The organism is Cryobacterium sp. TMT2-18-2, from assembly GCF_004402245.1.
GTDB classification, from domain to species: domain Bacteria; phylum Actinomycetota; class Actinomycetes; order Actinomycetales; family Microbacteriaceae; genus Cryobacterium; species Cryobacterium sandaracinum.
Genome location: NZ_SOFU01000042.1, coordinates 57,672 through 107,019 on the forward strand (window position 1 = coordinate 57,672; position 49,348 = coordinate 107,019).

Here is a 49,348-nt window from a genome sequence, read left to right on the forward strand (position 1 = left end):
ACCAGCTTGGGGGCCCGCGCCCCGGGGATCAGGACCGATCCGATCACCAGGTCGGACAACACCAACGCCCGGTCGATCTCGTAGCTGTTCGAGGCGATGGTCTGCACCCGCCCGTAGTACAGCGCGTCGATTTCGCGCATGCGGAACAGGTTGGTGTCGAGTACGGTCACCTGGGCGCCGAGCCCGAGGGCGACCTGCATGGCTGCCGTGCCGGCCACGCCGCCGCCGAGCACGGTGACCCGAGCCGGATGCGTTCCGGGCACTCCGGGCACGAGCAGGCCCGGTCCGCCGTTGGGCTTGAGCATCGCGTTGGCGCCGACGATGGGCGCCAGGCGGCCCGCGACCTCGCTCATCGGCGCGAGCAGCGGCAGCGCCCGCGTCGGCAGCTGCACCGTCTCGTAGGCGATCGAGGTAACACCGCCCTCCAGCAGCGCACGGGTCAGGGCGGGTTCCGCGGCCAGGTGCAGGTAGGTGAACAGCAGCAGATCGGGACGAAAATAACCGTACTCGCTCGCCACGGGCTCCTTCACCTTGAGCAGCAGGTCTGCGGCTGCCCAGGTTGACGCGGCATCCGGCATGATCGTCGCGCCCGCCGCCGCATAGCTCTCGTCGCTGAGCCCGGAGCCGAGCCCGGCCCCCGTTTCGATCAACACGTCGTGCCCGTGCGCCACGAGGTCGTGTACGCCGGCCGGGGTGATCGCAACCCGGAACTCGTTGTTCTTGATTTCTGCCGGAACTGCGACCTTCATGGCGCTCCCTTGTCTAACGAATTCGACGGAGATGTTGATGCACAGCCCGTTTTAGGGGCCAAAAACGGCCCTTATGGTGAAAATCTCCGTCGAAGTGGTTCAAACCCACAGCGGTGGACCTCCGTGCGGTGGACCACTCTGTCCTGAGCGAAATCCTACCGCCGCCGAACAGCTCATTTCGAATGAGAGTGTCGCCATAGAGTGCTGATTTCGTGCGTGATCGCACTAAAAATTAACGATTTGGTCACTCTTGGGTGCGCTGGGGGCGCTCCTGTGCAAGTATCTAGCAACTCGCAATGAAAGCTGTGAGAGCTCATCCGCTGAGAAGTGCAAGGAGACCCGACCATGAAGCCCAGGCCGTTGCCCGCAGATCCCATGATCGCTCAGCTGGTCCGTCAGGCCCGGGCGACCACGATGGGGCGCCGCGCTCTGCTCGCCGGAGCCGGTGGCGGGGCCGCAGCCCTGGCGCTCGCCGCATGCTCGACCGGAGGGGCCACGAAGCCCACCGCCGCCCCCGACGAGTCCGACAGCAGCAAGCTCGTGCGCTGGGACAACTGGGCGCTCTACATCGACGTCGATGACGCCGGCGATTACCCCACACTGGATGCGTTCACGGCCGAAACCGGCATCAAGGTCGAGTACACCGAGGCCGTCGACGACAACAACACGTACTACGGCAAGGTCAAGGACCAGCTCGCCCTCGGCCAGGACATCGGCGCCGACACCGTCTGCCTGACCGACTGGATGGTCGGCCGTTGGATCCGGTTCGGCTACACCCAGGAACTCGACCAGGCCAACATCCCCAACCTGAAAAACCTGCTCCCGTCCCTGAAAGACGTCGGCTTCGACCCCGGCCGCAAAATGAGCGTGCCGTGGCAGGGCGGGTTCGCCGGCATCTGCTGGAACAAGGAGAAACTTCCGAACGGCATCGCGTCGGTCGAGGACCTGTGGAGCTCCGACCTCAAGGGCCGGGTCGGCGTCCTGTCCGAGATGCGCGACACCATGGGACTGATCATGCTCGACATGGGTGTCGACATCGCGGGCGACTGGGGCGACGACGAGTTCTTCGCCGCGATCGACGTGCTGGAGAAACAGGTCGGCGACGGCCAGGTTCGCAACATCAAGGGCAATGCGTACAAGGAAGACCTCATCAACGAGGACACCCTCGCCGCCATCGTCTGGTCCGGCGACATCGTGCAGCTCAACGCCGAGAACGGGGACAAGTGGGAGTTTGTGGTCCCCGACAAGGGCGGCACCCTCTGGAACGACAACTTCCTGGTGCCGATCGGCTCCACGCACAAGAAGAATGTCGAGAAACTCATCGACTACTACTACGACCCGGCCGTTGCCGCCGAGGTCGCCGCCTACGTGAACTACATCACCCCCGTTGCCGGCGCCAAGGAAGCCGCGATGGCGATCGACCCCGAGCTCGCGAACAACCAGCTGATCTTCCCGGACGACACGACCCTGGCCAAGGCTCGCGTCTTCCGCACCCTGACCGGCGCGGAGGAGCAAAAGTACGACGCCGCCTTCCAGGGCATCCTGCTGGGCTCGTAGGGATGGCCAACGGAGAATTCGCCAGCGCCGGGGCCGACCTGGAGCTGGTGGGCATCCAGAAGAGGTTCCCGGGCTTCACCGCCATCGAGCACCTCGACCTCAAGATCCCTGCGGGGTCGTTCTTCGCGCTGCTCGGCCCGTCCGGCTGCGGCAAGACCACGACCCTGCGCTTGGTGGCCGGCCTCGAGGAACCGACGGCCGGGCGCATCCTGATCGGGGGCACGGATGTGACGAACCAGAAATCCTTCCAGCGTCCGGTCAACACGGTGTTCCAGAGTTATGCCCTCTTCCCGCACATGACGGTGCTGGAGAACGTCGCCTTCGGGCTGCGTCGCCGGCGGATCGACGACCCGGTCGCCAAGGCCCACGAGGCGCTCCGCCTGGTGGAACTGGACCACCTCGCCGCCCGCCGCCCGCAACAGCTCTCCGGCGGACAGCAGCAGCGCGTGGCCCTCGCCCGCGCGATCGTCAACCGGCCGGCCCTGCTGTTGCTCGACGAGCCCCTCGGCGCGCTCGACCTGAAGCTGCGGCGCCAGATGCAGCTCGAGCTGAAGACCATCCAGGAGGAAGTCGGCCTCACGTTTCTGCACGTCACCCACGACCAGGAGGAGGCCATGACCATGGCCGATACCGTCGCGGTCATGAACAAGGGCCGGATCGAACAGATGGGCGCCCCCGAGGAACTCTACGAGCTGCCGCGCACGGCGTTCGTCGCCAACTTCCTCGGCCAGTCGAACCTGTTCACCGGCCCCGTGGTCGGTAGCACGAGCGAGGCCATCTCCGTGGCCGTGGCCGGCCAGAAAGTCGTGGTTCCGGCGGCGCGCGCGCACCGGCACACCGGCGAGGTCACCATCGGCGTCCGCCCGGAGAAGCTGACCCTGCACGTGACCGAACCCGTCGCCGACGTCGCTCGTAACCTGATGGGTCCCGGCCGGGTGATCGACGTCTCGTTCAGCGGGGTCAGCACCCAGTACCTGGTCGAGGTCGCCGGAGTCGGCACCCTCATCGTCTTCGCGCAGAACATGGCATTCGGCCCCGTCGCCCATGAGGGGTCCGAGGTCTGGCTGGACTGGAACATCGAACACGGCTTCGGGCTTGAAGACGACGCCTCGGCGGAACCCCGTTTCGAGGCGGACGACACCACCCGGAGCATCGCGACCCAGAAACGCTCCTCCCTGCTCACGGAGCTTGAGGGAGCCTAGGGTGGCGTTCGCGGCATTCTCCACCAGCACCACCGCGCCCGAACCGGCGCCGCGCCGGAAGAGCCCGGTCGCGCTGCTCCTGCTGTTGCCGGGCATCCTCTACCTGGTGCTGTTCTTTCTGGCCCCCCTCGTCTCGCTGCTGCTGACGTCGTTCCAGGCCCCCTCGGAATTCGGCGACGTCGGCCAGTACTCCTACGCCTTCCGCTGGGAGAACTACGTCGACGTGATCACGGCCTACTGGCCGCACATCATGCGCTCCTTCGGCTACGCGCTGATCGCCACGCTGCTCGCCCTGGTGTTCAGCTACCCGCTGGCGTACTTCATCGGCGTGAAGGCGCGGCCCTGGCCGTTGCTGCAGAGCCTCATGCTGGTGCTGGTGATCGCCCCGTTCTTCATCAGCTTCCTGCTGCGCACCCTGGCCTGGAAGCAGCTCCTGTCCGACGAGTCGTTCGTGATCACCTCACTCAAGGCTCTGTCGTTGCTGGCACCGGATGCCCATTTCACGGGCACTGCTTTCGCCGTCATCTTCGGGCTCACCTACAACTTCATCCCGTTCATGACCCTGCCGCTCTACACGACGCTCGAACGGCTCGACCTGCGCTACCTCGAGGCCGGCAGCGACCTCTACGCGCATCCGTTCGACGTGTTCCGCAAGATCACGATCCCGTTGTCGATGCCCGGCATCGTGGCCGGAACCCTGCTGACCTTCATCCCGGCGGCCGGCGACTACATCAACGCGAGCCGGGACTTCCTCGGCGGGCCGGACACCCAGATGATCGGTAACGTGATCGAGGCCAACTTCCTGGTGCTGCAGAATTATCCGGCGGCGGCCGCGCTGTCGATCATCCTGATGTCGGTGATCCTGGTGATCGTGAGCGTCTACGTCAAACGGTCGGGCACGGAGGAGCTGCTGTGAAAATCTCCCTGGGCAAGTGGTTGCTGCCGCTCTACACGGTGTTGGCGCTGATCTTCCTGATGGTGCCGATCGTCTACACGTTCGTGTTCTCGTTCAACGACTCGCTCAAGTCCAACATCACCTGGCGCGGGTTCACCTTCGACAAGTGGCTCAACGTGTGCCAAGTGCAGAACGGCGCCGTCTGCGAGGCGTTCGGCAACAGCATCCTGATCGGCGTGGTGGCCACGGTGGCCGCGACCACGCTCGGCACCATGATCGCGATCGCCCTCGTGCGGTACCGGTTCCGGTACCGGTCGCAGACGAGCCTGCTCCTGTTCCTGCCGATGGCCACGCCGGAAGTCGTGCTCGGCGCCGGCCTGGCCGCGCAGTTCCTGTCGCTCGGCGTGCCGAAGGACATGTCCACGATCATCCTGGCGCACACCATGTTCTGCATCAGCTTCGTGGTGGTGACGGTCAAGGCGCGAGTCGCGAGCCTCGACCCCGCGCTCGAGGAGGCCGGCCGGGACCTCTACGGCTCGGCAACCCAGGTGTTCGCGCGGATCACCTTCCCGCTCCTGCTGCCCGGCATCCTGGCGGCCGCGCTGCTCTCCTTCGCGCTGAGCTTCGACGACTTCATCATCACCAACTTCAACTCCGGCGCCGTCACCACGTTCCCCAAGTACATCTACGTGTCCGCCGCCCGGGGAATCCCGGCCGAGGCGAACGTGATCGCGTCGGCGGTGTTCATCTTCGCCCTGGTGATCGTGGTCACCGCGCAGGTATCCCGGGCGGCCAAGGAGAAACGGCTGGCGAAGCAGGGCTGATTCCCGGCCCGCGCCCTACACGTAGCTGGCGCGGATCTCCCCGACCGGGAGCCCGCCGCCCAGCACCGCCAGGTTCAGCTCGGGCAGCAAGGCCTCGACGTCGCTGTGTGCGATGGCACCGGAATCCGCGAGAAGACGCAAAGCCACGATGGCGGTTGCCCGCAGGCTGCCGTCGAGAATCTTGAGGGCGACCGTCGTGCCGTTGGCGGCGGAGGCGACGCAGATGCCCTCCGCGCCGGTCTTCACGAACAGTCCGAGGCGGTCGATCACGACCGTGTCGGGCATGCCGGGTCCGGCGATGACCCAGCCGTTCTGCCGTACTGCCTCGCCCAGGAAGCCGGCCTCGCGGTAGATCGCGAAGGGCGAATTTGACTTGGATGTGGCGATGCGGGCGATGCCGCGTGCCAGAGCGGTGAGAGACAGCGCGTGAACCGGCGCGCCGCATCCGTCGATGCCCGACGCCGACGGCCGCTCGCCGGTGAAGCGCTCCACCACGTCGAGAATGCGCTTTTGCAACGGATGCGCCGGCTCCAAGTATCCAGAAAGCGCCCAGCCGTTCTGCTGGCAGGCCACGAGCATCGCGGCGTGCTTGCCCGAGCAGTTCATGTAGATCGGGGCCTTGGCGGCACCCAGTCGCACCAGGGCGTCGCGGGTGGGGGAGTCGTCCGGCCAGGCCGCCGGGCAGGCGAGCGCCGTCTCGGAGATGCCGGCGCGGGCGAGGAGCCCGCGCACGAGGTCGGCGTGGCGCTGCGTTCCGGTGTGGCTGGCGGTCGCGATGGCGGCGTCCTCCCCGCGCAGGGTGACCCCGCTGGCCATTACGGCGATGGCCTGGAAGGGCTTCATCGACGACCGCGGGAAGATCGGGGTGGTCACATCGCCGAGGGCGCGCAGGACCGCGCCCTCGCTGGTGAGCACGACCGCGCTACCGGCGTGCCTCGATTCGATGAAGCCGCTGCGCTCGACCACGGCCAGTTCGACCGCATCGGGGACGAAGAACGTCTGCCCGGCGTGGATTGGCACCTCGAATGTCGTTGTCACGGTGTGTGTCTCGCGCCTAAAGCGCGGCGATGGCGTCGTCGATGACCGAGAGGGCATCGTTCAGGAGGGCATCACTCACGGCCAGGCTCGGGAGGAAGCGCAGCACATTGCCGAAGGTTCCGGCGGTGAGCAGCAACACGCCGTGCTGGGCGGCGTAGGCGGCGATGGAGGACACGGCGGCGGCGTTCGGCGCCTTCTCCGTGTCACCGGTGCCCGGCTGCACGAGTTCGATGGCGATCATGGCGCCGCGACCGCGGATCTCGCCGATGATGTCGTACTTCTCCTTGAGAGAACCGAGGCCGGCGCGCAGGGTGTTCTCGATACGCACACCCTCGGCGAGCAGGTCGCCCCGCTCAATCGACTCGAAGACCGCGATGGCCGCGGCGCAGGAGACCGGGTTACCGCCGAAGGTTCCGCCGAGGCCGCCGGGCTGCGAGGAATCCATGATCTCGGCGCGGCCGGTGACGGCGGCCAGCGGCATGCCGCCGGCGATGCCCTTGGCGGTGAGCACGAGGTCGGGGGTCCAGCCGAAGTGCTCGCTGGCGTAGTACTTGCCGGTGCGGGCCATGCCGCTCTGGATCTCGTCGGCGATCATGACGACGCCGTTCGCGGTGCACCAGGTCTGCAGGGCGTTGAAGTAGCCCTCGGCCGGAACCATGAAGCCACCCTCACCCTGGATGGGCTCGACGACCAGGCAAGCCAGGTCGGTGGGTCCGACGACCTTCTCGAGGTACGCGATCGTGCGCGCCGCGGCATCCGCGCCGCTCAGACCGTCGTGATACGGGTAGGAGCTGGGGGCGTGGTAGACATCGCTGGCGAGGGGGCCGTAGCCGGTGGCATAGGGCATGGCCTTGTAATTCATGGCCATGGTCAGCACCGTGCGACCGTGGTAGGCGTGGTCGAGCACGGCGACGGCGCGGCGGCCGGTGTGCTTGCGAGCGATCTTGACACCGTTCTCGACGGCCTCGGCGCCCGAGTTGATCAGCACCGACTTCTTCGGCCAGGAGCCGGGGGTGTGCTCGGCGAGAAGCTCGCAGACACGCACATACTCCTCGTAGGGCGTGATGGTGAAGAGGGTGTGGATGAAGTCCTGGGTCTGTTCGACGGCGGCCGCGACCACGCTGGTCTCGGTGTGGCCGATCGTGGTCACGCCGATGCCGGCGCCCAGGTCGATGAACTGGTTGCCGTCGACGTCGACGAGGATGGCGCCGTTCGCCTTGGCGATGTAGACGGGCAAAGCGGATGCGACGCCGCCGGAGACGACGGCGAGCCTGCGCTGCTGGAGTTCCTTCGATCGCGGACCCGGGATCGCGGTTACGATCTTGCGTTCCTGCGGCACGGTGTAAACCGGTGCGGCGGGGGTGGACGGGGAGGTCGAAGGCGTCAGCGTGTCAGTCATAATCTGACCAGTTTACCGATCGATGCGACGCAAGGCGCGGCGAATTGCTGCAACAATCAGTTCCCTGGCCGCGATACGGCCCGTTGTCGGCCGCGAATCGGCCCGCAGAGCCGCGCAAATCGAAGGAGGCGCCGTGATCGGTGCACACCACCACTACGCCGTGAACATCGCCTGGACAGGCAACCGAGGCACCGGAACGAGCGGCTACCGGGACTACGGCCGGGATCACCTGATCACCGCGCCCGGCAAGGAGCCGATCAGCGCATCGGCCGATCCGACCTTCCACGGGGACGCCGACCGTTGGAACCCGGAGGAACTGCTGCTGGCCGCCCTCAGCGAGTGCCACCTGATGAGCTATCTGCACGTCGCCGTGAAGCACGGCGTGCAGGTCGTCGACTACACCGACGACGCGACCGGGTCGATGACTCAAACGACGGATGGTGGCGGCCACTTCACCGAGGTGACCCTGCGACCGCGCGTCACGGTTGCCGACCCCGGCCAGGTCGAACTCGCGCAGTCTCTGCACGCGGAGGCCGCCGGCCTCTGCTTCATCGGCGCATCCGTGAACTTCCCCGTCGTGCACCAGCCGCAGACGGTGGCGCTCGCCGACACTGAGGTGTGACGCCGACCCGGTCACCGCACCGTGCGGTCGATGGCCGTGCTCTCGGCGGCGGCGGCGATCAGACGGCTTCCGCCGCACGCTCGCCGCCACCTACCCGGGGTTCTATCGGTACTACAGGCCGGACAGGGCGGCGAGGGTTTCCTCGATCACGGAGGCGGCATCGTCGATCAGCGCCTCGGAGATGACAACCGACGGCATGATGCGCAGCACCGAGTCCCAGCTGCCGGCATCCAACACGATGACGCCATTGGTGGTCGCGTGCTTGATGATCGCGGTGAGAGCCTCGGGGTACGGAGTGGTCGTGCCCGGGTGAACGAGCTCCACTCCGAACATCGCACCCTTGCCGCGCACGTCGCCCACGACGGAGAACCGCTTCGGCCAGTCGCCGATGCGCGCCCAGAGGGCCTTCTCGACGCGCCGCGCCTCGCCGAGGAGGTCGTCCCGCTCGATCAGGTCGAAGACGGCGAGGGCGGCCGCGGTCGAGACCGGGTTGCCGCCGAAGGTTCCGCCGATGCCGCCGGGCTGTACAGAGTCCATGATGTCGGCGCGACCGGTGACGGCGGCGAGCGGGAATCCGCCGGCGATGCCCTTGGCGGTGGTGACGAGGTCCGGCACCACATTGTGGTGCTCGATGCCGTACCAGGCACCGGTGCGGGCGATGCCGGCCTGGATCTCGTCGGAGACGAAGACGATGCCGTGCTCGGTGCAGAATTCGCTCAGCCGCTTGAAGAATCCGGGGGCGGGGATGACGATGCCGCCGTCGCCCTGGATCGGTTCGATGAAGAATGCCGCGATCTCGGTGGCGCCGATGTGGGTGTTGATGTAGTCGATGGTCTTCTCGGCGGCTTCTTCGCCGGTCAGGCCGTCACGGTAGGGGTAGCTGGTCGGCACGCTGTAGATCTCGCCGGGGAACGGTCCCATTCCGGCGCGCTCTGGCCAGGGGCGGTAGGTCATCGCCATGGTCAGGTTGGTGCGGCCGTGGAACGCGTGGTCGAGCGCGACGATGGCGCGCCGGCCGGTGAACTTGCGGGCGATCTTCACGGCGTTCTCGACGGCTTCCGCGCCGGTGTTCACCAGGATGGAGCGCTTCTCGAAGTCTCCGGGGGTGATCTCGGCGAGCTTCTCCGCGACGGCCACGTAGTTCTCGTACGGGGTGACGGTGAACAGGGTGTGGGTGAGCTTGGCGGCCTGCGCCGCGGCGGCCGCGGCCACCTCGTCGTTCGCGTGACCGATGGTGGTCACGCCGATGCCGCAGCCGAGGTCGATGATCTGGTTGCCGTCGACGTCGACGAGGATCGCTCCCGCTCCGTGATCCATATAGATGTTCGCCAGCGTGCCCGCACCGCGGGAAACCGCGCGCAGGCGGCGTTCCTGCAATTCGACCGACTTGGGGCCGGGAAGGGCGGTGACGAGCTTGCGCTGCTGGGGTACCGAATACGTGTCAGACATGACCCCAGCTTAGGTCGCGCCCGTTTCTGCGGTGTTTCCGGGCGGCGGATGCTCGGCTCGGCCGGCCCGAAAGCGGCTAGACGCGTTCGCGCGGGAAGACCCGGTCGGCGATCTTTTGCAGGGTGCCCGAGGGCGGCGACTCGTTGTACCGGCCGGCCAATTCCTGACGGGACAGGGCGTGGATCGCGGCCATGATCTCGTCGGTCGCGCCGCGCCGTGCCTTGCCGGACTCGGCGGAACCGTGGCGGCGGAGGTCGAGGGGCTCGCCGAAAGCGACCGTGACCTTGCGGATCCGCGGGAATTTTGCTCCTACCGGCTGGATCTCCTGTGTGCCGATCAGCCCGACCGGAACCACGACGGCCCCCGTGGTGAGGGCGAGCCACGCCACGCCCGTGCGGCCCTTGTACAGGCGGCCGTCGAGGGAACGGGTTCCCTCCGGGTAGATAGCGAACGCGCTGTCGGATTCGAGGATGTTGCGGCCCGCGTCGAGTGCGTCCTGGGCGGCCTGCCCCGCGCCGCGTTCGACCCCGACCGCTCCGATCGAGGTGAAGAAGGTGCGCGAGACGAAACCCGTGAACCCGGTGCCGGTGAAGTAGGTGGACTTGGCCAGGAACTGCACGCGCCGAGGAGCGACCAGCGGAATCACGATGCTGTCGATGAACGACAGGTGGTTGCTGGCCAGGATGACACGGCCGCTGCGCGGGATGTTATCCCGGCCGGTGATGGTGGGGCGGAAGACCAGCCGGGCGATCGGCGCCATGATGCCGTAACCGAGGAAGTAGACGAATCCGGGGCGCTTCGTGGGCTCCGATTCCTCCGCCGACAGGTCGACGGGAGTTGCATCCTGGGAATCTGCTTTGGAACCGGTCATCCTTGGACCCTACCGCCACGGCCCGCCCCGGCACGAAAGGCGGCGGCGCCACCTAAAATTGTGGGATGCGCAGACGAGTTGTAATTCTCGGTTCGACCGGCTCGATCGGAACCCAGGCCCTTGATGTGATCAAGGCCAACCCCACCCGGTTCGAGGTGGTCGGGCTCTCCGCCGGCAACAACAGGACGATGCTCGAGGCGCAGGCCGCCGAGTTCGAGGTCGAGCACACGGCGCTCGGCGCGGACGAGGCCGAAGAGCTCGTGCGCGACGTCGAGGCCGACGTGGTGCTCAACGGCATCACGGGCTCGGTGGGCCTCGGGCCGACCCTCGCCGCCTTGCGAGCCGGTCGCACGCTGGCCCTGGCAAACAAGGAATCGCTCATCGTCGGCGGCGACCTGGTGAAGTCGCTGGCGGCGCCGGGGCAGATCGTGCCCGTCGACTCCGAGCACTCCGCCATCGCGCAGGCGCTCCGCTCGGGAACGGCCGGCGAGGTGCGACGCCTGGTGCTGACGGCATCCGGGGGCCCGTTCCGTGGCCGACGACGCGGGCAGCTCGCCGACGTCACGCCGGCCGAGGCGCTCGCGCACCCGACCTGGCAGATGGGGCTCGTCGTCACGACCAACTCCTCCACCCTCGTCAACAAGGGCCTCGAGGTGATCGAAGCGCATCTGCTCTTCGACGTGGACTACGAGCGCATCGATGTGGTCGTGCACCCGCAGTCCGTCGTGCACTCCATGGTGGAATTCATCGACGGATCGACGATCGCCCAGGCGTCCCCGCCGGATATGCGTCTGCCGATCTCGCTCGGGCTGGACTGGCCGAACCGCGTCGCGGCAGTCGGCACGCCGATCGACTGGACCATCCCGCAGAACTGGACCTTCGAGCCCCTCGACACGATTGCCTTCCCGGCCGTCGACCTGGCCAAGCAGGTCGGGCGTGCCGGCGGCACCTACCCCGCGGTGTTCAACGCGGCGAACGAGCAGGCCGTTGCGGCTTTCCACGCCGGCACCATCGGGTTCCTCGACATCGTCGACACCATCCAGCGTGTCGTCGAACGGCACGAGCAGGACGGCCCGCTCACACGCGAGTCGCTCGCCGGCGCCGAGGCGTGGGCGCGCGCCGCGGCGGACAAGCTCCTCGCCCGCTGAGAAAGCCGGCCGTGCGGTTCAGGCCGTGTCGCCTGAGTTGAGGTAACTGTCCGCGGTTGTGGCGAGGGCATCCGGCCACGGGGTCTTGCCGACGCCGAGCTCGCGCTCGGTTTCGGCGGAATCGATGATGTACGGCACCCTGAGCTGATAGCTCGAGGCCCAGATCTCGTGCATCATCGGGTTCAGCGCGCCGAGCGATTTGAGCAGCCACTGCGGGTAGCCCGCCACCGTGCCGTGCGTGCCGTAGCGGCGGTTGAGCTGGGCGGCGATGTCGTCACGGGTGATGGCCGTGCTCGGCACATGCCAGAGCCGGCCCCATTCGCCCCGGTAGTCGGCGGCGGCCACGAGGGTTGTCACGATGTCGGGCAGGAAGCTCCAGCTGTGTACGCGCCCGGGCCGGCCCACGACCCGGGCGGTCTTCGATTCCAGGATGGCTCTGAAGAACCGGTCGTCGAGGTGCGCAGTGCCGACGACGCCCGGCCCGAAATAATCGCTCGCCCGCACCTCGACGGCCCGAATCTCGCCGCGGTCGTGCGCGTCCTTCGCCCGGTGCCAGAGCTCCTTGCGCACGAGCCCCTTCGTCTCGGTGGTCGTTTCCGGCGAATGCTCGGTCATCGGCCCGGTCGGAGACCCGTACGGGTAAAGATTGCCCATCATCACCAGGCGGGCGCCGGTGACGGATGCCGCCGTCAGCGCCGCGTCGATGACCGGCGGCCACTGGGTGGGCCAGTCGGTGTACCGCGGGTTGATGCACAGAAAGATCGTCGACATGCCGGTCGCCGCCCGGGTGAAGGTCTGGGCGTCGCTCGCGTTCAGCACGAGCGATTCTGCCCCGGGTGCCGCCGCGCCGGAGCGGGTTCCGACGGTCACCTGGTCGCCTCGACCCACCAGACGCTCGGCGAGCGGTCGTCCGACCATGCCTGCGCCGACAACCAGCTGCTGGGGCATGAATCCTCCTGAGGTGAGGCCGACGCTAGTCCTCGTCGTCGCAGCCGTCGTCTTTCTTCTTGCATCTACCGTCGTCCTTGTCGTTGCCGTTGTCAACGGACGTCGGGCTCGGGGCTGGAACCGGGGCCACGGTCGGCTCCGGCTCGCTCGCCTCGATCGCAGCGGTCAGGTCCGCGAACACCAGGTTGAGGGCTGACTGGATGTCGGCAGCACGGGCGGCGCTTACCTCGTCCGCCGCGGCCGCGGTGAGCAGGTCGGCCTGAACGGCTTCGAGCGAAACCTGGGCGGCGTCGAAGTCGCCGGCCGCGGCGGCCGCTGTCACGTCCTGCACACCGGCCTGCAACTGGGTGGCGGTGCTCTGCTGCAGGTCGGGAGGCGTGCTCCCGCACCCGGTCAGGGTGGACGCGACGAGCGTGACCGCGGCCAGCGCGAGGGTCAGGCGGTCTCGAGGCATCATGGCGTCACGCTTTCCTGGAGTCGCTTCAGATTGGTGCCGAGGGAACCGTCAACGGCCGGGTAGGTGGCGGCGGGCGTGGCCGGTTCGGCCCCCCGGGGGGTGAAGACCACCACGGCGAGCACGATGAGTGCGGCCAGCACTCCCAGCGCGGCGAGCACTCGGGGACGGCGCCATGCGGGAGCGGTGGTGGTGGCACGGGCGCTGCCCGGTGAGCGGGCCGGAGCGCCGGCCGGCGTCAGAAACTCGGTGGGGGCATCCGCGACGGGTTTCGGGGCGGCGATGACTCTCGTGGCGGCCAGAACCGCAGTCGGATCGAGGGTCGCGGACCTGAGTACCGCGGTGGGCTGGAGGGTTTCGGTGGCGCCCAGGACGGCGGTGGGCTCCAATAGCTCGGTGGCCCCCGGAGCCCCCATTGCCACGGTGACTGCGGTTCCAGCGTCGGTATTTCCCCCGCTGACCAGGCGTCGCAGCTGCACGGCTGCGTCGCCCGCGCTGAGCCGGTCGGCCGGCTCGCGGATGGTCATGCCGCCCAGAACGGTGGCCCAGCTCTGGCCGAGATCGGCCGGAATGTGCGGCTGCCGCTGCAGCCTGGCCATTGCCGATTCGATCGCCGTTCCGGTGAAGGCGCGCTCGCCGGTGAGGCATTCAAGCAACACGAGTCCGAGCGAGTACACGTCGCTGGGCGGGCCGATGGTGCTGCCGAGTGCCTGTTCGGGGCTGAGGTAGCCGGCCGTGCCGAGCAGAGACCCGGTCGCCGTGAGGCGGGTCGCGTCGAAGAGACGGGCAATGCCGAAGTCGGCGAGTTTGGCATGCATGGCACGGCCGGGGAATCCCGACGGTGCGAGCAGCACGTTCGCGGGCTTGATGTCGCGATGGATGATGCCCTGCGCGTGCACGTAGTGCAGCGCCTCCGCGAGGTCGGCGCCCATGGCTGCCACCTCGTCGGGGTGCAGGGGCCCATCGGCGATCTTGCTGCGCAGGTCCGTGCCGTCCACGAGCTCCATCACGATGTAGGTGCGCGAGACGCCGTCGATTACGGCCGTGCCGGCGTCGAACAGGGTGACCAGGGCGAAGTGGTTGAGGCTCGCGAGCACCGTGACCTCGCCGCTCTGGCGCTCGGGCCCGGCGTCGTCGGCCGTGTCGAGACGGAACAGCTTCACGGCGACAGTACGCCCCAGAAAGAGGTCGGTGGCCCGGTAGACGGATGCCATCCCGCCCGTTCCGAGCAGAGCGTCGATACGAAAACGGTCGGCCAGGCTGATGCCGATGGGACCGACGGTGTGTGGCTTGGACAGAGGGGACCTCCTCGTGGATCCGTGAAGTCAAGCAAACCACACCTTGCAGGACGAACGGCCAGCGCCCTCGCAGGGTGGAGTGGGTAATCTACGACTGTGGAAACCGTGCTGCTGTATATTCTGGGCGTTCTGATCGTCGTGGTCGGCCTTGCCCTGTCCATCGGCCTGCACGAGATCGGCCACCTGCTTCCCGCCAAGCTTTTCGGCGTCAAGGTCACCCAGTACATGATCGGTTTCGGCCCCACTTTATGGTCCCGTCGCAAGGGCGAGACCGAGTACGGCGTGAAGGCCATCCCGCTCGGTGGCTACATCGCCATGATCGGCATGTTCCCGCCGGCCCAAAAGGGCGGCCGAGTGCAGGCATCCAGCACTGGCTTCTTCAACCAGCTGGTACAGGAGGGCGAACCGGAAAAGAAGCCCAGCGCCATGGCCACCATGGTCGACGACGCCCGCCAGTCCAGCGCCGACACCGTCGGTGAGGGCGAGGAGCACCGCGCGTTCTACCGCCTGCCCGTCTTCAAGCGTGTCATCATCATGCTCGGCGGGCCCACGATGAATCTCCTCATCGCGGTCGTGCTCTTCGCCGTGCTCCTGATGGGCTTCGGAACGGCCCAGGTCAGCACGACCGTCGGCAGCGTGTCCGAGTGCGTGCTGCCGGCCACGAGCGTCCGGCAGACCTGCGAACCGACCGACGAGAAGGCGCCCGGCGCCGAGGCCGGCCTGCAGCCGGGCGACCGCCTGGTCAGCATGAACGGCACCCCGATCGACAGCTGGGACCAGTCCACCGAGATCATTCGCGAGTCGCCGGGCATCCCGCTTGCCACCGTCGTCGAGCGCAACGGCACCCAGCAGACCCTGACCATCACCCCGAAACTCACCGAACGCTACGTGAGCGATGCCGACGGCGAGATCGAAGAGGATGCCGCCGGCGAGCCGAGGACCCAGGAGATCGGCTTCGTCGGAATCGGCCCGGCTGGCGAGCTCGTGCCGCAGCCGGCGACCGCAGTGCTGCCCGCGGTGGGCGAGAACATCGGCGCGGTCGTGCACATGATCGCGAACCTGCCGCAGCGCATGATCGATATCGCCAACGCGGCCTTCGGACCGGGGGAGCGCGACCCCAACGGCCCGATCAGTGTGGTCGGGGTCGGCCGCGTCGCCGGCGAGATCGCCAGCATCGACGCCATCCCGGTGAACAGCAAAATCGCGAGCATGCTGGGGCTCCTGGCCTCACTCAACGTGGCCCTGTTCGTGTTCAACCTGGTGCCGCTGATGCCGCTCGACGGCGGACACGTCGCCGGCGCGCTCTGGGAAGGGTTGCGGCGTCAGCTCGCCAAGCTGTTCAGACGCCCCGACCCGGGCCCCGTCGACACGGCGAAACTGATGCCGCTCACCTTCGCCGTCGTGGTGGTGCTCGGTGCCATGAGCCTGCTGCTGATCTACGCCGACATCGTCAAACCGATCAACATCTTCGGCTGACCCGCGGCGCGTCCCGGCGCAGCTCTCAGCGGCTCTGCCCGGCGAGATTCACCGAAAATGCCGAGAGTCGCCGTTCCGCCAGGTCAACTGGGCAGAAACGGCGACTCTCGGCGTCTGCGAGCGGCGTCCGGTACGGGCGTTAGCGCGAGAGCAGCAGCGCCTCACCCTGGCCGCCGCCGCCGCAGAGGGCGACGGCGGCCTTGCCGGTGCCCCGCCGGGCCAGCTCGAGCGCCGCATGCAGCGCGAGGCGGCCGCCCGAGGCCCCGATCGGATGCCCGAGGGCGATCGCGCCGCCGTGGATGTTGACCTGCTCGGGGGAGAGGCCGAGCTCCCGGGTCGATTCGAGCGACACCGCGGCGAAGGCCTCGTTGATCTCGACCAGGTCGAGCTCGTCGGCCGCCCAGCCCTGGCGCTCCAACGCGCGGTGGATCGCGTTCGCCGGCTGTGAGTGCAGCGAGTTGTCGGGTCCGGCGACCTGGCCGGAGGACTCCACCACCGCCAGCCAGCTGAGCTCATTGTCGTCGGCGAAGCGGCGGCTGCACAGCACGAGGGCGCTGGCACCGTCGCTCAGCGGCGACGAGTTGCCGGCCGTGACGGTGCCGTCCTCGCTGAAGGCCGGGCGCAGCCGGCCCAGCGTCTGCGTGGTGCTGTCGCCGCGCACACCCTCGTCCGTGGTGACCAGAAGCGGCTCGCCCTTCCGCTGCGGAACGCTGATCGGGGTGATCTCGTCGTCGAAGACGCCGTTCGCGGCGGCGGCGGCGGCGCGCTGGTGCGAGGCGGCCGCGATGGCATCCTGGTCCGCCCGAAGCAGGCCGAGCCGCCCGTTGACATGCTCGGTGGAGAGGCCCATCGAGAGGCCGTCGAAAGCATCCGTCAGCCCGTCGCTGGCGGCGTGGTCAAGCATGGTGACGCTGCCGTAGGCCCAGCCCGTGCGCGAGCCGGGCAGCAGGTGCGGGGCGTTCGACATCGATTCCTGGCCGCCGGCCACGACGACATCCGCTTCACCGAGACGGATGATCCGGGCCGCGTCGATCACGGCGGCCAACCCCGAGAGGCACACCTTGTTCAGAGTCATCGCCGGAACGTTCCACGGGATGCCGGCGCCGATCGCGCTCTGCCGGGCCGGGTTCTGGCCGGAGCCGGCCTGCAGGACCTGGCCCATCAGCACGAACTGCACCTGGTCGGGTGTCACGCCGGCGCGGGCGAGCGCACCAGTGATGGCAGCGGTCCCCAGCTGCACGGCGGTGAGGCCGGCGAGCTGCCCGTTCACCCGCCCCTGCGGTGTGCGCGAGCCCGCGAGGATGACGACGTCGCTGCTGTTCACGGCACTGTGGTTCATAGCGGATCTCCTTCAGAAGACCGATCGGGCCGAGGGCCGATCGGTAAGGTTTGGCAATGCGTTCCGGCGGTGGCCCCGACCGTCGGGAGTCATCCGGCATCCGTTCAGATTTCGCCCGGTCTCGCCGCGTAAGCTGTCGCCGTGGCTGCAATCAACCTGGGAATGCCCAAAGTACCTGAAGTACTCGCTCCGCGTCGCAAGACGCGTCAGATCAAGGTCGGCAAGGTACTCGTCGGCGGTGACGCACGCGTGAGCGTGCAGTCGATGACGACGACGCCGACCACGAACATCAACGCGACCCTGCAGCAGATTGCCGAGCTGACGGCATCCGGCTGCGACATCGTGCGCGTCGCCGTGCCCAGCCGCGACGACGCCGAGGTGCTGCCGATCATCGCGATGAAGAGCCAGATCCCGGTCATCGCCGACATCCACTTCCAGCCGAGCTACGTGTTCGCCGCGATCGACGCCGGCTGTGCCGCCGTGCGCGTCAACCCGGGAAACATTCGCAAGTTCGACGACCAGGTCGGCAAGATCGCCGCCGCGGCCAAAGCAGCCGGCGTCTCCCTCCGCATCGGCGTCAACGCCGGCTCGCTCGAGGCGAGCCTGCTGCAGAAGTACGGCAAGGCCACCCCGGAGGCGCTCGTCGAGAGCGCCGTCTGGGAAGCCAGCCTGTTCGAGGAACACGACTTCCACGACTTCAAGATCTCCGTCAAGCACAACGACCCGGTGATCATGGTCAAGGCCTACCGGCTGCTCGCCGAACGCGGCGACTGGCCCCTGCACCTCGGCGTCACCGAGGCCGGACCGTCGTTCCAGGGCACCATCAAGAGCGCCACGGCGTTTGGTATCCTGCTCGGCGAAGGCATCGGTGACACCATCCGGGTGTCGCTGAGCGCGCCCCCGGCCGAGGAGATCAAGGTGGGTCTGCAGATCCTGCAGTCACTGAACCTGCGCGAGCGCAAGCTGGAGATCGTGTCCTGCCCGAGTTGCGGTCGCGCGCAGGTCGACGTGTACAAGCTCGCCAACGACGTCACCGACGGCCTCGAGGGCATGACCGTGCCGCTCCGGGTTGCCGTGATGGGTTGTGTCGTGAACGGTCCGGGCGAGGCCCGCGACGCCGACCTCGGCGTGGCGTCGGGTAACGGCAAGGGCCAGATCTTCGTGCGCGGCGAGGTCATCAAGACCGTGCCGGAGTCGGAGATCGTCGCGACCCTGATCGAGGAGGCCAACCGGATGGCCGCCGAGATGCCGCCGAGCGAAGACTCCCTCGGCGCTCCCGTCGTGACGGTCGGATCCAACTAGTCGAGATCCACCGAGTTCGGCGAGTCCCCTTCGCCAAGTCGCGTCGCTGGGCCAGCCGCGCATACTCGTCATGGGCATCCGTCGTCACGTCAACGCGGAGATTTTTGGGAAACACCGGTTTTGGCGCCGCATTGTGCGGCGTGTTGCGAAAAAATCTCCGAGGTTAGCGACCGGCCGCAACGAATGCCCGAGGCGGGAGCCTCCGCACGTCGGGTCGCCAGGTCTCGGCGAGCTCGACCACCGCTGGCGGCACCTCGGTCAGACGGTTCGCGGCGCTGGTTGCGTAAGCCGGCGGACCGCGGAACGGGCGCCGCCGTCCACCGGGTGCGCCGCGACGTCTGTCCGCGCGCCGTAAAGTAGGTGAGTGCCTACTCGTATGTCCAACTACTTCCTCCGTACCCTCCGCGAAGACCCCTCGGACGCCGAGGTCACCAGCCACCGCCTGCTGGTGCGCGCCGGCTACATCCGCCGCCAGGCCCCCGGAATCTTTGCGTGGCTGCCGATCGGCCTGCGCGTCAAGGCCAAGATCGAGACGATCGTGCGCGAGGAGATGGCCGCGGCCGGCGCCTTCGAGGTGCACTTCCCGGCCCTGCTGCCGCGGGAACCCTACGAGATCACGGGCCGCTGGGACGAATACGGCGACGGCCTCTTCCGGCTCACGGACCGCAAGGGCAGCGACATGCTCCTCGCCCCCACCCACGAAGAGGTCTTCACACTCCTCGTGAAGGACCTCTACAGTTCCTACAAGGACCTGCCCCTGTCCATCTTCCAGATCCAGGACAAGTACCGCGACGAGGCCCGATCACGCGGCGGACTGCTGCGCGGTCGCGAATTCACGATGAAGGATGCCTACTCCTTCGACTACACGGATGCCGGCCTCGACACGAGCTACCAGGCTCAGCGCGACGCCTACGAGCGCATCTTCACCCGGCTCGGCCTCGAGTACGTCATCGTTCAGGCGGATGCCGGCGCAATGGGCGGCTCCAAGAGCGAAGAGTTCCTGCACCCGACCCCGGTCGGCGAAGACACCTTCGTGCGCTCGGCCGGCGGCTACGCGGCCAACATCGAGGCCTTCCGCACGATCGTCCCGCCATCGATCGACTGGGCTGGCTTCCCCACCGCCGAGGTCTTCGACACCCCGGACACCCCCACCATCCAGACCCTGGTCGACCGGGCCAACAGCGACCATCCGCGTCCCGACGGCCGCGCCTGGACCGCCGCGGACACCCTCAAGAACGTCGTCCTCGCGCTCATCCAACCCGACGGCACCCGTGAACTCCTTGTGATCGGCCTCCCCGGCGACCGCGAGGTGGACCTCAAGCGCGTCGAGGTGGCCGTCACCCCCGCCGAGGTCGAGGCCGCGAACGAAACGGATTTTGCCAAGTTCCCCGGGCTGGTCAAGGGCTACATCGGACCCTGGAGCGCGAACGGAGCGGTGTTCGGTGAGAAGTCGACCACCGGCATCCGCTTTCTGGTTGACCCGCGCGTCGTGGAGGGCACCGAGTGGATCACGGGCGCGAACGAGCCCGGCCGCCACGTCTTCGGTCTCGTCGCCGGCCGGGATTTCGAGCTGGGCGGCACCGTCGAGGCCGCCGAGGTTCGCGTCGGCGACCCCGCGCCCGACGGCTCCGGCCCGGTGGAGCTGGCCCGCGGCATGGAGATCGGCCACGTTTTCCAACTCGGCCGAAAGTACGCTGAGGCGCTCGGGCTCAAGGTTCTCGACGAGAACGGCAAGCTCGTCACGGTCACGATGGGTTCCTACGGCATCGGCGTCACCCGCATCCTCGCCACCATCGCCGAACTCAACAACGACCCGAAGGGCCTGATCTGGCCCGAGACGGTCGCACCGTTCGACGTGCACGTGATCGCCACCGGCCGGGATGATGTCGTCTTCGAGACTGCCGAAACCGTTGTCGCCATGCTGGAAGGAATCCAGCGCGACGTGCTCTACGACGACCGCCGCAAGGTGTCGCCGGGCGTCAAGTTCGGCGACGCGGAACTGATCGGCATCCCCGTCATCGTCATCGTGGGCCGTGGAGCCGCCGACGGCATCGTGGAACTCTGGGACCGTCGCACCGGTGATCGCACCCAGGTGGCCGTTGCCGAGCTGGCCGCCAGCGTCGCCTGAGTGCCCGGCCCGGCTGAAGGTTCAGAGGCGGGCGAGCCGGGCCCGGGCGAAGCAGTACACGCCATAAGCGATCACTCCGGCGCCGACCAGCACCAGGATTGCCACCCCGAACGGCAGCGCCACGAGTGACTTCAGCGCACCGTCCATGCCGGTGGCCTTCTCCGGGTCGAGCGTGAAAGCCGCCACGGTGAAGAGGATGCCCACGGCGGCCAGCGCGATGCCCTCCGCTATGTAGCCCACGGTTCCGAGGATGACGACCACCGTGCCGGCCGGGCCGCCGGGCACCGTAATGCTGTCGGTGAAGCCGTGGCTGGCCCCGCGGTGAACGAAGACGCCGCCGATCGAGACCACGGCCAGGCCGGCGACGAAGAGCAGCACGACGCCCCCGGGAATCGACAGCAGTCTCGCGGTCGAGTCGCTGGCTGTTTCCGACGAGCTTGCCGAGGCTCCGCGGGCGAACGTGAACGCCGTCCCCGCGATGAACAGGAAGACGACACCCTTGCCGATCAGGACGGCGCGGTGGGCCCACTTGCGTTTCGGATCTTGGGCGGGTTCAAGGAACACCTGTACCAGATACCAGAGGCCGAGCGAGGACAGGCCGAGAACCACCGTCCAGAGCACGAACACGCCGCCGGGGGTTTGGGCCAACTGCCCGAGCGCGCCAGACTGGTCTGCCGACTCGCCACCGGCGCCCGTTGCCACGCTGATTGCGATGGCGCCGATCATGACGTGAAGCAGGCCGTTCACCGCATAACCGGCGCGGGCCAGAAGTTGGAAGGTGCGGCTGCCCTCGGCGGTGCGTGCAGCGTGCTGAGCGTTGTCAGATACGGAATCGGCTGCCATCCGCCCAGCGTAGCGCCGCGTGCGGGCCGAGGGGAAGGCGGTTTCGGCGCGGAACGGGCCGGGGACGGGTGACGGGCGTCCGGGGAGTCGGCTAATCTAAGACGAGCCCGTTGCGCAGTTTCGCGGCGGCAAGATCTGAATAGAGGAGGCCGGCCATGGACATCGACCTCAGCGTGTTGCGGCAGTTGGAGCGCGAGAAAGAGATTCCCTTCGAGGAACTCGTGCGGATCATTGAGCAAGCAATTCTGACGGCCTACGTGAAGCACACCCAGCAGGGTGAAGTCTCCACGAAGCAGGCCGTCGAGGAAGAGCCGGAAGCGCGCGTCGTCCTCGACCGCAAGACTGGCCACGTCGACATTTTTGTGCCCGAACACGACGAAGAGGGCAACGTCGTCGGCGAAGCCGTCGACAACCCCACCGACTTCGGTCGCATTGCGGCCTTCGCGGCCAAGCAGGTCATCAACCAGCGCCTGCGCGACCTGGCCGATGACGCTGTGCTCGGCGAATTCAAGGGCCGCGAGGGTGAGATCGTCGCCGGGATCATCCAGCAGGGTCCGAACCCGCGCATGATCCACGTCGACTTGGGCACGATCGAGGCGATCCTGCCGCCCGAGGAGCAGGTGCCGAGCGAGAGCTACGTGCACGGACAGCGCATTCGCGTCTATGTCACTGCCGTCGGCAAGGGCCTCAAAGGCCCGCAGATCACCGTGTCCCGCACGCACCCCTCGCTGGTGCGTCGGCTGTTTGCCCTCGAGGTGCCGGAGATCGCCAGCGGCGTCGTCGAAATCGTCTCGCTTGCCCGTGAGGCCGGTCACCGCACCAAGATGGCCGTTCGCGCCACGGAGCCCGGCGTCAACGCCAAGGGCGCCTGCATCGGCGAACTCGGCCAGCGCGTGCGCGCCGTCACCGTGGAGCTCAACAACGAGAAGATCGACATCGTCGACTACTCGCCAGACCTGGCCACCTTCGTCGCGAGCGCACTGTCGCCGGCCAAGGTCACCAGTTCCTATGTGATCGACGAATCGATCAAGGCCGTCCGAGCCCTCGTTCCCGACTACCAGCTGTCACTGGCGATCGGCAAGGAAGGCCAGAATGCGCGCCTCGCGGCCAAGCTCACGGGTGCGAAAATCGACATTCAGCCGGACAGTATTCTGGAGGACACGGAATAGGGGGTACGATGGATTCCGTTAGAACGTGCATTGGATGCCGTTTGCGCGCTCCGCGATCCTCACTTCTGAGGGTTGTAGCCCGAGAATCGGAACTCGTGGTGGATGAAACCGCCACTCTGCCTGGGCGAGGTGCGTGGTTGCATCCCACTACCGCGTGCTTCCAGGACGCACTGCGGCGACACGCTTTCGGGCGTGCCCTTCGCGTGACCAGTTCAATGGACGCGAATCAACTAGAGAACAGGCTGAACAGGCTTATGGATAACTAATGAGCGGCTCGAAATGAGACCCGTCCGTTACTAACGGTCTGCCCCTTTCCGGGTGCAGACCCGGAACAGGAGAATTGTGGCTGCGAAACCACGCGTACACGAGATCGCTAGCGAGCTCGGCGTCGACAGCAAGGTTGCCCTTGCTAAATTGAAAGAGATGGGCGAGTTCGTCAAGGGCCCGTCCAGTAGCGTCGAACCCCCGGTAGCGCGCCGTCTGCGCGCCGCCCTGGCGGCCGATGGCTCCAGCACCGCGGCTCCCGCCGCCACTGCTACAGCCCCAGCGGGCACCACCCCCGTCGCCGCGACAACCCCCGCGAAGCCGGGCGGCGCACGTCCGTCCCCGGCAAAGTTGGCCGTCAAGCCGGGTGCACGTCCCGTCGTCGAGGTCCCCGCAGCGGCGCCCGCCGCGGACGCCCCGCCGATGCCGACTGCCCCGCTCACCGTCGCCGAGCGTCAGGCTCAGGCTGCTGAGAAGGCGGCCGCCGCCGAGAAGGCTGCGGCCGCCGCGATCGTCACCGAGACCGTGACCGCGACGGATGCCCCGGTCGCCAAGACCGCGGGTGGCGCTTCGGGCGCAGCCAAGCCCGGTGCGTCCGTGCCGAAGCCGCCGACGGCTCGTCCGGGCAACAATCCGTTCGCCAGCAACCAGGGCATGGGCAAGACCCCGAGTCCGCGTCCCGGCAACAACCCGTTTGCGAGCGCGCAGGGCATGGGCCAGCGCCCGCCGTCCACGTCTTCGCCCAGTAACATTCCGCGCCCCGCGGCCCCGCGCCCCGGTGCACCTCGTCCGGGTGGCCCCGGGCAGGCTCCGCGCCCGACCGGTTTCGGTCAGCGTCCGGGTGCGTTCCAGCGTCCCGGTGGCGCTCCGGGTGGTGCCGGCGGCGCACGCCCCGGCTTCCAACGTCCTGGTGGCGCCCCGGCCGGAGCCCCCGGCTTCGGCCCGCCCCGTCCTGCCGGTGGTGGCGGCGCCGGTGGTCGCGGTCGCGGCCCCGGCGGCGGAACCGCTGGTGCGTTCGGTCGCGGTGGCGGCAAGAACAAGGCCCGCAAGTCCAAGCGGACGAAGAGAGCAGAGTTCGAGCTGCGCGAGGCTCCGTCGCTGGGTGGCGTGAGCGTACCCCGCGGCGATGGCGGAACCGTGGTGCGTCTGCGCCGCGGTGCGTCCATCACGGACTTCGCCGACAAGATCGACGCGAGCCCCGGAAACCTGGTCACGGTCCTGTTCCACCTCGGTGAGATGGCCACGGCAACCGAATCGCTCGACGAGGCCACGTTCGACGTGCTCGGCTCCGAGCTCGGTTACAAGATCCAGATGGTCTCTCCCGACGACGAAGACCGCGAGCTGCTGCTCGCCTTCGACATCGACATCGACCAGGAGCTGGAAGACGAGACGGATGACGAGCTTGTCGCCCGTCCCCCCGTCGTCACCGTCATGGGTCACGTCGACCACGGTAAAACCGCGCTCCTGGACGCCATTCGCAATGCGAAGGTGGCCGCGGGCGAAGCCGGCGGAATCACGCAGCACATCGGTGCCTACCAGGTCATCACCGAACACGAGGGCATTGAACGCGCCATCACCTTCATCGACACACCGGGCCATGAGGCGTTCACCGCCATGCGTGCCCGTGGTGCCCAGGTGACGGACATTGCGATCCTCGTGGTCGCGGCGGACGACGGCATCATGCCGCAGACGATTGAGGCGCTCAACCACGCCCAGGCCGCCAACGTGCCGATCGTGGTTGCAGTCAACAAGATCGACAAGCCCGGCGCCAACCCGCAGAAGGTGCGCCAGCAGCTCACGGAGTTCGGTCTCGTCGCCGAAGAATACGGTGGAGACGTCATGTTCGTCGACGTGTCGGCGAAGCAGGGCACCGGCATCCAGGAAGTCCTGAACGCCGTGCTCCTCACCGCTGACGCCGGTCTCGACATGCGGGCCAACCCGGACAAGGACGCTCGCGGCGTGGCCATCGAGGCTCGCCTCGACAAGGGTCGTGGCGCCGTGGCGACCGTGCTCATCCAGTCGGGAACACTGAACGTCGGGGACTCCATCGTGGCGGGCACGGCCTACGGCCGCGTTCGTGCGATGGCAGACGAGAACGGAGTGCCCGTGCTCGCCGCAACCCCGTCCCGTGCCGTCCAGGTTCAGGGCCTCTCCAGCGTTCCGCGTGCCGGCGACACCTTCCTGGTGATCCAGGAAGATCGCACGGCTCGTCAGATCGCCGAGAAGCGCGAAGCCGCCGAGCGCAACGCCCTGCTGGCCAAGGCCCGTAAGCGGATCAGCCTCGAAGACTTCACCCGTGCACTCGAAGAGGGCAAGGTCGAATCACTCAACCTCATCATCAAGGGTGACGTTTCCGGTGCTGTTGAAGCCCTGGAAGAGTCGCTTCTCAAGATCGAGGTCGACGATTCGGTTCAGCTGCGCATCATCCACCGTGGTGTCGGTGCGGTCACGGAAAGCGACGTCAACCTCGCCACCGTCGACAACGCCATCATCATCGGCTTCAACGTGCGCCCCGACACGAAGGCACGCGAACGCGCAGCCCGTGAAGGCGTGGATGTGCGCTTTTACTCGGTCATCTACAACGCACTCGAGGACATCGAGAACTCCCTCAAGGGGATGCTCAAGCCCGAGTTCGAAGAGGTGCAGAGTGGTGTCGCCGAGATCCGCGAGGTATTCAGCTCCTCCAAGTTCGGAAACGTCGCCGGCGTCATCGTACGGTCGGGCGTCATCACGAGGAACGCCAAGGCGCGGGTCATCCGCAACGGTGTCGTCGTGGGAGACAACCTGGGCATCGAGTCGCTGCGCCGGTTCAAGGACGATGTCACCGAGGTCCGCACGGACTTCGAGTGTGGTATCGGCCTGGGCAAGTTCAACGACATCCAGATCGGTGACGAGATCGAGACGATCGAAATGAAGGAAAAGCCGCGGGTCTAACGACCTACGGAAGATGGGTGCGGGTTTCGCCGGGTTCCTGAACAGGGACGAGGCGGGGCCCGCTCCTTCGGTAGTTTTTCGACAATAGGAGTTAGACAATGGCAGATCCGGCACGCGCCAGGAAAATGGCCGACCGCATCAAGGTCATCGTGGCCAAGCGCATCGAACGCGGACTCCGCGATCCGAGGCTCGGTTTTGTGACCATCACCGACGTGAAGGTGACCGGTGACCTGCAGCACGCCTCGGTGTTCTACACGGTCTACGGTTCGGCGGAGGAACGAGCCGACAGTGCGGCAGCGCTCAAGGCGGCCACCGGCATGCTGAGGAGCGAGGTCGGTAAGAACATCACCGCCCGGCTGACGCCGTCGCTCGAATTCATCGCGGACGCCATCCCGGAGAATGCGGCCCTGATCGACGACCTGCTGCGTGAGGCGCGCGAGCGCGACACTCAGGTCGAGGAGCAGGCTCGGACGGCGAAGTATGCCGGCGACGAGGACCCCTACGTCAAGCCGCGCGAATTCGACGAAGACGAAGACGACGACGACGACGAGGACGAAGGTGACGACGACGACGAGGACGACGACGTGGCGCAGCCCGCGGGCGGCCAACATGCCGAAGTTCCCGCCGAAGTTCCCGCCGACGTTCCCGCCGGTTCGGATTCGCAGAAGTAAGGATGCACCACCTGCCGGTCAGTGACCGGCCGGCCGTGCCGGCCCGCACCATCCGTCAGCGGTGTGCGGGCCGGTTCGGCCTTTTTCGCGCCCGAAGGGGCTTATCCCTGCGGCAGGATGTACTCCCCGGGCAAGGTGGCAACGGCGAGGCCGTCGGACAGCAAGCCCGCCAAAGCCCGGTCGCGCTGCGGTGAGTCGGCCCACAGGCCGGTGATCTCGGCATCCGTCACCGGGTGCCGCGTGGCGCGAAGCTGGGCCATGATCAAGCCTCGAACCTTTCGGTCACTGCCCTCGAACTTCTTCTGCACGGCTTTGCGCGGGCCGGAATAGGGCGGGTAGTCCGCCAAGCGCCAGGCGCAGGCGGCGCGGATGGGGCAGTCATCGCACCGGGGGCTCCTGGCGGTGCAGACCACGGCGCCCAGCTCCATCATGCCGGCGTTGAATACGGCGGCGTCGCTCACGGGGAGAGGGAGCAGCGCGCTCATGGCGTCCAGGTCGCGGGTGCGGCTGGGTGGGGCCGGTTCGGCCTGGCCGGCCACGGCGCGCGCGATGACCCGCCGGGTGTTGGTGTCGACGACCGGATGCCGCAGGCCGTAGGCGAACGCGGCGACCGCCCTGGCCGTGTAGTCGCCGATCCCGCTGAGGGCCAGCAAGGCGTCGACGTCGGCGGGGACCACCCCATCGTGCCGCTCGGTGATCTCCACCGCGGCCGCGTGGAGCCACAGAGCCCGGCGAGGGTAACCCAGGTTTGCCCAGGCGCGCACCGCCTCGCCGGGCGGGACCGCCGCGAGGTCACCCGGTGTCGGCCAGCGCTCGAGCCACTCCGCGAGGCGGGGAATCACCCGGTTCACCGGGGTCTGCTGCAGCATGAACTCGCTCACCAGCACACCCCAGGCGCCGAAGCCGTGCCGGCGCCAGGGCAGGTCGCGGGCATTGCCCCGGAACCAGGCGTTGATGGCGAGGCTGAGGGCAGGGGAGCCGGCTGCAGGAGCGAGCGTGAGCGTGGCATTCACCGTTCTAACCTAGGCTCGAAAGATGCAGCTTGCCTCCACTCCCCGGATCGAGTTCCTGCGGGAACTCACGACCGAAATCCTTGGCGTCTACGGGCTCGGTCGCACGGTCGTCGCCATCGACGGCACGGAGGCCGCGGAGCGCGCCGCTTTCGCCGACGACCTGGCCGCCGTGTTCGGTGAGCGGGAGCATCCGGTGTTCTCAGCCTCCCTGCGCGATTTCCGGCGGTCGCGCGCGGAGCAGGAGCGCTTCGGCCCGGAATCTCCCGAGCGGCTGCTGCGCCACCTGTACGATTTCTCGCTGCTGCGGCGCGTGCTGCTCGACCCGTTCCGGCTGGGTGGCAGCACCGGTTTCGTCACGCGGGCGTTCGACGCCGACCGGGATGCCTGGATCCAGCCGACCTGGCTGACCGGGCCGTCCGACGCCACGCTGATTCTCGACGGCGAGTACCTGAATCGCAAGGAGTTGCGCGACCTATGGTCGTATAGCGTTCTGGTGGAGACCGAGGCGGACGCTGTGCGCTTCGGACCAGGCGGTGCCGAGGACGCCGGCACGGTCACCGAACACGAGGTCGCCGACCGGCTGTATCGCGGCGAGGTGCGTCCGCGCGGCCGGGCCACGGCCATCGTCGACGTGAGCAACCCGGCCGACCCGCGCCGTGTGTTCCTCGACAGCTGCTGATCGGGGTCACGGGTCGCGACGGTCAGTGGCGCAGCGCCGCGAACCGCTCGAGCACGTCGTACGGTGCCAGCGGCACCCCGCGTGCCTCGACCTCGTGCACGAGAGTGGTCAGCAGCTCGTTCACGGGCGCCCGCACGCCGGCCAGGGCGGCTTCCCGCACCACAGCGCCGTTGAGAAAGTCGACCTCGGTGAGCTGCCCGCGCTTCAGGCTCTGCTGCGTCGAACCCAGGTTCGGCACGTCGCCCATGCGGGCCTTCAGCCTCAGCGGCAGCACCTGGCCAAGGGCCGGCGGCAGCCGCGAGAAGGCTCTCAACGGCCGGTCGCCGAGCCCCTGCAGGCTGCCGAAACGCACCCCGCGCTTCATCCCCACCCCCACGGTCTCGCGCATGCTCTCGGTCATCACGCGGCGCAGCCCGGCGTGGTCGATGACATTCTGAACGCTCATCCCGGTGATCGCGGGTAGTGCGTTGAGCATGTTGACGACGAGTTTGGTCCACTGGGCGCCGACGAAGTTGTCGAGGGCGACGGTGGGCACGGCGCCGGCGAGCACGTCCCGCCAGGCGAGCGTGGCGGCATCCGCGGCGCCGGTTCCCCGGCCCAGATAGGTGGGCGCGGCGGTTGTGATCGTCACTTGTCCGGGTGCCGCGTAGTTCGCCGCGATGATCGACAGGGCGCCGAAGCAGTCCGAGCGGGGCAGCAGAGAGCCCGCGGTGCGCACCCCGTCGAGGCCGTTCTGCACGACGATCACGGGGGAGCCGTCGAGAACCCGGACGTTCTCGCCGATGGCCGCCGCCGCATCCTGGGCCTTGGTGCAGATGAGCGTCAGCTGAGGAGTTCGGGCCAGACGTTCGAGCGCGAGCGGATGCTGGCGTACGGTTCCGAAGGCCCCGGTCAGGGAAATTCCCTCGGCCCGGATGGCCGTAAGCGCCGGTCCGCGCGCTGTCACGGTGACCGTATGACCGGCCCGGGCGAGCAGGGTCGCGAACGTGCCGCCGAGGGCGCCGGCTCCGATCACCGCAATATCCATCCCCCCAGCCTAGGTCGCGCCCGATGGGTCAGCGCCGGGCCGGGGCCGGATACCATGTCAAGAATGAACGAAGCATCCGGCGGGCCAGCCAGCGAACCGACAGTCGAACGGACGCCCGGGCAGCGGTCGACGAAGGTCGGCGCCACCGTCAGCGGCCTCCTCCTGGTCGACAAGCCCCAGGGCTGGACCAGCCACGACGCCGTCGCCCGCACCCGCCGCCTGGCCGGCACCCGCAAGGTCGGTCATGCCGGCACGCTGGACCCGATGGCCACCGGCCTGCTGGTCCTCGGCATCAACAGTTCCACCCGCCTGCTGACGTACGTCGTCGGCCTCGACAAGGAATACCTGGCGACAATTCGACTGGGTGCGTCGACGACGACCGACGACGCCGAGGGTGAAGAGCTGGCGCGGGCATCCGTCGACGCCGTGGCCGCCGTCACGCCAGAAGCCGTCGCGGCCGGAATCGGCGCCCTCACCGGCGCCATCGCGCAGCAGCCCAGCTCCGTCAGCGCCATCAAGATCGACGGCAAGCGCGCCTACGCCCGGGTGCGCGCCGGCGAAGAAGTGGACCTGCCGGCCCGCCCCGTCACAGTGAGCGCGTTCGCGCTGCTCTCCCTGACCCCGGCCGACGGGTTCCTCGACCTCGAGGTGCGGGTGGAGTGCTCCTCCGGCACGTACATCCGGGCGCTGGCCCGCGACCTCGGCGCCGCCCTTCATGTCGGCGGCCACCTCACCAGCCTGCGCCGAACCCGGATCGGCCCGTTCGGCATCGACATGGCCCAGCCGCTCGCCGAGCTCGACGTCGCCGCCGGACTGATCGGCCCGACGGATGCCGCCACGCGCATCCTGGGACGCCTCGACCTGACAGAGCAGCAGGCCATCGACCTCGGACACGGCAAGCGCATCGCGGTGGACGGTGCAGTCGGCACCGACGCCGAAGCCGGCACCGCGGTGCCGGTCGGCCCGGTGGCCGCGGTCGCGCCGGACGGCCGGTTGGTCGGCCTGGTCGAGTACCGTGGCGACCACGCCAAGTCCCTGCTCAACTTCCCACCCGATCAGGTCGCCGATGCCCCGCAACCCGCGGCAGCCCCGGAGGCCACCGCATGATCGAGTGGTTCATGTGGCTCCAGCTGGCTGTGGCCACCCTCACCGGCCTGCTCTGCATCGCCCTCGGCTTGGCCGGGCGCAAACCCAGCGACCTCACCATGGGTGCCACCGCGCTCGTAGAGCTGCTGCTGATCGTGCAGCTCGTCGTCGCGATCGTCGCCCCGCTCACGGGCAACACCGCGACCGGCAGCCTGCTCGAGTTCTACACCTACCTGATCAGCGCCATTCTCGTGCCCGTGGCCGCCGCAGCCTGGGCGCTGATCGAACGCAGCCGCTGGAGCACGGTCATCCTGGGCGTCGGCGGGCTGGGCGTGGCCGTGATGGTCTACCGGATGTGGCAGATCTGGACCGTCCAGGGCCTGTGAGATCCAGGGTCTGTGAGATTCAGGGCCTGTGAGATGCAGGGCCTGTGAGATGCAGGGCCGAGAAGTCCGGCGCCCGTGAAATCGGATCCACGGATGCTGCGATAATCAGTAAGCCATGACCGCACAGCAGAGCAACGCCGCAGGGACGCCCGCCCAGACCGCTCGGCCGACCCCGGTGACCGGCATCGGACGCGTGCTGATCGCCGTCTACGGCCTCCTCGCGCTCGCCGCCACGGGCCGCTCCTTCGTGCAGATCGCCTCTAAATTTGCCGAGGCACCGTTGTCCTACTCACTGTCCGCTCTGGCCGCGGTCGTCTACATCGTCGCCACGGTGGCCCTGATCAGGAGCGGCGGACGCTGGCGCCGGGTGGCCTGGATCACGATCGGCTTCGAGCTCGCCGGCGTGCTTGTGGTCGGCACCCTCAGCCTCGTCGACCCGGCCCTGTTTCCGCACGACTCGGTCTGGTCGCTGTACGGCCGCGGCTACCTCTTCATCCCGCTCGTGCTGCCGGTCCTGGGCATGTGGTGGCTATCCCGGAGCGGGAAGGTGCGCGAGTGAAGGTGCTGCGCGGCGTAGCCGACATCCCGGCCGACTGGCCGGCCTCCGCGGTCAGCATCGGCAAGTTCGATGGTGTGCACGCGGGGCACCGCGCGGTCATCGCCGAGTTGCAGGCACTCGCCGACAGCGCCGGACTGGCCTCCGTGGTGGTGACCTTCGACCGGCATCCGCTCGCCGTGCTTGCCCCCCAGGAGTGCCCACAGACCCTGATCAGCACCGAACAGAAGCTTGCCCTGCTCGCCGAGACCGGCGTGCGCGCCACCCTCCTGCTCGAGTTCACCGCGGCGTTGGCCGCTCTGTCGCCCGAGGACTTCATTGAGAGCATCCTGGTGCAGGGGCTTCACGCGCGCACCGTTCTGGTCGGCCGCGACTTCCGGTTCGGCGCTCGCGGCGCCGGCGATGTGCACCTACTGCAGGAGCTGGGGGACCGGTTCGGGTTCACCGTGCGCCTGATCGACGACGTGAAACCAGACCGGATGCGCCGGGTCTCGTCGACCTGGATCCGCGAGCTGCTCTCCCGCGGCGAGGTCGGCGCGGCCACCACGCTGCTCGGGCACAACCCGACCGTGCGCGGCGAGGTCGTGCACGGTGCGAAGCGGGGTCGCGAACTCGGCTTTCCCACGGCCAACCTGTCACCGGCGTCCGAGGGGCTCATCCCCGCGGACGGGGTCTACGCGGGCTGGCTGACGGATGCCGGTCTCCGCTACCCGGCGGCCATCTCGGTGGGCAACAACCCCACCTTCGACGGTGTGGCGCAGAAGCAGGTCGAGGCCTTTGTGCTCGACCAGGACATCGACCTGTACGACCATGTGGTGGAGGTGTCCTTCGTCGAACGTATCCGCGGCATGGTCGCGTTCACCGGAATCGAACCGTTGATCGTGCAGATGCACGACGACGTGGACAAGGTCCGCGGCATCCTGGCCTGACCGGGCATCTCGCTGTTGCGAGCCGGCTACTTGGTCAGGCGGCTGCCTTTCGGGCCGTTGCACCAGCTGACCGGCGGCTGGACCTGGCCGCTCGCCTTCCTGATCGGCACCGCCCTGGCCGCTGCCCTCGCCGACGCCGTGCAGCGGGCGCGGGCGCCTCAGGCGACCAGATCGGCGCGGTGGATGAGCGCCGCGGCGCCGATCAGTGGGCCGTCGCCGGAGAGAGCGGATGCGACGACGCGCACCCGGGTCGCGAAGGAGAACACCGTGCGCTCGGCGACGGCCGCTCGCACGTAGTCGAACAGGTCCGGCGTGACGTGTGAGAAGCCGCCGCCGATCGCCACCACGTCGAGGTCCACGAGGTTCGTCGCGGAGGCGATCGCCTGGCCGATGGCCTGGCCGCAGCGCTTGACCGCACTGATTGCGATCGGGTCTCCTGCGGCGTACGCGGCCGAGAGATCTTCGCCGGTAAGGCCCGGCCAGCCCTCGGCGCGCGCCCAGGCCACGGTGCGCGGTCCGGACGCGACGGCCTCGAGGCATCCGGTGCCGCCGCAGGCGCAGGCGTCGTCGAACCCGCCGACTTCGATGTGCCCGATGTGCCCGGCGTTGCCGGTGGCCCCGGAAACGGTGGACCCACCCAGGATCAGGCCGCCGCCGACGCCGGTGGACACGACCATGCCCATCAGGCTGTCGGCGCCCCTCCCGGCGCCGAGCCAGTGCTCGGCGAGCGTGATGCAGAGGCCGTCCAGACGCAGGCGCACGGGCGCATCGGGCACGAGGGCCGCGACACGGTCCCGTAAGGGGTAATCCCGCCAGGCCGGCAGGTTCAACGGAGAAACCGTGCCCGTGTCCACGGTGATCGGTCCGGCGGTGCCGATGCCGACGCCGAGGAGGGCGTCTCCGGCCGGCAGGCTCGCTCGGGCGCGCGTCACGACGGTCCGTACACTGTCCGCGAGTTCGTCGGCGGTTTTCACCGGGCCGGTGGGGGCGCGGTGCCGGCTGGCGGCGAGCACGACCCCCTGCTCGTCGACGAGTGCGGCTTCAACCTTGGTGCCGCCGAGGTCGACGGCGAGAGCGTAGCTGGTGGGCATGAGATCAGCCTAGGGCGTGCTGAGATGCGGTGTCGATGCCCGAATGCGCAGATGAGCAACATGGCCAACAGGCGTTGATCGGGGGAGACCGGAGACTTAGGCTGGGCCCGAACGGAACGGAGCACCATGACGGACACCGACGAACTCTTGTCCATTCGCGCGGCCGAGCTCTACTATGAGGAAAACAAGACGCAGGACGAAATCGGCACCGTTCTCCGCCTCACCCGCTGGAAGGTGGGCCGGCTCCTCGCCCAGGCCAAGGCCAGTGGCTTCATCCGCATCGAAATCGTGCATCCGCGCGCCCGTCGCCTCTCCATCGAACGCCGGCTGCGCGAGACCACGCACCTGACGGATGCCATCGTCGTCTCCTCCGCCGGCGTCTCCACTGACGAAGAACTCCAGTCCCGCACCGCCCAAGCTGCCGCCGACTACCTCACGGGCCTCCGCCCGGTGCCGCGAACGTTCGGCATCAGCTGGGGCCGCACCCTGCACGAGGTGTCGCTGCACCTGGCCCAGGGCTGGGCCAACGGCGTCAACGTCGTGCAGATCAACGGCGGAGTCAGCCTCAACCGGCGCGCCGGCACCGCAGCCGCGACGGCCGTCACCATCGCTCACAAGGCCTCGGGGGCGGCGACGCTGCTGCCGAGCCCCGCCATCCTCGAGCGCCTCGACACCAAGATCGCGATCGAAGCCGACCGCTCCGTCGCCGCCGTGCTGAACCTCGGCTCCGCGGCATCCGCCTACCTGTTCAGCGCCGGCCAGGCCGACCAAAACTCGGCTCTCGTCGACAGCGGCTACCTCACCGCGGAACAGGTCGCCGAGCTCGTACGCAAGGGCGCGGTCGGCGACATCGTCGGCCGGTACATCGACAGCAACGGCAACATCGTCGACCCGGAACTCAACGGCCGCACCGTCGGCATCCAGCTCGAAGCGCTGCGTCACGCGAAGACCGCCATCGCCGTGATCACCGGCGGCTCCAAACACTCCATCGCCCGCGCCGTCGTCGGCAGCGGCCTGTGCACAGTGCTCGTCACCGACGAAGACACCGCACTCGCCATCCTCGGCGAAAACGCATGACCGCACCCCGACCGCAAGGACAATTCATGACTACCAGCCAAACGGCCATGGCCCAGCTGAACACCGGGGAACGCGCCCTGGCGCTCATCGGCGGCGAAGCCACGGATGCGAATCTGCGGCGTTACCTGCACGGCATCCCCGGCATCGACGCCGTCGGCTTGGAGCAGCGTGCCGCCGACCTCGGCACCCGCTCGATCAAGACCAGCTCGAAAAAGTGGGCGATCGACAAGATCATCAGCCTGATCGACCTCACCACCCTCGAGGGGGCCGATACCCCCGGCAAGGTGAAGTCCCTGGTCGGCAAAGCCCTCACGCCCGACGCCGGCGACCTCAGCTGCCCTCGCGTGGCCGCGGTCTGCGTCTACGGCGACATGGTGCCGCACGCCGTCGCCGCTCTCGGCTCCGCGCACTCCGCGGGCACGGATGCCGGCGTGAACGTCGCCGCCGTCGCGACCGCGTTCCCGAGTGGGCGCGCGTCCCTCGCGATCAAGCTGGCCGACGTGCACGACGCCGTCGCGGCCGGCGCCGACGAGATCGACATGGTCATCGACCGTGGTGCGTTCCTGTCCGGCAGGTTCGGCCAGGTCTACGACGAGATCGTGGCGGTCAAGCAGAGCTGCCGCCGCCCCGACGGCAGTTTCGCCCACCTCAAGGTGATCCTCGAGACCGGGGAGCTCACTACCTACGACAACGTGCGCCGCGCGTCGTGGCTGGCCATTCTGGCCGGCGGCGACTTCATCAAGACCTCCACCGGCAAGGTGCCCGTCGCGGCCACCCTGCCCGTGACCCTTTCCATGCTCGAGGTCGTGCGCGACTGGCATCGCCTCACCGGGGCGAAGGTCGGTGTGAAGCCGGCCGGCGGCATCCGCACGTCTAAAGACGCCACCAAATACATCGTGACCGTCGCCGAAACCGTGGGCGAGGAATGGCTCACGCCGAGCCTGTTCCGGTTCGGGGCGTCGAGCCTGCTGAACGACGTGCTGATGCAGCGCCAGAAGATGACCTCCGGACACTACTCCGGCCTTGACTACGTGACGATCGATTGAATCTCGACAAGCTCGATCACCGACAACTCGATCAACCTTGATTGGAATAACCATGAGCTTTCTTGACTACGCTCCGGCCCCGGAGTCCCAGGCCGTGCTGAACCTTCGGGGGGACTACGGACTCTTCATCGACGGGGAGTTCGTCGCCGGTCGGGGCGAGCCGTTCCAGAGCATCAACCCGGCCACCGAGAAGCAGATCGCAATGATCGCCCACGCCGACGCGGCGGATGTCGACGCGGCGGTGGCCGCCGCCCGTCGCGCCTACGACAAGACCTGGTCGAAGCTCTCCGGCAGCGATCGCGGCAAGTACCTGTTCCGCATCGCCCGCCTTGTGCAGGAGCGGGCCCGTGAGCTTGCCGTCGCCGAGACCCTCGACAACGGCAAGCCGATCAAGGAGAGCCGCGACGTCGACGTGCCTCTGGTTGCCGCCTGGTTCTTCTACTACGCCGGCTGGGCCGACAAGCTCGACCACGCCGGGGTCGGCCCGACGCCGTCCGCGCGGGGCGTCGCCGCCCAGGTGATCCCGTGGAACTTCCCCCTGCTGATGCTGGCTTGGAAGATCGCCCCGGCCCTCGCCGCCGGCAACACGGTCGTGCTCAAGCCGGCCGAGACCACCTCCCTGACCGCGCTGCTGTTCGCCGAGATCCTGCAGCAGGCCGACCTGCCCGCCGGCGTAGTCAACATCGTCACGGGCGGCCGCGACACCGGCAAGGCCCTCGTCGGGCACCCCGGCGTCAACCTCGTCGCGTTCACCGGCTCCACCGGCGCCGGCCGGGCCATCGCCCGCTCGGTCGCCGGAACCGACAAGAAGGTCATCCTCGAGCTCGGCGGCAAGGCCGCGAACATCGTCTTCGACGACGCGCCCATCGACCAGGCGATCGAGGGCATCGTCAACGGCATCTTCTTCAACCAGGGCCACGTCTGCTGCGCGGGCAGCCGCCTGCTCGTGCAGGAGTCGATCCACGACGATGTCATCGACCGCCTCAAGGCGCGCCTGTCCACGCTGCGCCTCGGCGACCCGATGGACAAGAACACCGACATCGGCGCTATCAACAGCGCCGAGCAGCTGGCCCGCATCCGGGAGCTCACCGACATCGGCGAGCAGGAAGGCGCCGAGCGCTGGAGCCCGGACTGCGTGCTGCCCGAGGCCGGCTTCTGGTTCAGACCGACCATCTTCACCAACGTCTCCACCAGCCACCGCATCGCCCGTGACGAGGTATTCGGTCCGGTGCTCTCCGTGCTGACTTTCCGCACCCCGGCCGAGGCCATCGCCAAGGCGAACAACACGCCGTACGGACTGTCCGCCGGAATCTGGACCGAGAAGGGCAGCCGGATGCTGGCCGTCGCCGACAAGTTGCGTGCCGGCGTGATCTGGGCGAACACGTTCAACCGCTTCGACCCGGCCAGCCCATTCGGCGGCTACAAGGAGTCCGGCTACGGGCGCGAGGGCGGCCGTCACGGGCTTGCCGCCTACCTCAAGCCCGCCACGGGTCGCGCGGCCGCGCGCACCGTGACGCCCGCGCCCGCGGCATCCATCGCACCGGCCGCTGCTTCGCCGGCAGCGGAGAAGACCCCCGTTTCCCGAAAGAAGGCAGCCAAGTGACCCGCCTCGCCGTTCCCAAGACCTACAAGCTCTACCTCGGCGGCAAGTTCCCGCGCAGTGAGTCGGGCCGGGTCTACGAGATCCGTTCCCATGACGGGGAATTCCTCGCCAACGCCGCGAAGGCCAGCCGCAAGGATGCCCGGGACGCCGTCGTCGCCGCCCGCTCGGCCCTCGGCGGCTGGGCCGACGCCACGGCCTACAACCGCGGTCAGGTGCTCTACCGCATCGCGGAGTTGCTCGAGGGGCGCCGGGCCCAGTTCGTCGCCGAAATCGTGCAGTCGGAAGGAGTGAGCACCGCGGCAGCATCCGCCCAGGTCGACGAGGCCATCGACCGCTGGGTCTGGTACGCCGGCTGGGCCGACAAGTACCTGCAGGTGGCCGGCAACGCCAACCCGGTTTCGGGACCCTACTTCAACCTCACGGTGCCGGAGCCCACGGGCGTCGTCGCCATCATCGCGCCGCAGACCGGGGGTTCCCTCCTCGGTCTCGTCAGCGCGGTCGCCCCGGCGCTGGTCTCAGGCAATACCGTGGTCGTCGTCGCGAACGAGGCCATGCCGCTCTCGGCGATCAGCCTGGGCGAGGTGATCGCCACGAGCGACGTGCCCGGCGGCGTAGTCAACATCCTCACCGGGTCTCCCGCCGAGATGGCGCCGTGGCTGGCCAGCCACGCCGACGTCAACGCCCTCGACCTGGTTGGCGCCGGCGATCTCGACTGGATCCACCTCGAGATCGACGCGGCCGAGACGCTCACCCGGGTGCTGCAGCCCGAGAACGGTCCGGATGCCGCGAGTCCCTCCCTGGCGCGCGTCCTGGCATTTACCGAGACGAAGACGATCTGGCACACGAAGGGCCTGATCTAGCCCGCGCCCGCCACGCTACGCCTCGTGCGGCCGCTCGGTGTCGTCGTCGCGCAACAGGTCTTCCAGAGCCTGGTCCACCTCGTCGAGCACGGGCTCGGCTCCGGCCGCCGAGCTGGTTAGACGGGCCACGAGGGCCTGTGGGTCGTCGAGGTCCGCTGACGAGGGCAGAAGGTCCGGGTGGGCCCACAGTTCGTCGCGCTTCTCGTTGCCCACGGCATCCGTCACGGCCTGCCACAGCGCGGCGGCCTCGCGCAGACGCCGGGGCCGCAGCTCGAGCCCGACCAGGGTGGCGAACGCCGACTCGGCGGGGCCACCGGATGCCCGGCGCCGCTTCACCGTCTCGGCGATCGCATCCGCGCGGGGCAGCCGGCTCGTGGCCTCGAGGGTGACGACATCGACCCAGCCCTCGATCAGGGCGAGCATCGTCTCGAGCCGGGAAAGCGCGGCCAGCTGGGCCTCGCTCTTCGGCGGGATCAGCGAGCCGTCGACCATGGCGGCGCGCAGCTCTTCCGGGTTGGCCGGATCGAAGCCGTCGGCCAGCTGCTCGAGGCGGCTTGAGTCGATGTGGATGCCGCGGGCGAAGTCGGTGATCGAGCTGATCAGGTGCAGGCGCAGCCAGCGGGAGTGGCGGAAGAGGCGCGCATGGGCGATTTCGCGCACCGCGAGGTAGATCTGCACCTGGTCGGCGGGAACGTCGAGGCCTTCCCCGAACGCGGCCACGTTCTGGGGGAGCAAAGCGGCCTGCTGGTCGCTGAGCAAAGGGATGCCGACGTCTCCACCGGAGACGACCTCGCTGGACAGCTGACCCACGACCTGGCCGAGCTGCATGGCGAACAGGGTGCCGCCGATGCTGCGCATCACCTGGCCGGCACCGGCCATCATGCCCTTGAGTTCTTCCGGGGCCTGATCGGTGAGCACCCGGGTCAGAGAGTCGGAGATGCTGGTCGCGACGGGCTCGGCGAGCTGGGTCCAGAGCGGCATGGTCGCGGTGACCCATTCCTTACGGGTCATCAGGCGCGGAGGGGTGGTGAGCTCGGCGACCGAGATCACCTCGTCCAGCCAGAGGGAGGCGATGTGGAATGCCTGGTCGAGGGCGGCGCGTTCGGCCGAGGTCACGTCGAGCTGGCTCTGGGCCGCGCGCTCCTGGCCCTGGTTGAGGGCGGCATCCCAATTGATGGATCCGTCGCCGCCGCCGCGCAGAGCACCCTGCAACTGATTCATCAGCGCGGAAATGCTCGCCGGGTCGCTGGGAAGCCCCGCCGCGCCGGCCAGCTGGCTCGGGTCGATGGACGACTTCCCACTCAGGATGTCGCGCAGCATGTCCCGAAACTCATCTTCGGGATTGTGACCCTCGTCGGGTCGGGAGTCGTCGTCGGCCACTTCAGGCACCTCTCAGTCGCGTCCTCCTACGCTAGCCGGAGATCCCCGGCGCGGACTGGGAAATGACCTACGCTGGTAAACCGGTGTCCGCCTGCCGCGAACAGCCAGCACATTCCCTGGAAGGAGACCGGTGGCCCTCTTCACCGATCACCCAGTACAGCCGCCCGACCGATCCGCGCGCGCCGTCGGGGCAGGCTGGGTGGTGCTCGGGATCGCGATGGTCATCGGCCTCATCCTCGCCGTGACGCCGTCACCGTATGTGATCGAGAAACCAGGACCGGTCTACAACACCATCGGCACCGCCGAACAGGATGGCCAGCAGGTGCCGCTCATCTCCATCTCCGGCGAACCCGTCTACCCGACCGAGGGCAGCCTCGACCTGCTGACCGTGTCACTGGTGGGCAACCCCGACAACCGGCCGAGCTGGCTGACGGTCGCCGCCGCCTGGCTCGACCCGAACCAGGCCGTGATCCCGATCGAGTCGGCGTTCCCGCCCGACGTGAGCACGAAGCAGCGCGAGGAGCAGAGCCAGGTGCAGATGGTGAATTCGCAGCGGGATGCGATCGCCGCCGCTCTGACCAGCCTCGACTATGACTACCCGACGATCCTCTCGGTTGTCTCCCTGCCCGGCGACTCGCCCGCCGAGGGAGCCATCGAAGCCGGCGACGAGGTGGTCTCGGTGAACGGTGAGGAGGTCGCCGACATCACGGCCCTGCGAGACGCGCTGACGCGAAACGGGGTCGACGACGCCGCCTCCATCGGAATCATCCGGGACGGCGCCAGCGAGACGGTGCAGGTCACCCCGGTTGAATCGGGCGACGCCGTCGTGGTGGGCATCAATGTGACGAGCGACTACGACTTCCCCTTCGACGTCACGATCGAACTCGACTCGGTCGGCGGGCCCAGCGCGGGCATGATGTTCGCCCTCGGCATCATCGACACGCTCACCTCCGGCTTTATTCAGGGCGGTGAGGACGTCGCGGGCACCGGCACGATAAACCAGGCCGGCGAGGTGGGTCAGATCGGCGGTATCCGACAGAAGCTAATCGGTGCCGACCAAAGCGGCGCCCATTGGTTCCTCGCGCCCGCCGGCAACTGTGACGAGGTTACCGGTCACGTTCCCGACGGGATGACGGTCTTCTCCGTTGACACCCTCGACGACGCGCTGGCCGCGCTGGACGCCATCCGCACCGGTGCGGACACCGACGCGCTGGAGCAGTGCACACTCGGCTAACCCCGGGTCGCTGCCCAGCGAACGTGCGGCTTTCGTTCGGGGCGGCTGTCTAGAATGTACGTTGACCGCCGATTTCGAGATCAAGAGGCCAATTCGTGACGTCACAACAAGCCCGTAGCGCTCCAGCGCCACAGCGCAGCCGTGCTCCCCTTGCCATTACGGCAGCGATTATCGCGGGGCTGGTGATCATCTTCTTTGTTTTCGCCGGGCTCTATGCCGACGTTCTCTGGTTCGACCAGTTGGGCTTCCTCACCGTGCTGACCACGCAGTGGTTCGCCGGTGCCGTGCTGTTTCTGATCGGGTTCGTAGCGATGGCGGTCCCCGTCTGGGCGAGCATCCAGATCGCGTACCGCTCGCGGCCGGTCTATGCGAAGCTGAATTCGCAACTCGACCGCTACCAGCAGGTCATCGAGCCGCTGCGCCGCCTCGCCATGTACGGCATCCCGGCTCTGCTCGGTCTGTTCGCCGGCGTCGCCGCGGCCACCCGCTGGCAGGTCGTACTGATGTGGCTGAACCGCACGGACACCGGCCGAGTCGACCCCCAATTCAAACTGGACATCTCGTTCTATCTGTTCGATCTCCCCTTCCTCCACTCCGTGCTCGGGTTCGCGTCGGCCGTGGTGCTCATCTCGGCCCTCGTCGCCGCGGCTACGAGCTACCTGTATGGCTCGATCAGGGTGAGTGGGCGCGAGGTCATCGTTTCCAAGGCCGCCCGCATCCAGATTGCCATCACGGCAGCCCTCTACCTGATGCTGCAGGCCGTCAGCATCTGGCTCGACCAGTACTCCACGCTGACCAACACCAACGACATCATCACCGGCGCCGGCTACACCGACGTGAACGCCACGATCCCGGGCCGCGCCATCCTGGCCGGAATCGCCGCCGTCGTCGCTATCCTGTTCCTCCTCACGGCCTTCATCGGCCGCTGGCGCCTGCCCATTGTCGGCACCGCGCTGTTAATCGTCAGCAGCCTCCTGCTCGGTTCGCTGTACCCGTGGGTCGTGCAGCGCTTCCAGGTGGTGCCGAGCGCCAAGACGCTCGAAGAACCCTATATTCAGCGCAACATCGACCTCACCCGCGACGCCTACGACCTGGCGGATGTGGAGGAGATTCCGTACAACGCGAGCACGACGGCCGAGCCCGGCGCCCTGCGCGCCGACGCTGAGACGACCGCTAACATCCGTATTCTCGACCCTGCTCTGGTCAGCGACGCGTTCTCCCAGCTCGAGCAGTTCAAGCAGTATTATCAGTTCCCGCAGAACCTCGACGTCGACCGGTACACGATTGACGGCAAGTCCCAGGACACAGTGGTCACCGTGCGCGACCTCAACCTGACCGGCTTGAACGCCGGGAACACCTGGGTCAACTCGACCGTGGTCTACACGCACGGCTACGGCGTCGTGGCGGCCTACGGCAACCAGCGCTCGGCCGACGGCCAGCCTGTGTTCCTCGAGTCCGGCATCCCGACCACCGGGTCACTGCCCGACTATGAGCCGCGGATTTACTTCGGCGAGACGTCGGCGCCGTATTCCATCGTGGGCGCGCCGAAGGACAGCAAGCCGGTCGAGCTCGACTACCCGTCGGGAACGGATGGCGCGCAGCAGACCTATACGACCTTCGACGGCGACGGCGGGCCGAAGCTCGACAGCGCATTCAGCAAGCTGATCTACGCGCTCAAGTTCCAGTCGGAGCAGATCTTCCTGGCCAACGCCGTGAACGAGAAGTCTCAGATCCTCTATGACCGCGACCCGGTCACCCGGGTGCAGAAGGTGGCTCCGTACCTCACCCTCGACTCCGACGCCTACCCGTCGATCGTCGACGGCAAGGTCAAGTGGATCGTTGACGGTTACACCACCTCGGCCGACTACCCGTACTCCACCTCCGTGGGCCTGAGCGACGCGATCGCCGACACTGAAACGCCCCCGCAGCCATTCGCGCTCGACAACATCAACTACATGCGAAACTCGGTCAAGGCCACGGTCGACGCCTATGACGGCAAGGTCACCCTCTACGCCTGGGACGACGAGGATCCGCTGCTCAAGACGTGGCAGAAGATCTTCCCGACGACCGTCAAGCCGATGTCCGAGATGAGTGGCGATTTGATGAGCCACGTGCGCTACCCGGCGGACCTGTTCAAGGTGCAGCGCCGGGTTCTGGGCAAGTACCACGTCACCGACCCGGGTTCCTTCTACTCGGTCGACGACGCCTGGACCACGCCGAACGACCCGGTGTCACCGTCGACGAACACGACCCTGCAGCCGCCCTACTACCTGACCATGCAGGTACCGGGCCAGGAGAAGCCGGCCTTTTCGCTCTACTCGACCTTCATCCCGGATGCGAGCGGCGCGACCAGCCGTAACGTGCTGACCGGCTACCTGGCGGTAGACGCGGATGCCGGATCGACCGACGGGAAGCGGGCTGAAGGCTACGGCAAGCTGCGCCTGCTCAACCTGCCGAAGGATGTGACCGTGCCCGGCCCCGGCCAGGTGCAGGCGAAGTTCAACGCCGACCCGACCGTGTCTACCCAGTTGAACCTGCTCAAGCAGGGCCAATCGAAGGTGCTCAACGGAAACCTGCTCACCGTGCCTGTGGGTGGCGGCCTGCTCTACGTGCAGCCGGTTTACGTGCAGTCCACGGGTGAGACCAGCTACCCGCTGCTGCAGAAGGTGCTCGTCGCCTTCGGAGACCAGATCGCGTTCGAGGACACGCTGGACAAGGCGCTTGACGTGCTCTTCGGCGGCGACTCCGGCGCCAGCGCCGGCGACACCGATGTGCCGCCGTCCGAGACGCCCGTGGAGGGGGAGGCCCCTGCCGAGGGTGGAACCACTCCGTCCACGTCGACCGGTGACCCGGCGACGGATGCTCAGCTGAAGTCGCTCCTCGCCGTGGCCAAGCTGGCCGTCACCGAGAAGCAGGCGGCCCTGACGACCGGTGACTTCACCGCCTTTGGGGTAGCCGACAAGAAGCTGAACGACGCGATCGCCGAAATGCTGGTGCTGCTCGACCAGTAGCGAGTCGTTCGCCGCTTCATCCGCTGCGCGGGTGCTGCGCCGTTTCGCCGGGGGCACGCCTCCCGCGGAACGGCGCAGCACCCGCGTTCCGTGTGCAGGGATGGCCGGTTCCGCAGCCCGTGTGGTCGGACCGGTCCGCAGGCTGTGGTAAATTTGACCTTGTAGCGCGGGGTGGAGCAGTTCGGTAGCTCGCTGGGCTCATAACCCAGAGGTCGTAGGTTCAAATCCTGCCCCCGCAACCAAGTGCGCTTCAGGCAATGCCACGGTGATTCTCATCACATGTACAGAAGGACCGGTTCAGCAGAAATGCTGCACCGGTCCTTCTGCTTTAACTCGGGGGTCCAGTACATGTCCGGACTTTTGAGTGAAAGTGTCGGAAAGGTCATCACCCCGACTCCACATTCCTCACGGCCGTAGTTCGACTACCCGATCCGGATCGTCTGGGCGACGCTCGGCACCCCATTCGCGTCCAGGGCGAACAGGAGATAATGCCCGGGAACCACGACTCCCGGATCGGACGGAATGGTCAGGGATGCGGTATTGCCGGTCACGCCGGTGGGCGTGAGCGGGATGCGACGCTGGTCAGTGTTGATCGAGTGGGTGACCGTGCTCATGCGGATGAGGGAGAAGACTGGTGTGGGCCCAGACGTCGTTACCGGGATGGTGGAACCCCGCGCCGCAGTGGTAGGCGCCGTGGTGATCGATGGACGAGGACGGGCCGTACCGTCGGCGTTGAGCAGGTAGGGCGGCGTGAATACCTGCCCGTCCGGATGGATGGTCGTGCAGGTGCCGCAGAGGCCGCCACCGCCGACGAAGACCCGGGCATCAGGCAGCAGTAGCCCCACGCTGTGATATGTGCGCGGCTCAGTCATCGGCGCGAGCGCGGTGAACTTGCCGGTCGCCGGGTTCCAAACCTCAGGCGCCATGGCGGCCGTTGCGTCCGAGAATGGCTTCGCATACGCCTGAACGCCCAATGCCAGAACCTGTCCGTCGGGCAGCACGACGGAGTTCAAGAAAGCCCGTCGCGCCGCCATGTCGCCGGTTCGCGTCACCGTGACACCATTGTCGATGTCGATTGCATAGGCCCGCGCGGTGGCGTCACTGTCCTGGTACGCGGGCGAGTTACCGAGGGTGAGTATCTTGCCGACGTCGTACATGACCGCATTTCCGTTCATCGCGTCGCCACTGTCGGCCCGGAGACCAAGATCCTGAACAGCGCTGGTGCTGCTGGTCGTGTGTTCATCCGACGGCTCGGGCCGGCATGGAACACCTTCCCGTCGGCCACCGCGAACAGCCATGCGTGGTTGTCGGATCGGAACACCCCTTGCGGGTCGTTCGTCAGGATCGGTGCGACAGGCGCGTTGGCCAGCCCGCGCCACCCGGCGCCAGTCGACCAGATGTCACCATTCTTGCCGCCCTGGCCGCCCGCCCAGGAGCCGCCGAGAAGGAATACCTGCCCATTGGAAAGCGTGACGTTCGACTGATAGGCGCGCGGGATGTTCATGGGTGTGGCGGCTGACCACGTGTTGTTCGCCGGGTTGTAGATCGTCGACGAGGCGGCGTTGCTCCCCCCGCTGATCAGGATCCTGCCGTCCGGGAGGATCGACACCCCGGGGCAGAACATGTCGGGCCCCGTATTCGCGACAGTAAGCGGGGTGACCACGCCGGTGTTCAGATCGAGGATGGCGGTCTGGGTGTTGCCGTTGGCCCCGCCGAAGGTCGTGTTGGAGTACGAGGATCAGGTGAGCACTGTGTTGCCGGGCAAGAGGGCTGCCGCCGCGGGAACCAGCGGGAAACCGATCGTCGCACCCCAGCTTCCTTTCGACCCCGTGGGGGTCGGAGCGGGCGGCGGCGCTGAGAGGGAGCGACCGATCACGTTCAGCTCCGCCACCGTGGTCCACTGTCCGCGATTGCCGGGGCGTACCAGCGATGATCACCGTGAACACGACGGCGAGAAGCCGGGCAGCAGTCGGGTTGCGGCGCATGCGGAATACCTCGTTGGGTACTGGGGGAAGGTGCAGGCAGTGTCGATAGAACCCCAGATCCACCGTCAGTGGGAGGGTGTGAGGGAGTGCAATTCGACGAACTTCGACATCCCCGGCACAGCGTCGCGCGCGGTCGCCCAGGACGTCCGGAATCAGTTTCCGGACTTGCCGCCGAAGCCTTCGGCATAAGCGGCGGTGTCGGACCGGGCTTCTGTGCGAACCGTCAAAGGTGAATCTCCCCCTATCGAAAGCGGATTCAGGAGTACACAGAGTGTGGCCACCACCTCTGAGATCGACCATGCGTTTCACAACCCAAGGCTGTGGTAAGTTTGTTCTTGCAACGCGGGGTGGAGCAGTTCGGTAGCTCGCTGGGCTCATAACCCAGAGGTCGTAGGTTCAAATCCTGCCCCCGCAACCATCAGCCCCCGGAACCACACGGTTCCGGGGGCTTTCTTGTGTCTGGCACACGTGGCTGTGCGCCGAACGAATCGTCAAGGAGGAGTCACTCATGCCACTGGTTCGAATCGAACTGAATCGAGCGGGGCCCCAGTCCAGTAAGTTCGATATGCATCAGGTCACCGGCGAACCCTCGCTGTTTCAGGCCGCCGCACGACAGTCGGGAACAGTTCAGACATGAAGCTCAAGATCAGCCTGCTGGCCGTTTTCGGTGTCGCGTCGCTGGTGCTGACGGGGTGCACCGCCACGGAAACGGATGCCGACGGTGGAGCGGCGGGGGAGCCTGTCACCATCGCCGTGGTCACCCACGGCACCGCAGGCGATTCCTTCTGGGACGTCGTCAAGAGCGGCGCCGAGCAGGCAGGCACGGACCTCGGAGCCACGGTCACGTATCAGGGCGACGGCGACCCGGTCAAGCAGAGCCAGCTGATCGAAGCGGCCATCGCGGCCCAGCCCGACGGGCTCATCATCTCGATGGCGAACCCCGACGGCGTGAAGAGCGCCGTCGAGAAAGCCGTTGCCGCCGGCATCCCGGTGATCACCATCAACTCGGGCCTGGAGAAGTCCGTCGAATTCGGCGCCCAGACCCACGTCGGCCAGAGCGAGTTCATCGCGGGCCAGGGAGCCGGCGAACAACTGGCCGCCGCCGACGTGACCAACGTGATCTGCATCATCCACGAGGCCGGCAACTCGGGGCTCGAAGAACGCTGCACGGGTGCCGCCGACACGGTCGGCGCGGACGTCAGCAACGTGCAGGTCGACGTCGCCAACCTCGCGGATGCCCAGAACACCATCAAGAGCAAACTCCTGGCCGACCCGTCCATCGACGCCGTCCTCACCCTGCAGACCGGGGTCGCCGTTGCCGCGAGCCAGGCCATCGACGAGGTGAAAAGCCCAGCCACGCTGGCCACATTCGACGTGTCGGCCGACGTGACCCGGCTCATCCAGGGCGGCAAGATACTGTTCGCGGTCGACCAGCAGCCCTACTCCCAGGGCTACCTGCCCGTGACCTTCCTCACCCTGCAGAAGCGCAACGGCGACGTCGTCGGCGGCGGGCTGCCGGTCTATTCGGGCCCGGGCTTCGTGACGAAGGACAACGCGGCCCAGGTCGCGAAGTTCGCGGAGAACGGCACGAGATGACCGTCGCTGTGGGCGCGGGGATCGATGAACGGCCGGGGAGGGTGCATCCGCTGCTCACCCTGCTGCGCAGGCCCGAAGTCGGCGCACTCGTGGCGGCCCTCGCGATCTTCCTCTTCTTCTCGCTCTCCACGCAAGCGTTCCTGACCCCCGCGGGCATCTCCACCTGGCTCTACTCGGCCTCCCTGTTCGGCATCATGGCCGTGGCCGTCGCCCTGCTCATGATCGGCGGGGAGTTCGACCTCTCGGCGGGCGCGATGACGGGCACCACGGGGCTCATCGTCGGCGTGGTCACCACTCAGTGGGACCTGAACATCTGGCTCGCCCTCGTGCTGGCCCTCGTGGTGGCGCTCGTGATCGGTGCCGGCAACGCCTGGGTCGTCATGAAGACCGGCCTGCCGAGCTTCATCGTGACCCTCGCAGCCTTCTTCATCCTGCAGGGCTGCAACCTGGCGTTGACGAAACTCATCACGGGCAGCGTCGCCATTCAGGGGATGGGGGCGGTGCCCGGGTTCGACCAAGTCAAGGTCTTCTTCGGCTCCTCGTTCCCGTTTCTGGGCATGGACGTCAAGATCTCGATCGTCTGGTGGATCGCGCTCACCGCAATGGCCACCTGGGTGTTGCTCCGCACCCGGCCCGGCAACTGGATCTTCGCCGTCGGTGGCCAGGTCACGAGCTCTCGGCAGGTCGGCGTTCCCGTGTTCAAGGTCAAGCTCGGGCTGTTCATGACCACGGCCGGTGCCGGCTGGCTCGTCGGCATGCTTCAGCTCTTCGACGTGTCGACCGTGCAGGCCACGACCGGGGTCGGCCAGGAATTCATCTACATCATCTGTGCCGTCGTGGGCGGATGCCTGCTCACCGGCGGCTACGGATCGGCGATCGGCGCGGCCCTCGGAGCCCTGATCTACGGGATGACCCTGCAGGGCATCGTGTTCGCCCAGTGGGACAACAACTGGCTCAAGGCCTTTCTCGGCGGGATGCTGCTGCTCGCCGTGTTGGTCAACCTGCTCGTTCGCCGCCAGTCCGGGGTGCGCGCATGACGCCGGCCCCGATCCGGCCAGAGCCGATCCGGCCAGAGCCGATCCGTCCGGAGCCGATCCTCGAGGTGCGCAACATCGGGAAGTCCTACGGTTCCGTGCGGGCGTTGGCGGGCGTGTCGGCATCCGTCGGCGCCGGGGAAGTGCTCTGCGTGCTGGGCGACAACGGCGCGGGCAAGTCAACGTTCATCAAGATCCTCTCCGGTGCCCACCAGCACTCGGAGGGAACCCTGCGCGTCTTCGGGGTGGAGCGCCGATTCGCGCATCCGCGGGAGGCGCTCTCCCTCGGCATCGCCACCGTTTACCAGGACCTGGCCGTGGTGCCGTTGATGCCGGTGTGGCGCAACTTCTTCCTCGGTTCCGAGCTCACCCGCGGCAGAGGCCCGCTCCGGCGCCTCGATGTCACCGGCATGCGGGCCACGACCAAACACGAGCTCGCCCGGATGGGCATCAACCTGCGCGACGTGGACCAGCCGATCGGAACGCTTTCCGGCGGGGAACGGCAAGCCGTCGCCATCGCACGCGCCGTACATTTCGGGGCGAAGGTCGTCATTCTCGACGAGCCCACGTCGGCCCTGGGAGTCAAGCAGGCCGGGGTGGTGCTCTCGTACATCGCCCGGGCCAGGGACCGCGGGCTCGGCGTCGTCTTCATCACGCACAATCCGCACCACGCCTATCCGGTCGGCGACCGCTTCCTGCTACTGCAGCGCGGCACCAGCATGGGCGATTTCGCCAAGAGTGAGATCACGATCGTAGAGATGACCGCGCTGATGGCCGGAGGGGCCGAACTTGAGGCGCTGGCCCACGAACTGGAGCGTGCGTAGGGCCTGAGATGGCCGCCCCGTCGCCACGCGGGCGGCGGAAGAGCACGGACTTATTCGTCTATATATACAAAACAAGTTCTCAATATATGTGAGCAACTCTCAACTTCAAGTTCTAGTCAGGGTAGAATTACCCCGTAACCAACCTCCTGGAATATCCCGAAGCGGATGCCGCGCCCGGCCCGTCCGCGGCGGTCGAGGTCCTCGGCCGGCGGGTCTACGCGCTGCGGGTGGCGGTGGCGGGCGAGGTCGCGGACCGGTGCCGGCCCGAGCTCGGCACCGGGCAGCTCTCGGCGAAGCGGGGCTGCCGCACCGCTGGAGAACTACTCGAGCGCCTGACGCTCGTCTCCGGGC

At 67.7% G+C, this 49,348-nt stretch carries 44 protein-coding genes and 2 tRNA genes (1 of these 46 running past the window's edge); 30 read left to right on the plus strand and 16 right to left on the minus strand.

What is annotated here, in order from left to right; translation table 11 throughout:
- On the minus strand, window positions 1-749 hold the 5' portion of the coding sequence (gene ald / locus E3O22_RS15045; RefSeq protein WP_134396408.1) for an alanine dehydrogenase. Its footprint begins 367 nt before the window's first position; 749 of the gene's 1,116 nt are visible here — the first part of the coding sequence; the start codon lies at window positions 747-749; the stop codon falls past the left edge of the window.
- Between the two features lie 345 nt (window positions 750-1,094).
- On the opposite strand from ald, the gene E3O22_RS15050 reads away from it, so the two are divergent.
- From E3O22_RS15050 to E3O22_RS15065, 4 genes are read left to right on the plus strand one after another with little or no spacing between them, the layout of a single operon-like run.
- Entirely contained in the window at window positions 1,095-2,306 is a 1,212-nt protein-coding gene (locus tag E3O22_RS15050) for a spermidine/putrescine ABC transporter substrate-binding protein (protein WP_134396407.1), read from the plus strand.
- Window positions 2,307-2,308: 2 nt separating this feature from the next.
- Window positions 2,309-3,508 (plus strand): ABC transporter ATP-binding protein, encoded by a 1,200-nt coding sequence (locus tag E3O22_RS15055; protein WP_134396405.1) that lies wholly within the window; start codon window positions 2,309-2,311, stop codon window positions 3,506-3,508.
- A 1-nt stretch (window position 3,509) separates the two neighbouring features.
- Window positions 3,510-4,424 (plus strand): ABC transporter permease, encoded by a 915-nt coding sequence (locus E3O22_RS15060; RefSeq protein WP_134396403.1) that lies wholly within the window; start codon window positions 3,510-3,512, stop codon window positions 4,422-4,424.
- A complete protein-coding gene (locus tag E3O22_RS15065) occupies window positions 4,421-5,227 on the plus strand; it encodes an ABC transporter permease (protein WP_174720144.1) in 807 nt (268 codons plus the stop codon). Before E3O22_RS15060 ends, E3O22_RS15065 begins: the two co-directional genes overlap by 4 nt.
- Window positions 5,228-5,242: 15 nt before the next feature.
- Here the strand turns inward: E3O22_RS15065 and E3O22_RS15070 are convergent, their stop codons facing one another.
- Both E3O22_RS15070 and gabT read right to left on the minus strand, forming a co-directional pair.
- Complete coding sequence (locus E3O22_RS15070) at window positions 5,243-6,265, minus strand: asparaginase (RefSeq protein ID WP_241976682.1); 1,023 nt, start codon at window positions 6,263-6,265, stop codon at window positions 5,243-5,245.
- Window positions 6,266-6,281: 16 nt separating this feature from the next.
- Window positions 6,282-7,664, minus strand: a complete 1,383-nt coding sequence (gene gabT / locus E3O22_RS15075) for a 4-aminobutyrate--2-oxoglutarate transaminase (RefSeq protein WP_134396399.1) — start codon at window positions 7,662-7,664, stop codon at window positions 6,282-6,284.
- A gap of 136 nt (window positions 7,665-7,800) precedes the next feature.
- Here gabT and E3O22_RS15080 point away from each other — a divergent pair, with 136 nt between their 5' ends.
- Window positions 7,801-8,286, plus strand: a complete 486-nt coding sequence (locus E3O22_RS15080; RefSeq protein ID WP_134396490.1) for an OsmC family protein — start codon at window positions 7,801-7,803, stop codon at window positions 8,284-8,286.
- 111 nt (window positions 8,287-8,397) lie between these two features.
- On the opposite strand, the gene E3O22_RS15085 is transcribed toward E3O22_RS15080, so the two are convergent.
- Window positions 8,398-9,735, minus strand: a complete 1,338-nt coding sequence (locus E3O22_RS15085; protein WP_134396397.1) for an aminotransferase class III-fold pyridoxal phosphate-dependent enzyme — start codon at window positions 9,733-9,735, stop codon at window positions 8,398-8,400.
- Window positions 9,736-9,811: 76 nt separating this feature from the next.
- Window positions 9,812-10,606 carry a 1-acyl-sn-glycerol-3-phosphate acyltransferase gene (locus E3O22_RS15090; protein ID WP_134396395.1) on the minus strand — a complete coding sequence of 265 codons (795 nt, stop codon included), beginning with the start codon at window positions 10,604-10,606 and terminating at the stop codon, window positions 9,812-9,814.
- Window positions 10,607-10,671: 65 nt separating this feature from the next.
- On the opposite strand from E3O22_RS15090, the gene dxr reads away from it, so the two are divergent.
- Window positions 10,672-11,754, plus strand: a complete 1,083-nt coding sequence (gene dxr, locus E3O22_RS15095) for a 1-deoxy-D-xylulose-5-phosphate reductoisomerase (protein WP_134396393.1) — start codon at window positions 10,672-10,674, stop codon at window positions 11,752-11,754.
- An 18-nt stretch (window positions 11,755-11,772) separates the two neighbouring features.
- Here dxr and E3O22_RS15100 read toward each other — a convergent pair whose 3' ends face one another.
- From E3O22_RS15100 to E3O22_RS15110, 3 genes are read right to left on the minus strand one after another with little or no spacing between them, the layout of a single operon-like run.
- Window positions 11,773-12,702 carry an NAD-dependent epimerase gene (locus tag E3O22_RS15100; protein WP_134396391.1) on the minus strand — a complete coding sequence of 310 codons (930 nt, stop codon included), beginning with the start codon at window positions 12,700-12,702 and terminating at the stop codon, window positions 11,773-11,775.
- 25 nt (window positions 12,703-12,727) lie between these two features.
- Window positions 12,728-13,159 carry a hypothetical protein gene (locus tag E3O22_RS15105; RefSeq protein ID WP_134396389.1) on the minus strand — a complete coding sequence of 144 codons (432 nt, stop codon included), beginning with the start codon at window positions 13,157-13,159 and terminating at the stop codon, window positions 12,728-12,730.
- On the minus strand, window positions 13,156-14,454 hold the full coding sequence (locus tag E3O22_RS15110; protein WP_370448476.1) for a protein kinase: 1,299 nt from the start codon (window positions 14,452-14,454) through the stop codon (window positions 13,156-13,158). Before E3O22_RS15110 ends, E3O22_RS15105 begins: the two co-directional genes overlap by 4 nt.
- A 96-nt stretch (window positions 14,455-14,550) precedes the next feature.
- Here E3O22_RS15110 and E3O22_RS15115 point away from each other — a divergent pair, with 96 nt between their 5' ends.
- The gene (locus E3O22_RS15115; RefSeq protein WP_198410634.1) at window positions 14,551-15,930 is read left to right on the plus strand and encodes an RIP metalloprotease; all 1,380 of its coding nucleotides are present in this window, start codon (window positions 14,551-14,553) and stop codon (window positions 15,928-15,930) included.
- 139 nt (window positions 15,931-16,069) lie between these two features.
- Here the strand turns inward: E3O22_RS15115 and E3O22_RS15120 are convergent, their stop codons facing one another.
- Window positions 16,070-17,269, minus strand: a complete 1,200-nt coding sequence (locus E3O22_RS15120) for an acetyl-CoA C-acetyltransferase (RefSeq protein WP_134396386.1) — start codon at window positions 17,267-17,269, stop codon at window positions 16,070-16,072.
- 141 nt (window positions 17,270-17,410) lie between these two features.
- On the opposite strand from E3O22_RS15120, the gene ispG reads away from it, so the two are divergent.
- A complete protein-coding gene (gene ispG, locus E3O22_RS15125; RefSeq protein ID WP_174722072.1) occupies window positions 17,411-18,571 on the plus strand; it encodes a flavodoxin-dependent (E)-4-hydroxy-3-methylbut-2-enyl-diphosphate synthase in 1,161 nt (386 codons plus the stop codon).
- A 364-nt stretch (window positions 18,572-18,935) separates the two neighbouring features.
- A complete protein-coding gene (locus E3O22_RS15130; RefSeq protein WP_174720142.1) occupies window positions 18,936-20,699 on the plus strand; it encodes a proline--tRNA ligase in 1,764 nt (587 codons plus the stop codon).
- Window positions 20,700-20,720: 21 nt separating this feature from the next.
- Here the strand turns inward: E3O22_RS15130 and E3O22_RS15135 are convergent, their stop codons facing one another.
- Window positions 20,721-21,542: a DUF1206 domain-containing protein gene (locus E3O22_RS15135; protein WP_134396384.1), complete on the minus strand. Its 822-nt coding sequence runs from the start codon at window positions 21,540-21,542 to the stop codon at window positions 20,721-20,723.
- A 155-nt stretch (window positions 21,543-21,697) separates the two neighbouring features.
- Here E3O22_RS15135 and nusA point away from each other — a divergent pair, with 155 nt between their 5' ends.
- The 4 genes from nusA to rbfA all read left to right on the plus strand — a co-directional run bounded on the left by nusA (window position 21,698) and on the right by rbfA (window position 26,580).
- Window positions 21,698-22,711: a transcription termination factor NusA gene (nusA, locus tag E3O22_RS15140; RefSeq protein WP_134396382.1), complete on the plus strand. Its 1,014-nt coding sequence runs from the start codon at window positions 21,698-21,700 to the stop codon at window positions 22,709-22,711.
- Between the two features lie 8 nt (window positions 22,712-22,719).
- A complete protein-coding gene (locus tag E3O22_RS15145; RefSeq protein WP_134396380.1) occupies window positions 22,720-22,977 on the plus strand; it encodes a YlxR family protein in 258 nt (85 codons plus the stop codon).
- A gap of 76 nt (window positions 22,978-23,053) precedes the next feature.
- The gene (infB, locus tag E3O22_RS15150) at window positions 23,054-25,909 is read left to right on the plus strand and encodes a translation initiation factor IF-2 (protein WP_134396378.1); all 2,856 of its coding nucleotides are present in this window, start codon (window positions 23,054-23,056) and stop codon (window positions 25,907-25,909) included.
- A gap of 98 nt (window positions 25,910-26,007) precedes the next feature.
- Window positions 26,008-26,580 (plus strand): 30S ribosome-binding factor RbfA, encoded by a 573-nt coding sequence (gene rbfA / locus E3O22_RS15155; RefSeq protein ID WP_134396376.1) that lies wholly within the window; start codon window positions 26,008-26,010, stop codon window positions 26,578-26,580.
- A gap of 101 nt (window positions 26,581-26,681) precedes the next feature.
- Here rbfA and E3O22_RS15160 read toward each other — a convergent pair whose 3' ends face one another.
- Complete coding sequence (locus E3O22_RS15160) at window positions 26,682-27,536, minus strand: A/G-specific adenine glycosylase (protein WP_166784675.1); 855 nt, start codon at window positions 27,534-27,536, stop codon at window positions 26,682-26,684.
- 79 nt (window positions 27,537-27,615) lie between these two features.
- On the opposite strand from E3O22_RS15160, the gene E3O22_RS15165 reads away from it, so the two are divergent.
- Window positions 27,616-28,272: a hypothetical protein gene (locus tag E3O22_RS15165; protein ID WP_134396374.1), complete on the plus strand. Its 657-nt coding sequence runs from the start codon at window positions 27,616-27,618 to the stop codon at window positions 28,270-28,272.
- Window positions 28,273-28,294: 22 nt separating this feature from the next.
- On the opposite strand, the gene E3O22_RS15170 is transcribed toward E3O22_RS15165, so the two are convergent.
- Window positions 28,295-29,299, minus strand: coding sequence for a ketopantoate reductase family protein (locus E3O22_RS15170; RefSeq protein ID WP_134396373.1), 1,005 nt, complete (start codon window positions 29,297-29,299; stop codon window positions 28,295-28,297).
- A gap of 63 nt (window positions 29,300-29,362) precedes the next feature.
- On the opposite strand from E3O22_RS15170, the gene truB reads away from it, so the two are divergent.
- The 4 genes from truB (at window position 29,363) to E3O22_RS15190 (ending at window position 32,256) form a co-directional block, all read left to right on the plus strand.
- A complete protein-coding gene (truB, locus tag E3O22_RS15175; RefSeq protein ID WP_134396371.1) occupies window positions 29,363-30,406 on the plus strand; it encodes a tRNA pseudouridine(55) synthase TruB in 1,044 nt (347 codons plus the stop codon).
- Entirely contained in the window at window positions 30,403-30,771 is a 369-nt protein-coding gene (locus E3O22_RS15180) for a hypothetical protein (protein ID WP_134396369.1), read from the plus strand. The genes truB and E3O22_RS15180 overlap by 4 nt, the downstream gene beginning before the upstream one ends.
- A 115-nt stretch (window positions 30,772-30,886) precedes the next feature.
- Entirely contained in the window at window positions 30,887-31,330 is a 444-nt protein-coding gene (locus tag E3O22_RS15185) for a hypothetical protein (RefSeq protein WP_134396367.1), read from the plus strand.
- Window positions 31,327-32,256 carry a bifunctional riboflavin kinase/FAD synthetase gene (locus tag E3O22_RS15190; protein WP_134396365.1) on the plus strand — a complete coding sequence of 310 codons (930 nt, stop codon included), beginning with the start codon at window positions 31,327-31,329 and terminating at the stop codon, window positions 32,254-32,256. Before E3O22_RS15185 ends, E3O22_RS15190 begins: the two co-directional genes overlap by 4 nt.
- A gap of 158 nt (window positions 32,257-32,414) precedes the next feature.
- On the opposite strand, the gene E3O22_RS15195 is transcribed toward E3O22_RS15190, so the two are convergent.
- Window positions 32,415-33,347: an ROK family protein gene (locus E3O22_RS15195; RefSeq protein WP_134396363.1), complete on the minus strand. Its 933-nt coding sequence runs from the start codon at window positions 33,345-33,347 to the stop codon at window positions 32,415-32,417.
- 126 nt (window positions 33,348-33,473) lie between these two features.
- Here E3O22_RS15195 and E3O22_RS15200 point away from each other — a divergent pair, with 126 nt between their 5' ends.
- The 4 genes from E3O22_RS15200 to E3O22_RS15215 are packed head-to-tail and all read left to right on the plus strand — an operon-like array spanning window position 33,474 to window position 37,933.
- The gene (locus E3O22_RS15200; RefSeq protein WP_134396361.1) at window positions 33,474-34,424 is read left to right on the plus strand and encodes a sugar-binding transcriptional regulator; all 951 of its coding nucleotides are present in this window, start codon (window positions 33,474-33,476) and stop codon (window positions 34,422-34,424) included.
- A gap of 26 nt (window positions 34,425-34,450) precedes the next feature.
- Window positions 34,451-35,470, plus strand: coding sequence for a deoxyribose-phosphate aldolase (gene deoC, locus E3O22_RS15205; RefSeq protein WP_134396359.1), 1,020 nt, complete (start codon window positions 34,451-34,453; stop codon window positions 35,468-35,470).
- Window positions 35,471-35,522: 52 nt separating this feature from the next.
- Window positions 35,523-37,073 carry an aldehyde dehydrogenase family protein gene (locus E3O22_RS15210; RefSeq protein WP_134396357.1) on the plus strand — a complete coding sequence of 517 codons (1,551 nt, stop codon included), beginning with the start codon at window positions 35,523-35,525 and terminating at the stop codon, window positions 37,071-37,073.
- Complete coding sequence (locus tag E3O22_RS15215) at window positions 37,070-37,933, plus strand: aldehyde dehydrogenase family protein (protein WP_134396355.1); 864 nt, start codon at window positions 37,070-37,072, stop codon at window positions 37,931-37,933. Before E3O22_RS15210 ends, E3O22_RS15215 begins: the two co-directional genes overlap by 4 nt.
- A gap of 15 nt (window positions 37,934-37,948) precedes the next feature.
- Here E3O22_RS15215 and E3O22_RS15220 read toward each other — a convergent pair whose 3' ends face one another.
- Window positions 37,949-39,313: a zinc-dependent metalloprotease gene (locus tag E3O22_RS15220; RefSeq protein ID WP_370448455.1), complete on the minus strand. Its 1,365-nt coding sequence runs from the start codon at window positions 39,311-39,313 to the stop codon at window positions 37,949-37,951.
- Between the two features lie 130 nt (window positions 39,314-39,443).
- Here E3O22_RS15220 and E3O22_RS15225 point away from each other — a divergent pair, with 130 nt between their 5' ends.
- The 3 genes from E3O22_RS15225 to E3O22_RS15235 all read left to right on the plus strand — a co-directional run bounded on the left by E3O22_RS15225 (window position 39,444) and on the right by E3O22_RS15235 (window position 43,800).
- Window positions 39,444-40,547 (plus strand): PDZ domain-containing protein, encoded by a 1,104-nt coding sequence (locus E3O22_RS15225; RefSeq protein ID WP_134396354.1) that lies wholly within the window; start codon window positions 39,444-39,446, stop codon window positions 40,545-40,547.
- A gap of 95 nt (window positions 40,548-40,642) precedes the next feature.
- On the plus strand, window positions 40,643-43,558 hold the full coding sequence (locus E3O22_RS15230; RefSeq protein WP_174722073.1) for a UPF0182 family protein: 2,916 nt from the start codon (window positions 40,643-40,645) through the stop codon (window positions 43,556-43,558).
- Window positions 43,559-43,723: 165 nt separating this feature from the next.
- Window positions 43,724-43,800, plus strand: a tRNA-Met gene (locus tag E3O22_RS15235).
- 180 nt (window positions 43,801-43,980) lie between these two features.
- Here E3O22_RS15235 and E3O22_RS15240 read toward each other — a convergent pair.
- Together E3O22_RS15240 and E3O22_RS15245 are read right to left on the minus strand one after the other, a co-directional pair.
- Window positions 43,981-44,733: a galactose oxidase-like domain-containing protein gene (locus E3O22_RS15240; protein ID WP_166784674.1), complete on the minus strand. Its 753-nt coding sequence runs from the start codon at window positions 44,731-44,733 to the stop codon at window positions 43,981-43,983.
- Entirely contained in the window at window positions 44,730-45,221 is a 492-nt protein-coding gene (locus tag E3O22_RS15245) for a kelch repeat-containing protein (RefSeq protein WP_134396350.1), read from the minus strand. The genes E3O22_RS15240 and E3O22_RS15245 overlap by 4 nt, the downstream gene beginning before the upstream one ends.
- Between E3O22_RS15245 and E3O22_RS15250 the strand changes: the two genes are divergently transcribed.
- The 5 genes from E3O22_RS15250 to E3O22_RS15270 all read left to right on the plus strand — a co-directional run bounded on the left by E3O22_RS15250 (window position 45,214) and on the right by E3O22_RS15270 (window position 48,997).
- On the plus strand, window positions 45,214-45,732 hold the full coding sequence (locus tag E3O22_RS15250) for a hypothetical protein (RefSeq protein ID WP_134396348.1): 519 nt from the start codon (window positions 45,214-45,216) through the stop codon (window positions 45,730-45,732). The two genes, E3O22_RS15245 and E3O22_RS15250, sit on opposite strands and share 8 nt — an antisense overlap.
- 152 nt (window positions 45,733-45,884) lie before the next feature.
- Window positions 45,885-45,961 (plus strand) — tRNA-Met (locus tag E3O22_RS15255).
- A gap of 215 nt (window positions 45,962-46,176) precedes the next feature.
- Complete coding sequence (locus tag E3O22_RS15260; RefSeq protein ID WP_134396346.1) at window positions 46,177-47,139, plus strand: sugar ABC transporter substrate-binding protein; 963 nt, start codon at window positions 46,177-46,179, stop codon at window positions 47,137-47,139.
- Window positions 47,136-48,176: an ABC transporter permease gene (locus tag E3O22_RS15265; protein WP_134396345.1), complete on the plus strand. Its 1,041-nt coding sequence runs from the start codon at window positions 47,136-47,138 to the stop codon at window positions 48,174-48,176. Before E3O22_RS15260 ends, E3O22_RS15265 begins: the two co-directional genes overlap by 4 nt.
- Window positions 48,173-48,997 (plus strand): ATP-binding cassette domain-containing protein, encoded by an 825-nt coding sequence (locus E3O22_RS15270; RefSeq protein ID WP_134396343.1) that lies wholly within the window; start codon window positions 48,173-48,175, stop codon window positions 48,995-48,997. The genes E3O22_RS15265 and E3O22_RS15270 overlap by 4 nt, the downstream gene beginning before the upstream one ends.
- Window positions 48,998-49,348: the final 351 nt, after the last annotated feature.

What these genes read in the sequence shown, in the direction of transcription:
- dxr (WP_134396393.1), top strand. Translation starts at nt 10,672, where the DNA reads ATGCGCAGACGAGTTGTAATTCTCGGTTCGACCGGCTCGATCGGAACC.
- E3O22_RS15085 (WP_134396397.1), bottom strand. Translation starts at nt 9,735, where the DNA reads ATGTCTGACACGTATTCGGTACCCCAGCAGCGCAAGCTCGTCACCGCC.
- deoC (WP_134396359.1), top strand. Translation starts at nt 34,451, where the DNA reads ATGACTACCAGCCAAACGGCCATGGCCCAGCTGAACACCGGGGAACGC.
- E3O22_RS15180 (WP_134396369.1), top strand. Translation starts at nt 30,403, where the DNA reads ATGATCGAGTGGTTCATGTGGCTCCAGCTGGCTGTGGCCACCCTCACC.
- E3O22_RS15210 (WP_134396357.1), top strand. Translation starts at nt 35,523, where the DNA reads ATGAGCTTTCTTGACTACGCTCCGGCCCCGGAGTCCCAGGCCGTGCTG.
- E3O22_RS15260 (WP_134396346.1), top strand. Translation starts at nt 46,177, where the DNA reads ATGAAGCTCAAGATCAGCCTGCTGGCCGTTTTCGGTGTCGCGTCGCTG.
- rbfA (WP_134396376.1), top strand. Translation starts at nt 26,008, where the DNA reads ATGGCAGATCCGGCACGCGCCAGGAAAATGGCCGACCGCATCAAGGTC.
- E3O22_RS15265 (WP_134396345.1), top strand. Translation starts at nt 47,136, where the DNA reads ATGACCGTCGCTGTGGGCGCGGGGATCGATGAACGGCCGGGGAGGGTG.
- E3O22_RS15200 (WP_134396361.1), top strand. Translation starts at nt 33,474, where the DNA reads ATGACGGACACCGACGAACTCTTGTCCATTCGCGCGGCCGAGCTCTAC.
- E3O22_RS15120 (WP_134396386.1), bottom strand. Translation starts at nt 17,269, where the DNA reads ATGAACCACAGTGCCGTGAACAGCAGCGACGTCGTCATCCTCGCGGGC.
- E3O22_RS15240 (WP_166784674.1), bottom strand. Translation starts at nt 44,733, where the DNA reads ATGAACGGAAATGCGGTCATGTACGACGTCGGCAAGATACTCACCCTC.
- E3O22_RS15105 (WP_134396389.1), bottom strand. Translation starts at nt 13,159, where the DNA reads ATGATGCCTCGAGACCGCCTGACCCTCGCGCTGGCCGCGGTCACGCTC.
- E3O22_RS15055 (WP_134396405.1), top strand. Translation starts at nt 2,309, where the DNA reads ATGGCCAACGGAGAATTCGCCAGCGCCGGGGCCGACCTGGAGCTGGTG.
- E3O22_RS15165 (WP_134396374.1), top strand. Translation starts at nt 27,616, where the DNA reads ATGCAGCTTGCCTCCACTCCCCGGATCGAGTTCCTGCGGGAACTCACG.
- gabT (WP_134396399.1), bottom strand. Translation starts at nt 7,664, where the DNA reads ATGACTGACACGCTGACGCCTTCGACCTCCCCGTCCACCCCCGCCGCA.
- E3O22_RS15135 (WP_134396384.1), bottom strand. Translation starts at nt 21,542, where the DNA reads ATGGCAGCCGATTCCGTATCTGACAACGCTCAGCACGCTGCACGCACC.
- E3O22_RS15090 (WP_134396395.1), bottom strand. Translation starts at nt 10,606, where the DNA reads ATGACCGGTTCCAAAGCAGATTCCCAGGATGCAACTCCCGTCGACCTG.
- E3O22_RS15100 (WP_134396391.1), bottom strand. Translation starts at nt 12,702, where the DNA reads ATGCCCCAGCAGCTGGTTGTCGGCGCAGGCATGGTCGGACGACCGCTC.
- E3O22_RS15270 (WP_134396343.1), top strand. Translation starts at nt 48,173, where the DNA reads ATGACGCCGGCCCCGATCCGGCCAGAGCCGATCCGGCCAGAGCCGATC.
- E3O22_RS15145 (WP_134396380.1), top strand. Translation starts at nt 22,720, where the DNA reads ATGGATTCCGTTAGAACGTGCATTGGATGCCGTTTGCGCGCTCCGCGA.
- E3O22_RS15050 (WP_134396407.1), top strand. Translation starts at nt 1,095, where the DNA reads ATGAAGCCCAGGCCGTTGCCCGCAGATCCCATGATCGCTCAGCTGGTC.
- truB (WP_134396371.1), top strand. Translation starts at nt 29,363, where the DNA reads ATGAACGAAGCATCCGGCGGGCCAGCCAGCGAACCGACAGTCGAACGG.
- E3O22_RS15185 (WP_134396367.1), top strand. Translation starts at nt 30,887, where the DNA reads ATGACCGCACAGCAGAGCAACGCCGCAGGGACGCCCGCCCAGACCGCT.
- nusA (WP_134396382.1), top strand. Translation starts at nt 21,698, where the DNA reads ATGGACATCGACCTCAGCGTGTTGCGGCAGTTGGAGCGCGAGAAAGAG.
- E3O22_RS15195 (WP_134396363.1), bottom strand. Translation starts at nt 33,347, where the DNA reads ATGCCCACCAGCTACGCTCTCGCCGTCGACCTCGGCGGCACCAAGGTT.
- E3O22_RS15170 (WP_134396373.1), bottom strand. Translation starts at nt 29,299, where the DNA reads ATGGATATTGCGGTGATCGGAGCCGGCGCCCTCGGCGGCACGTTCGCG.